Source organism: Serratia sp. JSRIV004 (genome assembly GCF_019968705.1).
GTDB lineage: Bacteria > Pseudomonadota > Gammaproteobacteria > Enterobacterales > Enterobacteriaceae > Chania > Chania fonticola_B.
Map to the genome: position 1 here is coordinate 5,625,747 of NZ_CP074140.1, position 57,671 is coordinate 5,683,417.

General features: G+C 55.4%; 43 protein-coding genes and 1 pseudogene (2 of these 44 cut by a window edge). 21 read left to right on the top strand and 23 right to left on the bottom strand.

The genetic code is table 11. The annotated features are described in order from the left end of the window. The 10 genes from rpe to pilM form a co-directional block, all read right to left on the bottom strand. Positions 1-230: the 5' portion of a ribulose-phosphate 3-epimerase gene (gene rpe / locus KGP21_RS26795; RefSeq protein WP_024482734.1), read on the bottom strand. Its footprint begins 448 nt before the window's first position; only the first 230 of its 678 coding nucleotides appear in the window; it begins with the start codon at positions 228-230; its stop codon lies beyond the left edge, outside the window. A 26-nt stretch (positions 231-256) separates the two neighbouring features. After that, positions 257-1,078 (bottom strand): adenine-specific DNA-methyltransferase, encoded by an 822-nt coding sequence (dam, locus tag KGP21_RS26800; RefSeq protein ID WP_021807471.1) that lies wholly within the window; start codon positions 1,076-1,078, stop codon positions 257-259. Positions 1,079-1,162: 84 nt separating this feature from the next. Continuing rightward, positions 1,163-2,155: an SPOR domain-containing protein gene (locus KGP21_RS26805; protein ID WP_059199461.1), complete on the bottom strand. Its 993-nt coding sequence runs from the start codon at positions 2,153-2,155 to the stop codon at positions 1,163-1,165. 281 nt (positions 2,156-2,436) lie between these two features. Further along, complete coding sequence (gene aroB, locus KGP21_RS26810; protein ID WP_021807469.1) at positions 2,437-3,534, bottom strand: 3-dehydroquinate synthase; 1,098 nt, start codon at positions 3,532-3,534, stop codon at positions 2,437-2,439. 94 nt (positions 3,535-3,628) lie between these two features. Then, positions 3,629-4,150: a shikimate kinase AroK gene (aroK, locus tag KGP21_RS26815; protein ID WP_005271698.1), complete on the bottom strand. Its 522-nt coding sequence runs from the start codon at positions 4,148-4,150 to the stop codon at positions 3,629-3,631. A 552-nt stretch (positions 4,151-4,702) separates the two neighbouring features. Then, the gene (hofQ, locus tag KGP21_RS26820) at positions 4,703-5,950 is read right to left on the bottom strand and encodes a DNA uptake porin HofQ (protein ID WP_223536571.1); all 1,248 of its coding nucleotides are present in this window, start codon (positions 5,948-5,950) and stop codon (positions 4,703-4,705) included. After that, positions 5,950-6,306, bottom strand: a complete 357-nt coding sequence (locus tag KGP21_RS26825; RefSeq protein WP_223536573.1) for a hypothetical protein — start codon at positions 6,304-6,306, stop codon at positions 5,950-5,952. The genes hofQ and KGP21_RS26825 overlap by 1 nt, the downstream gene beginning before the upstream one ends. After that, on the bottom strand, positions 6,299-6,808 hold the full coding sequence (locus KGP21_RS26830; RefSeq protein WP_223536575.1) for a hypothetical protein: 510 nt from the start codon (positions 6,806-6,808) through the stop codon (positions 6,299-6,301). Before KGP21_RS26830 ends, KGP21_RS26825 begins: the two co-directional genes overlap by 8 nt. Beyond that, positions 6,801-7,337: a PilN domain-containing protein gene (locus KGP21_RS26835; RefSeq protein ID WP_223536577.1), complete on the bottom strand. Its 537-nt coding sequence runs from the start codon at positions 7,335-7,337 to the stop codon at positions 6,801-6,803. The genes KGP21_RS26830 and KGP21_RS26835 overlap by 8 nt, the downstream gene beginning before the upstream one ends. Beyond that, positions 7,337-8,179 (bottom strand): type IV pilus biogenesis protein PilM, encoded by an 843-nt coding sequence (gene pilM / locus KGP21_RS26840; RefSeq protein WP_209523489.1) that lies wholly within the window; start codon positions 8,177-8,179, stop codon positions 7,337-7,339. The genes KGP21_RS26835 and pilM overlap by 1 nt, the downstream gene beginning before the upstream one ends. Before the next feature lie 121 nt (positions 8,180-8,300). Here pilM and mrcA point away from each other — a divergent pair, with 121 nt between their 5' ends. Next, complete coding sequence (gene mrcA, locus KGP21_RS26845; protein ID WP_059199458.1) at positions 8,301-10,859, top strand: peptidoglycan glycosyltransferase/peptidoglycan DD-transpeptidase MrcA; 2,559 nt, start codon at positions 8,301-8,303, stop codon at positions 10,857-10,859. Between the two features lie 104 nt (positions 10,860-10,963). On the opposite strand, the gene nudE is transcribed toward mrcA, so the two are convergent. After that, positions 10,964-11,518: an ADP compounds hydrolase NudE gene (nudE, locus tag KGP21_RS26850; RefSeq protein WP_021807462.1), complete on the bottom strand. Its 555-nt coding sequence runs from the start codon at positions 11,516-11,518 to the stop codon at positions 10,964-10,966. A 448-nt stretch (positions 11,519-11,966) separates the two neighbouring features. Between nudE and KGP21_RS26855 the strand changes: the two genes are divergently transcribed. The 5 genes from KGP21_RS26855 (at position 11,967) to pckA (ending at position 17,992) form a co-directional block, all read left to right on the top strand. Next, a complete protein-coding gene (locus KGP21_RS26855) occupies positions 11,967-14,099 on the top strand; it encodes an intracellular growth attenuator family protein (RefSeq protein ID WP_223536580.1) in 2,133 nt (710 codons plus the stop codon). Between the two features lie 84 nt (positions 14,100-14,183). After that, positions 14,184-14,864, top strand: coding sequence for a GMP/IMP nucleotidase (gene yrfG / locus KGP21_RS26860; RefSeq protein WP_223536582.1), 681 nt, complete (start codon positions 14,184-14,186; stop codon positions 14,862-14,864). Then, positions 14,861-15,268 (top strand): ribosome-associated heat shock protein Hsp15, encoded by a 408-nt coding sequence (hslR, locus tag KGP21_RS26865; protein ID WP_021181711.1) that lies wholly within the window; start codon positions 14,861-14,863, stop codon positions 15,266-15,268. The genes yrfG and hslR overlap by 4 nt, the downstream gene beginning before the upstream one ends. A 25-nt stretch (positions 15,269-15,293) precedes the next feature. After that, positions 15,294-16,172: an Hsp33 family molecular chaperone HslO gene (gene hslO, locus KGP21_RS26870; RefSeq protein ID WP_223536585.1), complete on the top strand. Its 879-nt coding sequence runs from the start codon at positions 15,294-15,296 to the stop codon at positions 16,170-16,172. 200 nt (positions 16,173-16,372) lie between these two features. Further along, positions 16,373-17,992, top strand: coding sequence for a phosphoenolpyruvate carboxykinase (ATP) (gene pckA / locus KGP21_RS26875; RefSeq protein ID WP_021807458.1), 1,620 nt, complete (start codon positions 16,373-16,375; stop codon positions 17,990-17,992). Positions 17,993-18,177: 185 nt separating this feature from the next. Here the strand turns inward: pckA and envZ are convergent, their stop codons facing one another. Together envZ and ompR are read right to left on the bottom strand one after the other, a co-directional pair. After that, the gene (gene envZ, locus KGP21_RS26880) at positions 18,178-19,548 is read right to left on the bottom strand and encodes a two-component system sensor histidine kinase EnvZ (protein WP_021807456.1); all 1,371 of its coding nucleotides are present in this window, start codon (positions 19,546-19,548) and stop codon (positions 18,178-18,180) included. Next, the gene (ompR, locus tag KGP21_RS26885) at positions 19,545-20,264 is read right to left on the bottom strand and encodes a two-component system response regulator OmpR (RefSeq protein WP_004709363.1); all 720 of its coding nucleotides are present in this window, start codon (positions 20,262-20,264) and stop codon (positions 19,545-19,547) included. The genes envZ and ompR overlap by 4 nt, the downstream gene beginning before the upstream one ends. 378 nt (positions 20,265-20,642) lie before the next feature. Between ompR and greB the strand changes: the two genes are divergently transcribed. From greB to KGP21_RS26905, 4 genes are all read left to right on the top strand, one after another. Continuing rightward, the gene (gene greB / locus KGP21_RS26890; RefSeq protein WP_021181715.1) at positions 20,643-21,125 is read left to right on the top strand and encodes a transcription elongation factor GreB; all 483 of its coding nucleotides are present in this window, start codon (positions 20,643-20,645) and stop codon (positions 21,123-21,125) included. Positions 21,126-21,250: 125 nt separating this feature from the next. Next, positions 21,251-23,581 (top strand): Tex family protein, encoded by a 2,331-nt coding sequence (locus KGP21_RS26895; protein ID WP_021807455.1) that lies wholly within the window; start codon positions 21,251-21,253, stop codon positions 23,579-23,581. 170 nt (positions 23,582-23,751) lie between these two features. Beyond that, the gene (locus KGP21_RS26900) at positions 23,752-24,459 is read left to right on the top strand and encodes a DUF1266 domain-containing protein (protein WP_021807454.1); all 708 of its coding nucleotides are present in this window, start codon (positions 23,752-23,754) and stop codon (positions 24,457-24,459) included. Next, a complete protein-coding gene (locus KGP21_RS26905) occupies positions 24,456-27,179 on the top strand; it encodes a DUF805 domain-containing protein (protein ID WP_223536588.1) in 2,724 nt (907 codons plus the stop codon). Before KGP21_RS26900 ends, KGP21_RS26905 begins: the two co-directional genes overlap by 4 nt. 51 nt (positions 27,180-27,230) lie before the next feature. Here the strand turns inward: KGP21_RS26905 and KGP21_RS26910 are convergent. Next, positions 27,231-28,922, bottom strand: a pseudogene (locus tag KGP21_RS26910) (Hsp70 family protein). 788 nt (positions 28,923-29,710) lie between these two features. Here KGP21_RS26910 and feoA point away from each other — a divergent pair. From feoA to KGP21_RS26925, 3 genes are all read left to right on the top strand, one after another. Continuing rightward, entirely contained in the window at positions 29,711-29,935 is a 225-nt protein-coding gene (gene feoA / locus KGP21_RS26915) for a ferrous iron transporter A (protein ID WP_021807451.1), read from the top strand. 75 nt (positions 29,936-30,010) lie between these two features. Then, positions 30,011-32,323 carry a Fe(2+) transporter permease subunit FeoB gene (gene feoB / locus KGP21_RS26920; protein WP_223536590.1) on the top strand — a complete coding sequence of 771 codons (2,313 nt, stop codon included), beginning with the start codon at positions 30,011-30,013 and terminating at the stop codon, positions 32,321-32,323. Then, complete coding sequence (locus KGP21_RS26925) at positions 32,323-32,562, top strand: FeoC-like transcriptional regulator (RefSeq protein WP_021807449.1); 240 nt, start codon at positions 32,323-32,325, stop codon at positions 32,560-32,562. The genes feoB and KGP21_RS26925 overlap by 1 nt, the downstream gene beginning before the upstream one ends. Before the next feature lie 42 nt (positions 32,563-32,604). Here KGP21_RS26925 and KGP21_RS26930 read toward each other — a convergent pair whose 3' ends face one another. Beyond that, positions 32,605-32,889: a YdgH/BhsA/McbA-like domain containing protein gene (locus KGP21_RS26930; protein WP_021181721.1), complete on the bottom strand. Its 285-nt coding sequence runs from the start codon at positions 32,887-32,889 to the stop codon at positions 32,605-32,607. Between the two features lie 300 nt (positions 32,890-33,189). Further along, positions 33,190-33,960 (bottom strand): pimeloyl-ACP methyl ester esterase BioH, encoded by a 771-nt coding sequence (gene bioH / locus KGP21_RS26935; protein ID WP_179253424.1) that lies wholly within the window; start codon positions 33,958-33,960, stop codon positions 33,190-33,192. 31 nt (positions 33,961-33,991) lie between these two features. On the opposite strand from bioH, the gene gntX reads away from it, so the two are divergent. Continuing rightward, on the top strand, positions 33,992-34,675 hold the full coding sequence (gene gntX / locus KGP21_RS26940; RefSeq protein ID WP_179253425.1) for a DNA utilization protein GntX: 684 nt from the start codon (positions 33,992-33,994) through the stop codon (positions 34,673-34,675). 58 nt (positions 34,676-34,733) lie between these two features. Then, complete coding sequence (gene nfuA, locus KGP21_RS26945; protein ID WP_021181724.1) at positions 34,734-35,309, top strand: Fe-S biogenesis protein NfuA; 576 nt, start codon at positions 34,734-34,736, stop codon at positions 35,307-35,309. A 72-nt stretch (positions 35,310-35,381) separates the two neighbouring features. On the opposite strand, the gene malQ is transcribed toward nfuA, so the two are convergent. Both malQ and malP read right to left on the bottom strand, forming a co-directional pair. Beyond that, positions 35,382-37,463 carry a 4-alpha-glucanotransferase gene (gene malQ, locus KGP21_RS26950; protein ID WP_021807446.1) on the bottom strand — a complete coding sequence of 694 codons (2,082 nt, stop codon included), beginning with the start codon at positions 37,461-37,463 and terminating at the stop codon, positions 35,382-35,384. Positions 37,464-37,472: 9 nt separating this feature from the next. After that, positions 37,473-39,878 carry a maltodextrin phosphorylase gene (gene malP, locus KGP21_RS26955; RefSeq protein WP_223536593.1) on the bottom strand — a complete coding sequence of 802 codons (2,406 nt, stop codon included), beginning with the start codon at positions 39,876-39,878 and terminating at the stop codon, positions 37,473-37,475. A 593-nt stretch (positions 39,879-40,471) separates the two neighbouring features. On the opposite strand from malP, the gene malT reads away from it, so the two are divergent. The 6 genes from malT (at position 40,472) to glpD (ending at position 48,532) form a co-directional block, all read left to right on the top strand. Next, positions 40,472-43,186, top strand: a complete 2,715-nt coding sequence (malT, locus tag KGP21_RS26960) for an HTH-type transcriptional regulator MalT (RefSeq protein WP_223536596.1) — start codon at positions 40,472-40,474, stop codon at positions 43,184-43,186. A gap of 256 nt (positions 43,187-43,442) precedes the next feature. Next, positions 43,443-44,432 carry an autotransporter outer membrane beta-barrel domain-containing protein gene (locus KGP21_RS26965; RefSeq protein WP_223536598.1) on the top strand — a complete coding sequence of 330 codons (990 nt, stop codon included), beginning with the start codon at positions 43,443-43,445 and terminating at the stop codon, positions 44,430-44,432. Between the two features lie 114 nt (positions 44,433-44,546). After that, positions 44,547-44,873: a thiosulfate sulfurtransferase GlpE gene (gene glpE, locus KGP21_RS26970; protein ID WP_223536601.1), complete on the top strand. Its 327-nt coding sequence runs from the start codon at positions 44,547-44,549 to the stop codon at positions 44,871-44,873. 158 nt (positions 44,874-45,031) lie between these two features. Beyond that, entirely contained in the window at positions 45,032-45,868 is an 837-nt protein-coding gene (gene glpG, locus KGP21_RS26975) for a rhomboid family intramembrane serine protease GlpG (protein WP_059201937.1), read from the top strand. A gap of 33 nt (positions 45,869-45,901) precedes the next feature. Next, positions 45,902-46,660: a DeoR/GlpR family transcriptional regulator gene (locus KGP21_RS26980; RefSeq protein WP_021181740.1), complete on the top strand. Its 759-nt coding sequence runs from the start codon at positions 45,902-45,904 to the stop codon at positions 46,658-46,660. Positions 46,661-47,023: 363 nt separating this feature from the next. Next, a complete protein-coding gene (glpD, locus tag KGP21_RS26985; protein WP_223536603.1) occupies positions 47,024-48,532 on the top strand; it encodes a glycerol-3-phosphate dehydrogenase in 1,509 nt (502 codons plus the stop codon). Between the two features lie 97 nt (positions 48,533-48,629). On the opposite strand, the gene glgP is transcribed toward glpD, so the two are convergent. The 5 genes from glgP to glgB form a co-directional block, all read right to left on the bottom strand. Further along, positions 48,630-51,077, bottom strand: coding sequence for a glycogen phosphorylase (gene glgP / locus KGP21_RS26990; RefSeq protein WP_223536605.1), 2,448 nt, complete (start codon positions 51,075-51,077; stop codon positions 48,630-48,632). 24 nt (positions 51,078-51,101) lie between these two features. Further along, positions 51,102-52,535, bottom strand: coding sequence for a glycogen synthase GlgA (gene glgA, locus KGP21_RS26995; RefSeq protein WP_021807434.1), 1,434 nt, complete (start codon positions 52,533-52,535; stop codon positions 51,102-51,104). Positions 52,536-52,617: 82 nt separating this feature from the next. Further along, entirely contained in the window at positions 52,618-53,895 is a 1,278-nt protein-coding gene (glgC, locus tag KGP21_RS27000) for a glucose-1-phosphate adenylyltransferase (RefSeq protein ID WP_094982402.1), read from the bottom strand. A gap of 12 nt (positions 53,896-53,907) precedes the next feature. Further along, on the bottom strand, positions 53,908-55,893 hold the full coding sequence (gene glgX / locus KGP21_RS27005; RefSeq protein ID WP_223536607.1) for a glycogen debranching protein GlgX: 1,986 nt from the start codon (positions 55,891-55,893) through the stop codon (positions 53,908-53,910). Then, on the bottom strand, positions 55,893-57,671 hold the 3' portion of the coding sequence (glgB, locus tag KGP21_RS27010) for a 1,4-alpha-glucan branching protein GlgB (protein WP_094982404.1). 405 nt of this gene lie beyond the right edge of the window; the window shows 1,779 of its 2,184 coding nt (coding positions 406-2,184); its start codon lies off the right edge, out of view; it ends in the stop codon at positions 55,893-55,895. Before glgB ends, glgX begins: the two co-directional genes overlap by 1 nt.

A 57,671-nucleotide genomic window follows, 5' to 3' on the forward strand; every position in this document is an offset into this window, starting at 1 on the left:
ATGCGATCGACCGGTTTTACCATCAGATGGACGTCAATCGGTGCGGTAATGCCGTAATTGCGCAAGGCTTCGCACACCATTGGCCCGATCGTCAGATTAGGCACGTAGTGGTTATCCATCACGTCAAAATGCACCACGTCGGCACCGGCGGCCAACACTTTGGCAGTATCTTCACCCAGGCGGGCAAAATCTGCAGACAGAATGGACGGGGCAATCAAAAACTTTTTCATCCGCTTCTCCAAACGTAGGGGTCGAGTTATTCCGCTTTTTTATACAGCGCCAGAAGTTCGTTCACTTTACTGCGGCCTAAAATATTGCGGCTGATGGTGCGACGAGCCTTCACCACATGCAGCGAAGCATGCTGATACCAGTCACGCGTCAGTTCGGTGTCATGGTTGGAAATCAACACCGGCACCTGGCTTTCAACCGACAGCTGATGCGCAATGCGCGCCAGCCCTTGCTGATCGGCCAGGCTAAAGCTGTTGGTGTGATAAGCGGTAAAATTCGCCGTTGCCGACAGAGGAGCATAAGGCGGATCGCAATAGACCACCGCACCTTGGGTCGCCTTCACCATGGTATCGTGATAATGCTCGCAGACAAAAGTAGCATTGCGTGATTTTTCAGCAAACCAATACAGCTCTTCTTCCGGGAAGTAAGGTTTCTTGTAACGCCCAAACGGCACATTGAACTCACCACGCAGGTTATAGCGGCACAGGCCGTTATAGCAGTGGCGGTTCAGATACAGGAACAGCAGCGCGCGCCGATACTCATCGGCAGTGGTGTTGAACTCTTCGCGCAGCAGGTAGAACTGCTCTGAGTTATTGAATTCGTCGGTGAAAAGCAAGCGGGCATCGCGCACGAAATCACTCGTGCGCAGCTTAACGATGTTATACAGGCTGATAAGGTCGCTGTTGATATCGGCGAGAATATAAGCCTCGTACTCTGTGTTCAGGAAGACTGAACCCGCGCCCACGAAGGGCTCGATTAAGCAGTTACCCTCTGGTAAATGACGACGGATCTCGTCTATCAGCGGGTATTTTCCACCAGCCCATTTTAAAAAAGCGCGGTTTTTCTTCATGCCGTCAGTTAGCTACTTATTACAATTCAGAGCGGCGGATATGTACTCTGTTTCAGACAGCACATCAGCGCACAAAATTAATGATTATTTTTTCAGGTCTTGCTGTACTTGCTGTACAGGGCGGACCCATGGTTTTTTCGCCTGAACTTCCGCCGGCAGTGTGGCGATAGCACGCTTGGCCTCCGCCGAAGAAGCGTAGTTGCCGCTCACTAACACATACCAGGGTTTACCATCACGTTTGGTCTCGTACACCATAAAGTGTGGCAAATTCTGTTGCTTGGCAAAAGCATTCAACGTATCGGAGCGTGAGGCACTGCTCAACTGCAGCGTGTAATGGCTACCCGGTGCGGTTTTCAGTGAGCTTCCGCTGCCGCTCACCACACCACTCTTGCCTTTGGCCGGCGGGGTGTAAACCGTGGTGGTGGTCGCAGAAGGTTTGACCGATGCTGTCGGCTTGGTGGCTGCTGGCTTGGAGGCAGGCGTTTTATGCGGCTGCGTCGCAGCGGTTGCATTGTTATTCGCCGCCGGACGCGCGGCAGCACCGTTCATCACGGTTGCCGGAGCGGTTGGCAAAGCGGAAACCGGGGCATTGAGACTTTGCGCGGCAGCAGCATCAACCTGACCTTGCTGTGATGACAAGGCATCAGCCATGTTGCCAGGCAGATCGACACGCTCACCAGCACCGCCCTGTGGTACTACAGGTTGTGCTTCAGTCGGCGTGCTGGAGATAGGTGGGACACTAACAGTCTGAGGCTGAGAGGTACTGACACCGTTGTTATCGTTGGTATCCGTAGTGCCGCCCACAACGCCGTTGTTGCTGGTGGTCAGCGACGATGAGCCCGACAGATTGATGTCGCGGGTTGCCCCTTGTTGCGCAACCTCGTGCTTGGTGGGGGCCTTCAGCGCCGAACCGATACCGATGATCAGCAACAGCAGCACCAAAATGCCAATCCCAATCATCATATGCTGGCGTGAAACGGCAAAACGCGGCCCAGTTGCGGCTGGCCGACGTGAACGCGAAGGACGGCGATCGCTGGTATCAGGCCTGAGATCGTCTTCTGGTTTAAATTCATCCATCTGAAACCCTCCAACTAGAGGCAAAATCTCGCCACCCAGGTGGTTCGAGACTATTAACCCGATGATGGCAAAGCGATATCTTTCTCGCCTTACGCACAATTTTTATAGAGTCTAACAGCAGCCAAGCTACTGTTATAGCCCGCAAGCTCAAGCACTGTCGACCTGCGTCAAATTACGCCATCCATGGAATTGCCCGGCGGGCAAGGTACAGCCCGGATAGCAGCAGAGCAACGGCTGCATATCGACCTGGCGAAACATTAACGTTATTGAGTGTAACCGACTTACGCGCGCTGTGTTGGTAAACAGTCAGCGATGGATGCCAGCACCAGCTCATGGGCGACACCGCCACGAACTTCTGCTTCACCAATGCCCTTCGGCAATACCAAACGCAACGCCCCCGCCAACACTTTTTTATCACGCAGCATGTGTGGCAGATAGGCCTCAGGCGTCATTTCCTGCGGCCCGCAAACCGGCAACCCGGCGCGCAGCAGCAGCGCCTTGATCCGTTCAATATCGTCAGCCGAGAACTGGCCCAGGCGACGTGCTGTTTGCGCAGCCATCACCATGCCAGCCGCCACGGCTTCACCGTGCAGCCAGACACCGTAGCCCATTTCGGCTTCGATGGCATGGCCGTAGGTATGGCCCAGATTGAGCAACGCCCGCAGACCGTTTTCACGTTCATCGGCAGCCACCACTTCGGCCTTCAATTCGCAACAGCGGCGGATGCAGTACGCTAACGCGTCCATATCCAGCGCAACCAGCGCATCAATATTATTTTCCAGCCAAACGAAAAAATCACCATCGAGAATAATCCCGTATTTGATCACTTCCGCCAGACCAGAGGAGAGTTCACGCGCCGGTAAAGTACGCAGGCAGTCCAGGTCTACCACCACCGAAGCCGGTTGGTAGAAGGCACCGATCATATTTTTACCGAGCGGATGATTGACGGCGGTTTTGCCGCCAACGGAGGAGTCCACCTGCGAGAGCAGCGTGGTAGGAACCTGGATAAAACGCACACCGCGTTGATAGCACGCTGCGGCAAAGCCGGTCAGATCGCCAATCACGCCGCCGCCGAGGGCAACTAACGTGGTATCGCGACCGTGGGGCTTTTCCAGCAGCGCCGAGAACACCTGCTCGAGTACGGCCAGAGATTTATACTGTTCGCCATCAGGTAGAATCACCTGATCCACCACTACGCCGCCCTGTTCCAGCACCGACCGGATCCGCTCCAGATACAACGGTGCCAAAGTCTGGTTGGTGACCAGCATGACCTGTTCACCCGCCTTTAGCGGCATAAAAGAAGCCGGATCGTCAAACAATCCGGCGGCTATGGTAATCGGGTAGCTACGCTCCCCAAGCGTTACGGTAATTCTCTCCATGTCGCGCTCAGTTCTCGGTGTGGTTTATCCCCGCCAACGCGGGGAACACAATCAGAATTTCCGCATTTGCCCGCGGCCAACACGGAACCCGCTATCAGTTACTTTCCAGCATGTTGATAATCTGGTTGGCAACCACTTTAGCGCTTTGATCGTCGGTGCGGATAGTGACATCTGCAATTTCTTCGTACAACGGATTGCGCTCTCTAGCCAGCGCTTCCAGCACCTCACGCGGAGGAGAGTCTACCTGCAGCAGCGGACGCTTCTTGTCGCGCTGAGTACGGGCCAACTGTTTCTCGATAGTGGTTTCCAAATAGACCACGACACCACGCGCCGACAGGCGGTTACGCGTTTCACGCGACTTAACCGAGCCCCCGCCGGTAGCCAGCACAATCCCTTGCTTTTCCGTCAGTTCATTAATGACTTTTTCTTCACGATCGCGGAAACCTTCTTCCCCTTCCACGTCGAATACCCAGCCCACGTCAGCTCCGGTACGTCGCTCAATTTCTTGATCGGAGTCGAAAAACTCCATATTGAGTTGCTGAGCTAACTGACGGCCAATAGTGCTTTTGCCGGCACCCATAGGCCCAACCAGAAAGATATTGCGTTTCTCTGCCATGTTTTTCGGTATTACTAAGACAATTCGTTAATGATAACCCGCCCCGCCAATCAAATTAGCGGCGGGACCTAAACTGAAACCTCATGAGCGATAGTGCGAGATCAGACGAAAAATTATCTCAACACTCTTGGTAGTTTGGCAACCGAATAAATCACTATCCACGCCGCAGGAGGGAAACCATACGTTTTTAACGGCGTCTTATACCCTATGGATCCCAGGTTTCAGCCTGGAAGACGACGGGTACAGCATTAACAAAAAAACCTCGGTGCTCAATTCGGTAACCCTTGTAAGCTAAATCGGCCGCAGCGTCAAACTCAGATGCCTCTAAGGCACGAAAAAAAGTGCATTTGCTTGCCAACTTTTAAGCGTTTTCAACGGCTAGGATTTTGGACCAAGACCTCATGAACCGAGCATTGCAGCGAGATCTCCGCCTGGAGTTTATCTGAAAAAGTCACGGGATGTCGTGATTTGGCAGATTAACGGCAACTTTCGTCGGTTTCCCTCATTTGGACTTGGCGTCACCACCGTGCCAAACATCACGATCGAGACAATTTAGACTTTAACCAGTGTGGGCGTGATGAAAATCACCAACTCGCGCCTTTTATGCTGTTGGTTGCTGCGTTTGAACAGCGATCCCAGCAAGGGGATATCGCCCACGCCAGGGACTTTATCGGCCGTTTGGTTGCGCTGACGCTGAAAAATGCCCCCTAAGACGATGGTTTCACCATCTTTCACCGTCACCTGGGTTTTAATCTCCTGCTTGTCGATCGCCAGCGCCTCTCCTTCGCCCTGTTTGATCGAACGCCCGGGCATATTCTGGCTGATCTGTAACGCCAGGGTGATGCGGCCATTGGGTAAAATCTTCGGCGTGACTTCCATGCCCAGCACCGCGTCCTTGAACTCGATCGAGGTGGCACCGCTGGAACCGCTCGACACCTCGTAGGGGATTTCCGTGCCCTGCTTAATGCTGGCGGTTTGCAGATGTGCGGTAAGCAGGCGCGGGCTGGCGATAATCTCCACCTGATTTTCCTGCTCCAGCGCCGACAGCTCCAGATCCAGAATGCGCCCGCTGATGCGTGCCAGGTGGAAACCGGCCGTTATGGCGCTGTTCTCTACCGGCAGACCAACGCTGAAATTGTCTATCCGCAGCTTTTTGGCTGGCCTTTCTTCTGCCGCCAGGCCCCACCTTACGCCAAGCTCCCGCAAATTCTCGCTGCTGATGGTGACAATATGGGCAGCCAGTTGCACCTGTTCCAGCGGGGCATCCATCTCTGCCACCCAGGTTTTCAACTGGGCCAGCGCCTGAGCGGTGTCACGCAGCAGCAACGCGTTGGTGCGTCTATCCACCACGACGCTGCCACGCTCGGTCAATAATTTGCCACGTTGGCTATCCAGGCTCTGCGCTATCTCGCTGGCCTCCGCGTTTTGCAGCGTGATCGTCAGGTTGTGCAGCGACTCCTGCTGCGCCAAATCCCGCTGCCGACGAAGCAGCTCCTGTTCATCCGGCAGTGGGAAAACCATCATCACATTGCCCTCCAACGTCATCGTCAGCTTGCCCATGCGTAATACCACGGCCAACGCCTGCTGCCAGGGAACATTGTCCAACCGCAGCGTCAGATTGGTATCGACCCCCTCGGCAGCGACCAGGTTCAGATCTTGATACTCCGCCAGCGCCTGTAAAATCAGGCTGACCGGAGTATCATGGAACACCAGTGACACCGGCTTTTCCTGCTGCACACCCGCCATCACCGCCAAAGGGAGAACCAGCCACCCCACCAAAAGCCACTGATATCCTTTCATCACTTTTCCTTACGGTTTTTCCCCAACGTGAGCACCACACTACCCGTGCGTGGCCGACATGCTTCGGCCCTATCCTGCGCAACGAGTTCAAGCTGCCGGGGCTGGATCTCCATCACTTGCCAATCACCATCCAGCACACGCTGCTGGGGCAATAACCCCAACCACTGCCCCTGCGGGGTGACCACCCAGCCATAGCGCAAATCCGGCGTGCCAATAATCCCTTTCAGCCGCCAATCCTCCGGTGAAACGGCAGGATCGGCGCAGGCCGCCGTTAGCGGTGTCTGGAACGGATCGCGATACTGTTCAGCCCACAGCGGGGCCGAGAGCAACAGCCAAAACCACCACGCCTTATTCATCCACCGCCTCTTCTGAGCTAATCAGAGTCAGTTGAGTGGTTAACCCTTCGGGCTGCCTCTCGATCTTCATTTGCCCAATCCTGCGGGTGGAGGGCAGCGCCTCCAGCAAGCGCAGCAAGCCCTCGAAATCTAGCTGTAACCTTATCTTTTGTTGGGCTGGTTTCTCCTGCTGCTGGAAACGTAGCAGCCGCCCCCCAAGCTGATAGAGCTGAGTACCCAAATCCCCCGGCTCATCAGGCACGATCAACACCTGATGCCCCAACCGCTGCTCAAGCTCTGCTAACGGCGGTAGCTGGCTAAGTTGCTGCTGACGCTCTGCAATCTGGTGTACCAACTGCTGACGCTGCTCATCCAGCCTTTCCCACCGTTGCCATTCCCCCGAGATCAGCCCACTGCAGGCCAACAGCCCAACCCCGGCTAATACCAGCCATTGAGCCGCCAGCAACTGCCAACCAGGCCGGGCTAGCCAGGGGATCAGCCAGTCTGGCAGGGGCTTATCCATCCTGCCCCCAGCGTGCCGTTAGAGTGAACGCCAACCCTCCCTCCTTTCGTTGTGTGACTTCAACCAGGCGACAGCCCTGTAACAAAGGTAGCGCGGCCAACCGCCGTTCAAAGGTGACGATCTCCACATACGCCCCACCTTGCCCCCACAATGAGATCCCCTTGGGGTTCTCTTCAAACCCCGTGAGCCACAAAGTGTCCGGCAGCCTTACCGAGAGCTGCTGCAATAGCGACAGGTAACGCAGGTTGTGCGCTCGATTATGCTGGTAACGGGTGCTTTCTGCGGCCAAACGGGCCAGTTCGGCCATCTTTTGCTGAGTCTGCTGAATACGCTCTGCCAGCTCAGTGTGTTGCTGCGTTAAGTCCTGCAATATCAAATGTTGACTGGCCTGTTGGAAGAACAGCAAAAAGTAGGCTGCCGTGAGCATAGCCAGCATCAGCAGCAATTGAGCAACGAAGCAGCGTAACCAGAAGATGTAGCGCTGCCGCTGCCGTCTGAGGCGCCAGGGCAACAGATTGACCTGATACATCAGGCATCCTCGCGGCGCAGAGCCAACCCGCCAGCCAGAACAAACGCCATTGGCTGAGCGGGCAGCGGCGGGTATAAGCGGCTGAAAGCCGTGAACGGTGACCAAGGCATGGCACCCTCTGGCGCGGCCTCGTCCAGCACGCTGCTGTAATACACCTCTTTAGCCCCCATGGCTGGGCAAGCTGAACGCAGGGCTGCCAACGCTTGCTTGACGCCGACGGCTTCCCCCGCAGGCAAGACGCCATAAGCAAAGGACATCGCTCGCGGTGCTACCCATAACCATTCCGACTCCAGGCGATGCAGCAGCCCGGCATCGGGAGCCAAGCCGGCAAAGGCGGCCATCATACTTAGCGCATTGGGGGCGATATCGATCACCTGGGGATGCAGATCCGCCTGTTGCAGGCAATGCAGCCATTGTTGCAGCTCCTGCTGGCGGGCCGCGGTGAGCAGCAACTGATGGGTATTGGGCTGCGCCTGGCGGTAATCCATTGCTAACGTCTGGCTGTCTAACGGGAACTGTTTCAGACCCTGGGTGGTGATGTAGTCATGGCGAACCGGTTCCTGCAAGCGCAGATCCGGCAGGGGTAACGTCTGCTGTAAAACCCGCTGCGCGGGTAAAGCAATGCGTAAGGAAATATGTCTTGGTAACCGGCTACGCCACTGCTTGAGGACCGCCACCAGCATCGCAGAACTCTCTAAATGCCCGGCCCGCAGCGCCGAATACGGCAATGCCTGTTGCCACCAGTGGCGCAATTGCCAACCGTTACGCCGACGCTGCGCAGCCAGCGCTCTGATGCTGTGATCCTGGATATCCAACCCCACCTGCCACGTTTGAGAAAACATATTTCCCCCCACCTCCGTACCCTCAGATAACAAAAGAACATATCCATGTTGCAGGCTTGCCTTTATACTACCGCGCGGTTGTTTATAAACTGCCCAATTGACATGAAATGGGAAATCTCAGGTGAAGTTCGTAAAGTATCTTTTAATCCTTGCAGTGTTTTGCATCGTGCTGGGAGCAGCCTCGATTTTTGGCTTGTACAAATATGTCGAGCCACAGCTGCCCGATGTCGCAACGCTGAAAGACGTGCGGCTACAAATCCCGATGCAGGTTTACAGCGCGGAGGGCGAACTGATCGCCCAATATGGTGAAAAACGCCGTATTCCTCTCAAGCTGGACCAAATCCCACCGGTGATGGTGCATGCCTTCATCGCCACAGAGGACAGCCGTTTCTATGATCATCACGGGGTCGATCCCGTTGGTATCTTCCGTGCCGCCTCGGTCGCGCTGGTTTCCGGCCATGCTTCGCAGGGGGCCAGTACCATCACCCAGCAGTTGGCCAGAAACTTCTTCCTGAGCCCGGAACGCACTTTGATGCGCAAAATCAAGGAAGCCTTCCTGGCGATCCGCATTGAACAGATGCTGACCAAGGATGAAATTCTTGAGCTGTATCTGAACAAAATCTATCTGGGTTACCGCGCTTATGGCGTGGGTGCTGCCGCGCACGTCTATTTTGGTAAGGATGTCAGCCAACTGACGCTGAGCGAAATGGCCACCATTGCCGGATTACCCAAGGCACCTTCTACCTTTAACCCGTTGTACTCCCACGATCGCTCCGTAGCGCGTCGTAACGTGGTGCTATCGCGAATGCTGGATGAGCGCTACATCACACAGGCGCAGTACGATCAGGCCCGCAGTGAACCTTTGGTAGCCAATTACCATGCGCCGGAAATCAGCTTCTCCGCCCCTTATCTTTCAGAGCTGGTGCGTCAGGAGATGATCAAGCGTTACGGTGAAAACGCCTATACCGACGGTTACAAGGTCTACACCACCATCACCAAGCGGCTGCAACAAGGTGCGCAGGAGGCGGTACGTAACAACATCCTCAACTACGACATGCGTCACGGCTATCGCGGCCCGTCAAACGTGCTGTGGAAAGTGGGTGAGCCTGCCTGGGATCAGAAACAGATTGTCGATTCACTGAAGAACCTGCCGAACTACGGCCCGCTGTCTCCTGCGGTGATCCTGCAGGCGGATGCCGAACAGGCTACCGCCATGCTGGCCGATGGCAGCCGCATTGCGCTCCCCATGTCTGGCATGCGTTGGGCACGTGCGTTCAAGAGCGATACGCTGCAAGGCCCTACGCCGAAGCGCGTCACCGACGTGGTGCAGCCCGGCCAACAGATCTGGGTGCGTAAAGTTAACGACAACTGGTGGCTGTCACAGGTGCCGGACGTGAACTCGGCGCTGGTGTCGCTCGATCCTAATACTGGCGCTATCAAGGCGTTGGTCGGCGGCTTCGATTTCAACCAGAGCAAGTTCAACCGCGCAACCCAGGCGCTGCGCCAGGTGGGGTCCAACATCAAACCGTTCCTGTATACCGCGGCGATGGATAAGGGCCTGACGCTGGCCACCATCCTCAACGATCTGCCGATCACCCGTTGGGATGCCGGTGCCGGTACCGACTGGCGGCCGAAAAACTCGCCACCTACTTACGACGGTCCTATCCGACTACGCCAAGGCCTAGGCCAATCGAAAAACGTGGTGATGGTGCGGGCAATGCGCGCCATGGGCGTGGACTATGCCGCTGAATATCTGCAACGCTTTGGTTTCCCTGCGCAAAACATCGTGCATTCGGAATCGCTGGCGCTGGGTTCAGCTTCGTTCACCCCGCTACAGGTGGCTCGCGGCTATGCCGTGTTGGCCAACGGTGGCTATCTGGTTGACCCGTACTTCATCACCAAGATCGAAGACGATACGGGTAACGCGGTATTCGAAGCCAAACCGAAAGTGGTCTGCGATAGCTGCAACCTGCCGGTGATCTACGGCGATACGCATCGTTCAGCCATGCTTTCCGATGATAACGTCGAGAACGTGGCGGTATCGCAGGAAGGCAACAATGCCAACGTCCCGATGCCACAGCTTGAGCAGGTAACCCCGGCCCAGATGCAGCAAGATAACGACCAGCAGTATGCGCCACACGTGATCAGCACCCCGCTGTCGTTCCTGATCCGTGATGCATTGAACACCAATATCTTCGGTGAACCGGGCTGGATGGGTACCGGCTGGCGCGCAGGCCGCGATCTTAAACGCCATGATATCGGCGGCAAAACCGGTACCACCAACAGTTCGAAAGATGCCTGGTTCTCCGGCTACGGCCCAGAAACAGTGACATCGGTGTGGATCGGTTTCGACGATCACCGCCGCAATCTTGGCCGTGCCTCCGCTTCGGGTGCCATCCCGGATCAGATTTCCGGTGGTGAAGGTGGAGCGAAGAGTGCTCAACCGGCTTGGGATGATTTTATGAAGGTGGCGCTGGAAGGCCTGCCAGAGCAGAAAGTCACTCCACCGCCGGGGATTGTCAGCGTGACCATCGACAAGAGCACCGGCAAACTGTCCAACGGGGGCGGAGGTAGCCGTTCCGAGTACTTTATCGAAGGCACTCAACCCACGGAGTTCTCGGTACATGATGCCGGAACCACCCTGACAGACCCTGGTGGCGAAAGTCACGAGCTGTTCTAAAAACGACAATGGCCAGAGCAATCTGGCCATTTTTTTATCTTAACTGGCGGGCGCCGTATGTTGTGAGCCCAGGCGGATTTGACAGCAGATGAATCGATGGAGGGTTAGCGTGAACCGCGCAGGAATGCCTCTGCCAGGAACAATGCGCTGACATTGCGCGCCTCACGAAAGTCCGGTTCCGCCAGCAGTGCCATCATGTTGGCTATCGGCCAACGTACCTGGGGTAACGGCTCTGGCTCGTCCCCCTCCAGGCTTTGCGCATAGAGGTCGTGTGCCAGCACGATATTCATCTGGCTGGAAAAATAGGAAGGTGCCATCGTCAGTTTGCTGAGGAAATCAAAGCGCCCGGCCCCAAAGCCGACTTCTTCCATCAGTTCGCGGTTAGCGGCTTCCAACACTCCTTCGCCAGGATCAATCAGCCCTTTGGGGAAGCCCAGCTCATAGGATTCGGTGCCTACCGCATATTCACGGATCAGCAGCAAATCATCCCCTATCACCGGCACAATCATCACCGCTTCGCGTTCCGAAGGGCGCATACGCTCATAGACCCGCCGCACACCGTTACTGAACTCCAGATCGACCGACTCTACGTTAAATAAACGCGAGCGCGCGACCGTTTCTACTTTCAGAATTTTAGGTTTTTGCAGCTGTTTATCCATGATTGCCTCAAATAGGTTAACCGCCTAATACACTGAATACTCAGTACTCTCAGGCAGATAACCAGGATAATAATATGCGCGTTGTGGCAGACAGCAAAAGGGTCAACCACTGGCTAAACTCGATCTTGATCACATTGTGCGTTAATGGGAACCATTTCCGCAACGAGCTTAGCCTGTAATTTACTTTTTTTTAACAAACCTGACCAGCAGCTATCCCGGTGGATAAAAAAACAGGTAGGCAAATAGGATAATCCTGATATCCGGACACCATGAGGATTGCTATGCTCGTGCAGGTTAAAAAATCGTACGGTAAATGCCTAACGATAGCCACGAATGAGAGCCGGATAACAACTAAACGGTGGGTCATTCTATCTCTGGGCGGTTAACTCCGTATAATGTCTGGCTTTGCGTAAGATTGGCGGTTTCATGGGTGTAGGACGAGAATAGCATGAGCACAATAGCGTTGATATTGGCCTTAGCGCTAGCCTGCCTGATCGCTGCTGGCCTCTACTTGTGGTTTAAATTCCGCCCCCAGCCAGCCTTGGCTGGTATCCTGCCGTTCGTCAAACCTAACCACCGCAAACTGACCGCGCCAGAGCGGGCAGCTATCGAGAATTACCTCAACCAACAAAACCGCCTGGGCAACAAACTGCTGTCAGGTTCCGCTTCCCTGCCTTCTGCCAGGCTGGCGTTGACCGCACAGAGCGACAACGTTTACCCGATCACCCATGCCATTACCCGCTATGGTCTGGCAAGCGATGAACCCAACAACTGGCGCTACTATCTCGACTCGGAAGAGATCCATCTTCCTCCGTTTTGGGAGCAGTACATCAGCGCCGATAACCATGTCGAAGTGATCAAGACCCAGACTCTACCGCTGGTGATCTCACTCAACGGCCATTCGCTGCTGGATCATATTTACGACAGCCCACCTTCGCCGGTAGTGACTACAACCCCGACAAGGAACGCCTCCATCCGCAAAGAAGAGAGCGAACATATTGAGTTGGTGAACATTCGCAAGGAAACCCGCGAGGAACATGAGCTTAACCGGCCGAACGGCGTCAAGGAAGCGGCCCTCATCTCTGCTGCCCTACTGCTGCTGTTCCTTAGCCTGATCAGTCCGGTGGTAGTGATCCCCTGGATCATTCTGGTAGCGGTGCTGATGATCGTCTGGAGCTGCTGGCATCTGTTGCGCCGCCCGAGCGAAAAAGAGCTGAAAGAGGTGCACTGTCTGCGCGGCACGCCAAAGCGCTGGGGGTTATTCGGTGAGTCCAATCAGGGGCAAATCAGTAATATCTCTTTTGGCATTATCGATTTGATCTACCCCCCGCACTGGTTGCCTTACCTGAATGCAGACCTGGGTAAAACCACCAATGTGGATATCTACCTCAACCGGCAGGTGGTACGTCAAGGGCACTATCTTTCCCTGCATGACGAAGTGAAAAACTTCCCCTTGCAGCATTGGGGCAAGAACGCCGTATTAGCGGCCAGTTCGCTCGTGGTGCTGTTGTTACTGTTAATCTACATTCCACTCAGCCTACCCGCTAAATTGAGCACCGCGTGGTTACAGGGCACACAGAAAACGGAAGTCACCAGCGTTCAAGCGCTGGAGGCCATTCCACTGCATATCGGCGATAGGCTGAAAATTCAGGGCAACGGCATGTGCTACGTTCCTTCGGGCAACAACAGCGCCACTGCGCCAAGCTTTATGCCTTTCGATTGTTCTGGGATCTACTGGAATACGGCGACCCCGCTGCCACAGCCCGAATCGGAAGTGATCGATAAAGCAGCTGCGCTGATGGCCACCATCAACCGGCAACTGCACCCAAGCGGTGCCGAGCAGAAAGTGAACCCACAGTTGGCCAGCGCCATTGAAAAGTCAGGCATGATCCTGTTGGATGACTTTGCGGATATCGTATTGAAAACGCAGGACCTGTGTGGCACGAAGGCCGACTGTGTGCGCTTGAAGAATGCGCTGGTCAATCTGGGTAACGTCAAGAACTGGGCCAACCTGGTGAAACGGGCCAAATCCGGGGCGCTGGAAGGCGTTAACGTCCTGCTGCGTCCGGTCAGTGCTGAATCGCTGGAAAACCTGAGTAACGCGGCTACCTCTGCCTTCGTGGTGCGGGAAACCCGTCAGGCCGCTGCGGCCCTCAACAGCCCACCACCGGGCGGTTTTTTGATTACCAGTGACGAAGGCAAGCAGTTGGTGGATTATCCCTTGCCCACACAGCCGCTGAACGAATACAACTCACTCGACCAATGGAAAGAACTACAGCGTCTTAGCAGCATGTTGCTACATACGCCGTTCCGGGCAAACGGGGTGATCACCAATATCTTTGTCGATGCCAACGGCACTAGGCATATCGCCCTGCATAGTGAACCGGATATCGTGACCCTGTGGCGCTATCTTGGCACCAGCCTGCTGTTGCTGGTGTTGGTCGTCGTGCTGGGTTACAACTCCTGGCGGTTGGTACAACGCAGGCGCAAAAACCAACATCGCCTCGCCGATATCCAGCGCTATTACGACAGTTGCTTCAACCCGCAGCTCACCCCGATGTCCATACGCCCGATGGCGTAGCCTCCAACCTGCCATCCGCCTATACTAGGCTGTATGTTTTTTATCATCCGCGGGATACCGCTATCCCGCCTATGGAGTTGGTACATGGTTCCTGAGTTTGACTGGCACGATATTGATACCGTACTGCTGGATATGGACGGCACCCTGCTGGATCTTGAATTCGACAGCCATTTTTGGCTAACGCTGGTACCGCAGGCGCTGAGTGAGCAACGAGACATTCCCTTCGACGACGCCAGCAAAATCATTCACCAGGAATACCTGGCCGTGCAACACACCATGAACTGGTATTGCTTTGATTACTGGAGCGAACGCCTAGGGCTGGATATCTACCAAATGACCAGCGAAGTCGGTAACCGCGCTCGGCTGCGTGAAGATACCCAACCATTTTTGCAGGCGTTACGCGATGCCGGGCAGCGCACCATCCTGCTCACCAACGCGCATCCACACAGTCTGGCGGTGAAGGTTGAGCACACCGGTTTGGATCGACACCTTGATTTATTACTTTCCACCCACACATTTGGTTATCCGAAGGAAGATCAGCGTCTGTGGCAGGCAGTTCAGCAACAAACCGGCTTTGACCCGCAGCGCACAATGTTTGTGGATGATGGTGAACCCATTCTGGATGCCGCAAGCAAGTTTGGTATCCGCTACTGCCTTGGCGTGCAGAACCCGGATTCCAGCATGGCGAGTAAAACTTTCCAGCGTTATCCGTCGATGAGCGACTACCGCCAGTTGATACCGGCCTTGGAACGGAGGGAGCAATGAAAGCCAAAGCAACACCGGATGAGGCCGTCCGCCTGGATAAATGGCTGTGGGCCGCCCGATTTTACAAAACCCGCGCACTGGCCCGTGACATGATCGACGGCGGCAAGGTGCACTACAACGGGCAACGCGGCAAGCCGAGTAAAGCCGTTGAAATCAATGCCGAAATCAAGCTGCGTCAGGGCAACGACGAACGCACTGTCATCGTGCTGGCCATCAATAGCCAACGGCGTGGAGCCGACGAGGCGCAACTGATGTATCAGGAAACCGAGGCCAGCATTGCCAATCGCGAGAAAGTGGCGCTGGCACGCAAGATGAATGCGCTGACCATGCCGCATCCGGATCGTCGTCCGGACAAGAAAGAGCGGCGCGATTTGATTAAATTTAAATTTGGCGAGCAGGAATAATCCCTCGCCTCAATGAGAGAAAACTATGTCCAACCATGACCAATTACACCGTTACCTGTTCGAAAACTACGCGGTGCGCGGTGAGCTGGTTACCGTCAGCGAAACCTATCAGCACATCCTGACCAACCATGATTATCCGGCACCGGTACAAAAACTGCTGGGCGAGTTGCTGGTAGCCACCAGCCTGCTGACCGCCACGCTGAAGTTCGACGGTGACATTACCGTTCAGGTGCAAGGCGACGGCCCGCTGAAACTGGCAGTGATCAACGGCAATAATCGCCAGGAGATGCGTGGTGTAGCCCGTGTCGAAGGCGAGATTGTGGCCGACAGCACCCTGCACCAGATGCTGGGTAACGGCATTATGGTGATCACCATCAGCCCGTCTGAAGGTGAACGCTATCAGGGCGTGGTGGGTCTGGAAGGTGAAACGCTGGCCCAGTGTCTGGAAGGGTATTTCCGCCAGTCCGAACAGTTGCCAACGCGCCTGTTCATCCGTACCGGTGAAGCTGAAGGCAAATCTGCGGCTGCCGGTATGCTGCTGCAGGTACTGCCAGCTCAGGATGGCAATGCCGATGATTTCGACCATCTGGTGCAGCTGACCGCCACCATCAAGGATCACGAGCTGTTCACCCTGCCGGCCAACGAAGTGCTGTATCGCCTCTATCATCAGGAAGAGGTTACGCTGTACGAACCTCAGGACGTGATCTTCCGCTGCACCTGTTCACGCCAGCGCTGTGCCGATGCCTTGATCACGCTGCCAGCGGAAGAAGTGGCCGATATGCTGGAACAGGATGGCAACATCGATATGCACTGTGATTACTGTGGTAATCATTATGTATTCGATGCGTTAGACATCGCCGCCCTCCACAACGGCAATGCCGACAGCAACACCCAACTGCATTAAGCAACACCGCGGTGTGACGTGCGTCGAGTTGTGACGCACGTCAGCCCTCGCCGTTTGCACGCTTGCTTTATTCCGTGGTCTACATCTCATAACGTAACTAAAAAACGTTTAATACGTTAAATATTTGATACCTATCGCGGTTACATCGCCATGGATCCCTACAATTGTCGCCAGAAATTCTGTGATCAAGGAGTAGTGACATGCGTGTTAATGGTATAACCCACCAGGATCTTGCCGCTTATGGAATTCATAACGTTGGTGAAATCGTTCACAATCCGAGTTATGAATTACTGTTTAAGGAAGAAACGGACCCTTCACTGCAAGGGTTTGAGCGTGGTGTAGTAACCAATCTGGGTGCCGTTGCCGTCGATACCGGCATCTTCACCGGCCGTTCGCCAAAAGATAAGTACATCGTCCGTGACGATATCACCCGGGACACCGTCTGGTGGGCCGATCAAGGTAAAGGCAAGAACGATAACAAACCTCTCAGCCCTGAAGTCTGGGCAGATCTGAAAAAACTGGTCACCGAGCAGCTTTCCGGCAAGCGCCTGTTCGTGGTCGATACCTTCTGCGGTGCTAACGCAGACTCCCGCCTGAAAGTCCGCTTTATCACAGAAGTGGCCTGGCAAGCGCATTTCGTCAAAAACATGTTTATCCGCCCGAGCGATGAAGAACTGCAGGGCTTTGAGCCTGATTTCGTGGTGATGAACGGCGCCAAGTGCACCAATCCGAACTGGCAGCAGCAGGGAATGAACTCGGAAAACTTCGTGGCATTCAACCTGACCGAGCGTATGCAGCTGATCGGCGGCACCTGGTACGGCGGCGAAATGAAAAAGGGTATGTTCTCCATCATGAACTACCTGCTGCCGCTTAAAGGCATTGCCTCCATGCACTGCTCGGCCAACGTGGGCGAGAAAGGCGACGTGGCGGTGTTCTTCGGCCTGTCCGGCACCGGTAAAACCACCCTGTCCACCGATCCGAAACGCCAACTGATTGGCGATGACGAACACGGCTGGGATGACGATGGCGTCTTCAACTTCGAAGGCGGCTGCTACGCCAAGACCATCAAGTTGTCGGAAGAAGCCGAGCCAGATATCTATCACGCCATCAAGCGTGATGCGCTGCTGGAAAACGTCACCGTATTGGCCGACGGCACCGTGGACTTCAACGACGGATCGAAAACCGAGAACACCCGCGTTTCCTATCCGATCTACCACATCCACAATATCGTCAAGCCGGTGTCCAAAGCGGGCCACGCTACCAAGGTGATCTTCCTGACTGCGGACGCCTTCGGCGTACTGCCACCGGTATCACGCCTGACGGCCAACCAGACCCAGTACCACTTCCTGTCCGGTTTCACCGCCAAACTGGCCGGTACCGAGCGCGGCGTTACCGAGCCAACGCCAACCTTCTCTGCCTGCTTTGGCGCGGCATTCCTGTCACTGCACCCAACCCAGTATGCAGAAGTGCTGGTCAAGCGCATGCAGGCAGCCGGAGCCCAGGCTTACCTGGTCAATACCGGCTGGAACGGCACCGGTAAGCGTATCTCGATCAAAGACACCCGCGGCATTATCGACGCCATCCTCAACGGTGAAATCGATAAGGCAGAAACCATCACGCTGCCAATCTTCGATCTGTCGATGCCTACCGCCCTGCCAGGCGTTGATCCGGCCATCCTCGACCCACGTGCCACCTATGCCAACATAGAACAGTGGGAAGAGAAGGCGCACGATCTGGCGAACCGCTTTATCACCAACTTCGACAAATACACCGATACCCCGGCAGGCGCTGCACTGGTCAGCTCGGGTCCGAAACTGTAATAGCGTTGATTACCTCCTAAGCCAAGGCGCGGAATTCCGCGCCTTTTCTATTTTTGGCTGATTTGCACTTGAGGTTGGTTTGAATTCGTGGCTGACTTGCACTTGTGGTCAATTTGGAGGGGCGCTGCAATGCTGCGCCCGTTAATATTGACCAGGCCACAATGCTGCGGCCTTAAGTCAGGATATCAGGCGTTCTCTTTGGCTGGCGGGGTCCCGCTGGAAGTTTCTTTCTTCTCGATCGGTATTGGGAGATAGGCTCGGATACGCAGCCCACCACGCTCGCTGGTGCCGATATCCAGCACGCCAGCATGAGCGTCAATGATGCGCTGCACGATCGCCAGCCCTAACCCGGTGCCACTGGTGCTACGCGCACTGTCGCCACGTACAAAGGGTTGGAACAGGTGCTTCAGCTCTTCCGGCTTGATACCGGGGCCATCATCCTCCACCTGGAACCAGCCGCGCTGCAGTTCTCGCCCGCTGCTGACCTTGATCCAGCCGTTGCCATAGCGCGCCGCATTCACCACCATATTCACCACCGCACGTTTGATCGAGAGCGGATGCACATCCACCATCAGCTCACCCGGCAGAATATCGGTTTCAATCACCCGCTCGTAGCCACTTTCGGTGGCCACCACTTCGCCCAGAATGGAATTCAAATCGCAAATTTCGGTTTGCATCTCCTGGCCGGTACGCAGGTAATCAATAAACTGTTCGATGATGGCGTTACATTCTTCGATATCTTTATTGATCGACTCCGCCAGATAACCGTCTTGCTCGCTCATCATTTCCGTCGCCAGACGGATACGCGTCAACGGCGTGCGCAGGTCATGACTGACCCCCGCCATCAGCAGCGTGCGATCGTCGGCCAGCAACTTCACCCCAGAGGCCATCTGGTTGAAGGCCCGGGTTACCGAGCGCACCTCAGAGGCACCATACTCACGTAGCGGCGGCGGAATAATGCCTTTGCCTACCTGCAAGGCGGCGTGCTCCAGCTCCACCAGAGGGCGGTTCTGAATGCGGATAAATAGCCAGGCGCCGCCTATCGCCAGCAGCATAATCGCCAGGGTGTAGCGGAACAGCGGCGAAAAATCGCCTTGATGGATTTCGGTCAGCGGGACGCGCACCCAGATATCCGGCTGCAACCAGGTTTTCAGCCAGACCACCGGGGAGTTTTTATTCACCTCGACGCGGACGTCGGTCGGGCCACCCAGTTGCTGCGCCATCTGCTGACTAAGGAACTGGTAGTGTTGTGCCCAGCGCAGGCCGCTCTCTTCAGCAGCCGCGTTGGTATAAAGCGAAATGCCCAGCTCGCGGTAGATCTCGCGGCGGAACGCTGGCGGCACCTCAAGCAAGGTACCGTCCTCCAGTTGCAGCCGATCGGTCATCAGCATACGAACTTCGTACGCCAATACCTTATTGAACTGCTGCAGACTGGGCAGGATGGCGAAGTTAAGCACCACCAGATAGGTCGTCACCAGGCTGACGAACAGCAAGGTGACGATCAACAGCAAAGTTCGGGCAAACGAGCTACGCGGTGAAAAGCGTAATCGCCTCATGCCTTACTGCCGTCCGGGACGAAGACGTAGCCAAGACCCCAAACGGTCTGGATATAGCGTGGATGTGCCGGATCTTCTTCGACCATGCGGCGCAGGCGCGAGATCTGCACGTCGATGGAACGCTCCATCGCGCTGTATTCGCGGCCACGGGCCAGATTCATCAGCTTATCGCGCGATAACGGTTCGCGTGGGTGGCTGACCAAGGCTTTCAGCACGGCAAATTCACCGCTGGTTAATGGCATAGGCTCATCTTCACGGAACATCTCGCGCGTGCCGAGGTTCAGTTTGAATTTACCAAAGGCGATCACCGCCTCTTCCTGAGAAGGCGCACCCGGCAGTTCGTTGGCCTGACGGCGCAGCACGGCACGGATACGGGCAAGCAGTTCACGTGGGTTGAACGGCTTAGGGATATAGTCATCGGCACCGATTTCCAGCCCGACGATACGGTCCACTTCTTCACCCTTGGCGGTCACCATAATGATCGGCATCGGGTTGCTTTGACTGCGCAGGCGGCGGCAAATGGATAGCCCATCCTCACCCGGCAACATCAGGTCTAATACCATCAGATGGAAAGACTCACGCGTCAGCAAACGATCCATTTGCTCAGCGTTGGCAACGCTGCGAACCTGGAAGCCCTGTTCGGTTAAGTAACGCTCTAAAAGCGCGCGCAGGCGCATGTCATCATCGACGACCAGAATCTTGTGATTCTCTTGCATTGTCTGACTCCCAAAGGCTGTATTGCCTGATTCTAGACTGTGGCCCGCACTTATGCATTGGCACCGCTGGCGGCTATTTGGCAACAGCCTCGTATTGTTCAAAAACTCAATCATTACTGACAGCGTTTAATGGTATATATTCTAGCCGAAATTGTTACAAAGCTTATTCTTTTGCCCAAATATCAACAATTTTCACTTAAACCGGAGCGGCAGATCGGTAAACAACTTCCCGCTGCGTATGATGTACACTCTTGGCAGAAAACCGCAAGACTGGCGAATTGGCAGTGTACCTCAGGTTTATAAAAAAAACGCCAACGGATATGGTGGCCGCTTTATGCGAGAATGCCCACTGCTCCTGTGATTTGATGATGGATGACGATGAAAACATTGCTGATCACCCGTGAGGGTTACAACAAGCTCAAAAAAGAATTGGATTTTCTGTGGCGTGAAGACCGCCCGGAAGTGACCAAGAAAGTCACCTGGGCCGCCAGCCTGGGCGACCGAAGTGAAAACGCCGATTACCAATACAATAAGAAGCGGCTGCGTGAGATCGATCGTCGAGTACGTTATCTCACCAAGTGCCTTGAGCAACTGAAAATTGTCGATTATTCGCCGCAGCAGGCGGGCAAGGTGTTCTTTGGGGCCTGGGTAGAGATCGAGAATGACGATGGCGATACCAAACGCTTTCGCATCGTGGGTTACGACGAAATCTTTGGCCGTAAAGACTACATCTCCATCGACTCACCCATGGCTCGCGCCTTGCTGAAAAAAGAGGTGGGAGATACGGCTACGGTTGAGACCCCGGCAGGTATTGCCTACTGGACGGTCAACGAGATCGAATATATCAAAGACGAAGAATAGTTGAGACCTTAGGGGCGCCGCATGCTGCGCCCATCAAAACCTCGGCCCTCTGGACTGGCATTTTCCCCCTGCAAAACGTATAACTATCCCCCTATCGATTATCGCTGCTAACAGATACCTGACTTATGACTGATCCACTGAGCCGCATTATTGCAACCGAACTGCAGGCCCGCCCGGAGCAAGTTGACTCCGCCATCCGTCTGCTGGATGAAGGTAATACCGTGCCGTTTATCGCACGCTATCGTAAGGAAGTCACCGGGGGCCTGGATGATACCCAACTGCGTCAGTTGGAGACTCGTCTGGGCTATCTGCGTGAACTGGAAGATCGCCGCCAAACCATTCTCAAGTCCATTGAAGATCAGGGTAAACTGACCGAGCAGTTAGCGGGGGCAATCAACGCCACGCAAAGCAAAACCGAACTCGAAGACCTTTACCTGCCCTACAAACCGAAACGCCGCACCCGTGGGCAGATCGCTATTGAAGCCGGTCTGGAACCGCTGGCAGACTCCCTGTGGCAAGATCCGCAACAGCAGCCAGAGCAACTGGCCGAAGGGTTTGTCGATGCCGAGAAGGGCGTGGCAGACGTCAAAGCGGCGCTGGACGGTGCACGCTACATCCTGATGGAACGCTTTGCCGAAGACGCTGCCCTGCTGGCCAAGGTGCGTGACTACCTGTGGAAAAACGCCCATCTGGTGTCCAAGGTTGTCGAGGGAAAAGAAGAGGAAGGCGCGAAATTCCGTGACTACTTCGATCACCATGAGCCTATTGCGCAAGTGCCTTCGCACCGTGCGCTGGCGATGTTCCGTGGCCGCAATGAAGGCGTGCTGCAACTGGCGCTGAACGCCGATCCGCAGTTTGAAGAAACCCCGCGTGAAAGCCAGGGCGAGCTGATTATCACCAACCATCTCAACCTGCGCCTGAACAACGCGCCGGCAGATGCCTGGCGTAAATCCGTGGTTAACTGGACGTGGCGTATCAAGGTGTTGCTGCATCTGGAAACCGAGCTGATGAGTACCCTGCGTGAGCGTGCGGAAGACGAAGCGATCAACGTTTTCGCCCGCAACATGCACGATCTGCTGATGGCAGCCCCGGCCGGTATGCGCGCTACCATGGGCCTGGATCCTGGCCTGCGCACCGGCGTTAAAGTGGCGGTGGTGGATGCCACCGGCAAGCTGGTTGCCACCGATACCGTCTATCCGCATACCGGGCAGGCAGCCAAAGCCGCTGCGGTCGTTGCCGCGCTGTGTATCAAACACAAGGTTGAGCTGGTTGCCATCGGTAACGGCACCGCATCCCGCGAGACCGAGCGTTTCTTTGCCGAGCTGCAACAGCAGTTCCCGGACGTTAAAGCCCAGAAAGTGATCGTCAGCGAGGCCGGAGCTTCGGTGTATTCCGCTTCCGAGCTGGCCGCGTTGGAGTTCCCTAACCTGGACGTTTCGCTGCGCGGTGCGGTTTCCATCGCCCGCCGTCTGCAAGATCCGTTGGCCGAGCTAGTGAAGATCGATCCGAAATCTATCGGTGTGGGCCAATACCAACACGACGTCAGCCAAAGCCAGTTAGCCAAGAAGCTGGACTCGGTGGTGGAAGACTGTGTGAACGCCGTTGGCGTTGATCTGAACACCGCCTCCGTGCCGCTGCTGACCCGCGTAGCTGGCCTGACGCGCATGATGGCGCAGAATATCGTCACCTGGCGTGATGAGAATGGCCGCTTCAGCAACCGTGAACAGCTGCTGAAAGTGAGCCGTTTGGGGCCAAAAGCCTTCGAGCAATGCGCGGGCTTCCTGCGCATCAACCACGGCGATAACCCGCTGGATGCGTCAACCGTTCACCCGGAAACCTACCCGGTGGTGGAACGCATTCTGGCCGCAACCCGCCAGGCTCTGCAAGATTTGATGGGCAACCCGAGCGCGGTACGCAGCCTGAAAGCCAGCGACTTTACCGATGAGAAATTCGGCGTGCCAACGGTCACCGACATCCTGAAAGAGCTGGAAAAACCGGGCCGCGACCCACGCCCGGAATTCAAAACGGCTACCTTCGCCGAAGGGGTGGAAACCCTCAACGACCTGCAAGTGGGTATGATCCTGGAAGGTTCGGTCACCAACGTCACTAACTTTGGTGCCTTTGTTGATATCGGCGTCCATCAGGATGGCCTGGTGCACATCTCGTCACTGGCGGACAAGTTCGTTGAAGATCCGCATACCGTGGTAAAAGCCGGTGATATCGTCAAGGTGAAGGTGATGGAGGTGGATCTGCAGCGTAAGCGTATCGCGCTGAGCATGCGCCTGGATGAGCAACCGGGTGAAGGTTCACCACGCCGTGGCGGGGGCAATAATAGCGCTCCAGCTCGCGATAAAAACTCACGCCCAGCGGCTAATAAGCCTAAACCACGCAACAGCACCCCGGCAGGTAACAGCGCTATGGGTGACGCGCTGGCCGCCGCATTTGGCAAGAAATAATGAGCTGAGGGGATAAACCCTTATCCCCTCCTTCGGCTGTCTCTTGGACAAACCTCCTGTTCAAGAGACATCGCCGGCTTATAGATCGTCTCTCCGTTCTGGCCCCTACCTGACTTAATCGGCAGGCTGCTGATGCCGATATAAAACAGGGATTTATTGGAACTTGATTGATGGAACAACACTATCAGCATTGGCTAATGGCTCTTTCCGCTCCCATGGTGGCGCTGAATGCAGATAACGGCCCAACCTTTGATTCACCCAAATTTTATCCCTTCGAGACGACCGTCGATTTGACCGATAGCTGGGGGATCGCCTCGCGTTCTGAAGTGATAAACATGATAATTCGCATGGCGGATGGAGGACATGCGAGAGATCTGGCGCACTACTATTTTCTCTGGCATCGCCTCAGCCCGACCCAATGGCAGGAACGTGTAGAGCAAAATTCAGCGGAAGAACAGGTATTGATGCAAATAGTCGCTGATACGGCGGTTATTTGTGGTGATGGTGGGATCCATTCCTGGGACCTTGGGCGAATGGGATTTCTTTGTCGCATTGCTCTGCTTAATGGCTGGTTCACCGCAGAGGAGAGCCTGTGGTTCCATACCCGGCTAGCACTGCGCGCACGCCACTATTATGCCAACTGGGAAAGCTATTACGCCGCATTTTTCGTCGGCCGAGCCTATTGGCAATCATTAAACCAGGAAACTCCTGAGCAGCAGCACTATGCTTTTTGCCATCAAAGTGGAACGGAAAACTATATTCAGATGCAACAGCAACTCTATTGCCATGCAGATAGCCCCTTAAAACATCTGGCCTGGCACATTGACTGCCATGAAATAGAGAAACCGGCGTCCCTGGAAGAGGTTGATTGGTCATGAATCAACGTTGCTGGCAAATTTTAGGCATTGAGCCAACCGAAGATCAACAAGCCATTCGTGCCGCCTATCGCAGTAAGCTCCCCGACCATCATCCTGAAAATGACCCGAGCGGTTTTCAGCTATTACGTCAGGCTTTTGAGCACGCGCGAAAACTGGCCGAGACCCCGTTTATGCTGCGTTCTGCACACAGTGCTGAAGATGACGGTTCTCATGATGAGGGAACAACTCAACTCGAACAGGCGCCCGAGCCGTCGCCATCCGCTGCAGAACCATTATTCGAGAGCATGCTGGCCCAATTCGACGCTCTGTTGAATACCCCGGAAACGCGTTATCAGCCACAAAGCTGGCATCGCTATATCGCTCAGCTGGATCAGTACGATATTGCTCTCATTGATCGGCTGCGCTGGCATCTGCTCGATCGGGTTTACCACTCAGCATGTATCTCTACCGACTGCGTCAGGTTATTAGCGGAACGTTTAAACTGGCGGCATCGCCTGAACGAACTGGAGCAGGATGACGCGGCCAGGATGGATGATTATTTAGACTATATCGCACGCCCCGATATCTTCGATCTATCCACACTGTCGTCAATCAGCCTGCCTGCTCAAGTAGAAACCGTTGCCTTCTTCCGCCATGCGTATCATCTGTACTGGAATGAGCCAGAATGGATGCTGCGTTTACTGCTGAGTAATCCATCAGTGATTTACTGGCCTGATTGCCCACGGCTAATGAAACAGCTGGCGCAATGGTACAGCCTGGCGGAAGTGCCCAGCGAAACGTTGCGGGATCACTGTTTGGCACAGCTGGCGCTGGACGCAGAGAATAGCGATTGGTTGTACCTGGCTGCCCGGCATTGTGCTTTGCTGCAGGATAATCAGCGGGCGTTTGATTATTGGCTACAGCTATATCGGTTAGAGCAGCACGCGCAGGCCGAGCAAGGCCTATTGGATTGGTGCCGTGAACAGCATCCGGCTTATCTACCGCTGTTGATCCAGGCTTTTGATCGGCCGGTTTACCCTGCGGCGGCAGGGATAGCGGCAGATGATGAGATGCAGAATTTCCTGACCCCGACACAAACGGTACAGACCTTGGTACGCTGGGGAGAGGCCGCTCAGTTTGACTGGGCGGCAGTGCCGATTGCCCAGGCTTATATCCATTGGAAATCCGGTAACGGTCATGTCGGTGTGATGTATGACCAGCTAATGCTTGATGAGGGTTCCGACCCTCTGCGATTACTGTACCGCCACGCCTGCATGCTAACCTTGGGTAGTGAAGGCCTGTTGCAGCAAATTATTGACCAGCCCACACCGGCCGATCCCCTACAGGCCCTGATCCTGCAAGGGCTGCAATCTCAGGCGGCACAGCGGCTGGCATGGTTGAATGATTCGAGCGTCATTGCCGACTTCATTCAGTGGCTGGATGGGCCAATTGATCACGAACTGCCAGAGAGATATACCGATACTGGCTCCGCTAGCTGGCATCAAGCCGTCTTCTGGCTACGGCAATGGCGTTACCTGTCACCAGCACGATTGAACCGCTTGTATCAGCAGCCGGCGTTTAGTGCACAGCTTGGCACCATCAATGACTGGCTGAATTATTTAGCTGCAGTGGAGCAGATTGAGATCCCGCCGTTTAGCGACGCTACCGCTCCCTGGGATCAATACCGGCAAACCTGTTTACTGGTGCTATTACTCAACGGGGCGGCCGGGCATATCGATACTGTCCGGCAGATAAACCACTTAACGCTCAGTGAACAGCATCCCGTCTATGAGCTGTATCCGTTAATCCGACAACTCGACCCGGCAAAAGGTGACCTGGTCTGGCAGCTTGAGCAACAACTGTTGTTGGACCACCGTCTGCACTTCCTTTGCTGGTTGGAGTTACCCGTATCTATCAGCCAGTTTTTACTCCGCGTGGAAAGCCAGCCAGAGCTGTGCAACTGCACCAATGTCGATCATTTCTATCATCGTGTTGCCAGTTGGCCCGAGGAAATAGAACAGGCTCCGATGGCCGAGCAAGCCTTGCTTTACGCCTTTTTACTACGCCATGGCGACCAGCAAATACAGGACAAAAGCCGGGAGGTGCTTCAACGGTTAGCCTGCGGCAATCAGGTGGAAACCGACCTACAGCTGGCATTGCTTAACGGTAAAAAGCCCAAAGCCTTGGGGAGCTCAACGCTGTTTGCCCGGGACTCATTGCTGACAAAAATAGCTCAGGTTGGCTATCGCCTGTATGACTACGATTGGGATAAGTTGGAGCAAGATGAACGTCAACAGTTGATGGCCTGTCTGACAAATAGCAGTCTGTCCCCCATTCTGCGATTGAATGCCGGGTTATTAGTGCAGCTATCGGATCAGCGCGTCATTGAAAAGCAACGTGCGAAGGAGCAAAGGCCAGATACTCGCTTCTGGCAGTTCTGGCAATTTGACCGACGCATCAACCGCCTGGGCCTGCTGGCTCAGTTGACGCTAGTACCGCTGGTGATGGTTGCGGTTTACCTACTGCTCATCAACGTGCTTTCGGCCTGGGTCATTATCGGGTTACTGCTGCTCAATACGTTCAGCGCACTGCTGCGGCGCAGCCATGATTTAAACCGTAAATACCCGGTCTTTGAAGCTGTGTTGCTGATAGGCATGCCCTATCTGATCCTGCTGTATCTGCTGATACCCGGCGTGAAGCACGCGAACCAATATGGCCCGCCGCCAGGAGAAAAGCGCTGAGGATTGTGGCGTGAGGAACTGCCCCCAACGTTTTATGGGGGCAGTGGACGATCAGAAACTCATCTCGTCCAGAAAACGTTCCAGCCGCAGGCGTATGGGCTGGATTTTTTGCTCCTGCTGGCTAACCAGCACCGCTTCAAACTCCTGTAGCCACAAACCGATCTGCATACGCTCATCACCCAGTGACTGCGCCCAGGCTTTTTCCAGCCGAGCCTGCAAGGTACGGTTGGACAGCGTATCGCGCGGATGCACTTTTAACTCCTGCAAACGCTGCTGACTTTGCTTTCGCTGTTCTGGGCTCAGGCCAATGGGGCTGTGGTCGATCACTTTTGAGAAGGAATCACCGCTGTCTGGCAAATGGACATCAACCTCTAGCAGCCCATTGATATCGTAACTGAAACGAACGTCCAGTGATTGAATATGGCCGTTAGGCTTTACCGGCACGGTAAACTCATCCACCAGAATATTGTTGTCAACATGTGGGCTTTCCCCCTGATAGATCGCTATCCGGATCGCCTTTTGCTCCACATGCGTCGTGGTGAAGCTTTCCACCCGTGAAGTCGGGACCACGGTATTACGTTCCAGAATCGGTGAGAAAATCCCATGCCGATCCGCATTCGAAGTAGCAATGCCCAGCGTATAGGGACAGACATCCGTCAGGATCACTTCGTCGATATTTTGATCGCGCAGGCGGCAGGCGGCATGAACTGCGGCCCCCAATGCTACGATAGTTCTGGGATCGAGGTGCTGATGCGGCAACTGGCCGAATAGCTTCACCACCAGTTTTTGGATAGTGTTCAGCTTCGTGGCTCCGCCGACCAATACCAGATGATCCATCTGCTGCGGTTGCAAACGCGCATCGTGCAGCACCTGCTCAATCGGTGCGCGCAGGCGATTCAGCAGCGGAAGCCAGATCTCCCCTGCTTTACGTTCATCCAGCTCTATTTCCTATTGTCGATCCTGCCATTGCCAATGCAACTGATGCGAGCCCTGTTGCTGACTGAGCTGGCATTTCCACTGCTCGACGCAATCATACAACCGTGCCATATCGTGGGGCGCAATCTGCGAGGCGTTCAGTTGCCATTCGTTGAGGCAGGCTTTCATGATTGCCTGGGTGAAATCTTCACCGCCAAGATAGTTATCCCCCGCCGAAGCGTGCACCTCAATCAGCGGCAGATCATATTCCAATACCGTGACGTCAAAAGTGCCTCCGCCCAGGTCAAATACCAAAGTACGGCCAACCCCTTGGGTGTGCAGGCCATAAGCCATCGAAGCCGCAGTCGGTTCATTAATCAGCCGCACCGCATTTAAACCCGCCAGTTCAGCGGCAAAGCGGGTTTGCTTACGCTGCTCATCGCTAAAATAGGCAGGTACCGAAATCACAACGTCGCGGATCGGCTGGCCAAGAAAACTCTCTGCGTCTGATTTCAGCGATTTCAGCACGATGGCCGATAGCTCTGGGGCATCAAACGTCTGTTGGTCCAGTTTGAATTTCTTCTTGCTGCCCATGTAACGTTTAAACAGCGCTGCCGTCTTTTGCGGGTGGGTCGTCAGGCGAGATAACGCAGAGCGGCCAACCAGTATCGCCCCGTCTTCATCAATGCTGACGACCGAGGGGGTAAGAAATTCATTGAGCGCATTAGGGATTAAGCGCGACTCCCCGTCTTGCCAGACACTGATGAGGCTATTGGTGGTGCCTAAATCGATGCCGATTGCCGGAGTAGCGTCATGCTGCTGTAACATCGTCCTGACCTCGTAGAGAAGGATGCTTGCTGCGCCTGATGCTGCTGGTACAACCGTATTAAGCGCAACAACCTAGTCCATGATGGGGGGTTATTATCGTTTGATATTAACATGATGGTATTACATAGCTCATCGCCATGGAATTTTTTTGCTCGCAAGCCATGTTCTACTTTAGTTGAAAAATTTAGCCAGTTGCTCGTTCCCCTGGCTTTCATCTTTTCTTGCGCCACCGGTAGCGCCACCCCCAACAATTTTGACCTACCGCAATAAAATGGCGATTATTTTGCCACCCGGTTTCGAGCTTTCGCTTAAAGCCCGCACTCCGGTAAAAATGCTCCGTTGTTAACACCCTTATTAACACCACCTTTTCAGTTCGTCGATTGTGTCGTAAACACAAATACTTACCCCTCTCATTTACAGCAGGCGATGTTGCCAGATCTGCGCCATAAAACTTTCAGCCACGCCAATAGAGCTACAACTGTTTCATTACCGCAAGAAAATGCACAAACTTGCAACTTAATTAACCTTTTGCACTCATTTGCAGTGCGTTTGGCTTAGTGCTAAAACAGGAGCTGGCAAGGCGTCCATTGCAGATATGACAGCATTTACAATTGCCCATACATTCCGTATTGAATACGATAATTGTTATCACTATGATTCTGTGTATTCATTGCTCTGTTTTTGGCTCGGCGCTCCTGGCCCCATACACCTTTTCACAGGTAGTCTGGGCAGCAAATGTTCTGAAGGTGTCATTCCTGTGGGAATGCTCAACGCATTGAGAAGGCAATATGCAGCTGCTTCCTAAACATACCTATAAAATTACCGGTTTCTCCAGTGAGATTAGCCCGGCCTACCGCCAGAAATTACTGTCGCTTGGCATGCTGCCCGGCTCGCAGTTTGACGTGGTACGCGTGGCACCATTTGGCGATCCGATAGAAATAAAGACTCGCCGCGTTAGCCTGGTACTGCGGAAAAAAGATATAGACCTGATCCTGCTAGATAGCCAAGCGTAACGCGCTGTCCCCGCCTCAGGCAGTTGCCGTGTGCAAACACGGCCGATACTTAATTTACTGATATCACGTTGGTTTATGAAAAAAATCACTATTGGCTTAATCGGTAACCCGAACTCGGGCAAGACGACGCTGTTCAACCAGCTCACCGGAGCACGCCAGCGGGTCGGTAACTGGGCCGGAGTGACGGTTGAGCGTAAAGAGGGCCAGTTTACGACGCCGCAGTCGCAGGTTACGCTGGTTGATTTACCAGGCACCTACTCGCTCACCACCATCTCCGAACAAACCTCGCTGGATGAGCAGATCGCCTGTCACTACATCCTGAGCGGCGATGCGGATATGCTGATCAACGTGGTCGATGCCTCCAATCTGGAACGCAACCTCTACCTGACGCTGCAACTGCTGGAGCTGGGTATTCCGTGCATCGTGGCCTTGAACATGCAAGATATTGCCAAGAGCCAGAATATTGAGATCGATGTCGCCGCCCTGGCCGAGCGCCTTGGCTGCCCGGTGGTATCCATGGTTTCCACCAAGGCCGACGGCATCGGCCTGCTGAAACAGACTATCGACAATCACCGCTTCAACCAGTTAAAAGCGCTGGTGGCCTATCCGCCGCTGCTGCTAGACGAAATCGCTACGCTGACCGAGGCCATGCCTCAACAGTTGCCCACCGAACAACGCCGCTGGCTGGCCCTGCAAATGCTGGAGGGCGACATCTACAGCCATCAGTTAGCCGGGAACGCCACCGATCTGCTGGCTCATTCCAGGCAAGCGCTGCAACAGCAGCAGCAGGAAGATCCCGCGCTGGTAATTGCCGATGCCCGCTACCAGTCGATCGCCACTATCTGCGATGCGGTCAGCAACTCCAAGCTGGCATTGCCAAACCGCCTGACGGAGGTACTGGATCGGGTGATCCTCAACCGCTGGCTGGGGGTGCCGATCTTCCTGCTGGTGATGTACATCATGTTCGTATTGGCGATCAACATCGGTGGCGCACTGCAACCAATCTTCGATCTCGGTTCGGCGGCCATCTTTATTCAGGGCATCCAGTGGATCGGTTATACCCTGCATTTCCCGCAGTGGCTGACCGTCTTCCTGGCGCAGGGCGTGGGGGGCGGTATCAATACCGTGCTGCCGCTGGTTCCCCAGATCGGCATGATGTATCTATTCCTGTCATTCCTGGAAGACTCCGGCTATATGGCGCGAGCGGCATTTGTGATGGACCGCCTGATGCAGGCGCTCGGGCTGCCGGGTAAATCCTTTGTGCCGCTGATCGTCGGCTTTGGCTGTAACGTGCCGTCCATTATGGGCGCACGCACCTTGGATGCCCCACGTGAACGCCTGATCACCATCATGATGGCCCCCTTTATGTCCTGCGGCGCGCGTTTGGCAATCTTTGCCGTATTCGCCGCTGCCTTCTTCGGCCAGGATGGCGCGGGCGTGGTGTTCTCGCTGTATATGCTCGGCATCGTGGTGGCGATCCTCACCGGCCTGGTGCTGAAATACACCATCATGCGCGGCGAAGCATCACCGTTCGTGATGGAGCTGCCGGTTTATCACGTGCCGCATCTGAAAAGCCTGTTGCTGCAAACCTGGCAACGCCTGAAAGGTTTTGTGCTGCGCGCCGGGAAAGTGATCGTGATTGCCAGCATCTTTATTGGCGGCCTGAACAGTTTCTCGTTCAGCGGGCAGCCGGTAGACAGTATCAATGATTCAGCGCTGGCCTCGGTTTCCAAAGTGCTGACGCCATTATTGCAGCCAATGGGCGTACACAATGATAACTGGCAAGCAACCGTCGGGCTGGTAACCGGGGCGATGGCCAAAGAAGTGGTGGTCGGAACGCTCAACACGCTGTACACCGCAGAGAACATCACCAATGAGCACTTCGATGCCGCCAACTTCAACCTGCTTGATGAGCTAGGCAGCGCCGTCAATGAAACCTGGCAGGGCCTGAAGAGCACCTTCAGCCTGAGCGTACTCTCCAACCCTATCGAAGCCAGCAAGGGTGATGGTGAGATGGGCGTGGGCTCAATGGGCGTTATGAGTAGCAAATTTGGCACTTCAATCTCTGCCTACAGCTATCTGATTTTCGTGTTGCTGTACGTTCCCTGCGTTTCGGTGATGGGCGCTATTGCACGTGAGTCCAGCCGGGGTTGGATGACCTTCTCCATCCTGTGGGGGCTGAACGTGGCCTATTCGCTGGCAACGCTGTTCTATCAGATCGCGACCTTCAGCCAACATCCGCAATACAGCGCGACAGCGATCCTGATCGTGCTGCTGTTCAATGCGCTGGTACTATTGGGCTTGCGCAAGGCTCGTAGCCGCGTAACGATCCGTTTGCGTAGCGCCACCTCGGCGTCGTGTTGTCAAAGTTCGGGTGACTGTCACTAATGGCCAGCCTGCTGCAAATCCGTGATGCGCTTGCCCTTCGGGGCAGCGCTCAGGCGCAACAGCTGAGTCAGCAGTTGGCAACGCCCTTGCCATTGGTTGAAGCAATGCTGCAACGTTTGACCGCCATGGGGAAAGTTGAACGTATTGAGCTCGATAGCAGCGAATGCCTGAGCGGCAGCTGTAAGAGTTGCCCAGAAGGGCTGGCTTGTAACACGGTGATTTATCGTTTGAAGGGGTGAATACAGGGGCGCAATAGTTTGCCTGCACCCCCTACTTGAAGATTATTGCTTGTCTTTATACACATCCGCTACGGCGCTGAACTTGCCGTGCTCACGGGCAGCCAGCACGACATAGTATTGGCCCCCTTTCTCATCGGCCAGTTTGGACAATTCATCTTTCAAGTCCATCGGATCGGTGGCCTGTGCTGTTGAAGACACGGTACCAATTTTCTCATACTTGCCTGGGTTCTTATCCAGCTCGTCCTTAGTTAGCAAGGTTGCAGCCATCGAACCGAAAGACACTGAACCTACAATCAACGCCGCAACGATCATCTTCAATGATTTCATGATAATACCTCTCAATGGATAAATTGGGTTTTTATGAAAGCGACTCACAACAAATGCGTCATCGAGCTTGGCTACTGCGACGTCTAACAGCTTCGTTGCTTTCCCTGACGAAGCTCCCTCTGCCCAGAAACAAATCGCCAAAGTGAAGATTGATAAGCTTATATTCACCTTGTAGCCACGCATTTACCCCTTCAAGTATCGAACAGGTTTAGTTTTTATCCACTTATTGGTTAAAAATTTACCGCCATTTTGTGCGTTTATAATCTGTAATCAATGAGATATCGCCGCCAGACCGCGCCATTACTCGGTTGCAACAAATTGATTAATAATGTTAGCGAATGCTTCGGGGTGAGAGATAAACGGCGCATGGGCCGCTTTGGCGATCACCTCCGAGGTGGAGTTTGGCCACAATTCATCCAACAGGCTAGCCACTTTGCGCGGCACCAGCCCGTCGAGGTAACCATAAATACGCAGTACCGGCATCGTCAGTGCCGCCAACGATTGGCGTTGATCCACCGTACGTAGCATCTCCAGGCCTCCGTTCAGCACCTCAACGCCCGGTATCGGCTGATTAAGCACTACGGTTTTCAACTGGCGCGCATCCTGACGAGCGCTTTCCGTGCCCAACGTTTGCAACGCCAGAAAACGTTCCACGGTGCGCTGGAAATCATGGCTGAGCTGCTGCTGGAAGCCACTGAGCACCTCCGGGCGGATCCCCGGCCACGGGTCGTGCGCCGTAAAGCAGGGCGAAGAAGCTACGGTGATCAGCCCGGTTACCCGCTCAGGCTGCATAAGGGCGATCTGCCCGGCAACCAATCCACCAAGGGACCACCCCAGCCAATAAGCCTGCTTGGGTGCTGCGGCCAGCAGTATCTCTGCCATCTCCGTTAACGAGACGGCCCCATAGCCCTGGCTGCGGCCATAGCCAGGCAAGTCCACCAGATGTAGGCGAAAATGCGGAGCCAATCGCTCCAATGTGCAACCCCAGACCTCGGCATTCAATCCCCATCCGTGCAGCAGCACAAGATCGCGATCGCCCTCTCCCAGTGTTTTCCAATACAGCTCAGTCATCAGTTATTGTCCTGCTAAAACGGAGGTGACTATGCTACCAATCCACAGCCGCTGTTGGCTATGCCGGCAACCATTACGGCTGATGCAACAGGGTATCTGCAGCTACTGCCTACGCACGTTGCCCGCCAAACCCTCTTGCTGCCCGGTTTGCGGTTTGCCCAGTGGCGATCCCCATCAGCCTTGCGGACGATGTCTGCAAAAGGCGCCCCCTTGGCAAGCCTTGGTATTTGTTTCGGATTATCGCCCGCCCATCAGCACCCTGGTGAAAAATTTCAAATTCCAGCAGACACCCGCACTGGCTCCCACTCTGGCTCGTTTGATCCTGCTGCACTGGCTGCAGGCGCACCGAGAGCAACATCTGAACAGACCGGAGGTGATTTTAGCGGTACCCTTGCAGGATAAACGCTGCTGGCGACGTGGCTATAACCAAAGCGAGCTGTTGGCCCTGCCACTGGCCCGCTGGTTGGGCTGCGAATATCGCCCTGCGGCATTACGCCGCATCAGGGCAACCGCGCCACAACAGCAATTGATAGCGCGCCTGCGGCGGCGTAATCTGCGTGGGGCTTTTCGTTGTGATGAGAACCTGGCAGGAAAACATGTGGCGCTGCTGGATGATGTGGTTACCACTGGCAGCACCATGGCGGAAATCGCTACACTGTTACAGAAGCAGGGCGTCGCATCATTGCAGATTTGGTGCGTTTGCCGCACGTTGTAGTACCACGGCAATGGGCGTATTATAACCTACTATAGAAGTCAACTATTGAGCTAATGCTATGATCCGTATAACAGATGCTGCACAGGAACACTTTGCCAAGCTGTTGGCAAGCCAAGAAGAAGGCACCCAAATCCGCGTATTCGTGATCAATCCGGGTACGCCGACGGCCGAATGCGGTGTCTCTTATTGCCCGCCAGACGCGGTGGAAGCGACAGATACCGAACTCAAGTTCGAGAAGCTGTCCGCTTACGTCGATGAGCTGAGCGCGCCTTATCTGGACGACGCCGAAATCGACTTCGTCACCGATCAGCTCGGCTCACAGCTGACGCTGAAAGCGCCGAACGCCAAAATGCGCAAAGTGGACGACAATGCGCCACTGATGGAGCGCGTTGAGTACGTGCTGCAATCGCAGATCAACCCGCAGCTGGCTGGCCACGGTGGCCGTGTGACGCTGATGGAAATCACCGACGACGCGCTGGCTATCCTGCAGTTCGGCGGCGGTTGCAACGGTTGTTCAATGGTCGACGTGACGCTGAAGGAAGGGATCGAGAAAGAGCTGCTGCAAAAGTTCCCGGAACTGAAAGGCGTGCGCGATCTCACCGAGCACCAGCGCGGCGAACACTCCTACTACTGATAACTGTCAGGGCGCAATTCCGTTTTGCGCCCTGCCTGTCTCCATCGCGGTCGGTAAGCCGCCCCGATGCATTTAGCCTACCGAAACCTTCCTGCGTCGCTTATCCAAATCCTTCAATAAACGGTTGACCTCAGCATCGTCAAACATCGCTTCCAAGGTCTGGCTCAGCTTGCGCCGCCAGTTCGGGTACTGATCGCTGGTGCCGGGAATATTGACCGGTTCCGCCATATCCAGCCAGTCTTCCGGTTGCAGGCCCAGCAGCGCGCTGGCGCTGTCTGCCACATAGCGTTGCAGACCTCGGTTCAGCAACGGGCTCATGCTCAACAACGAGGCTTTCTTGCCGACCTTTTGCGGTACGCAGCCGTAGCGATGCAGCCCGTCCAGTAGCCCCTGCTTGGCCCGTTCACGATCGGCAAACAGCTCTTTGAGCACTTCCGCATCCGGGTATAGCCCCAGTTGCTTGCCGAGCGTCAGATCGCCGCTTTGCCAATAGCCACGCAGCGTTGGCAGATCGTGGGTGGTAATGGTCGCCATTGCCTGCACCGGATAAGACTGCGGCGCACGGAACTGCTTCTCCGCATCGTGCTCGAAATACAGCACCTTGTAGGAATAGACGCCGCTATCACGCAGTTTGCCGACGATCTCCACCGGCACGGTCCCTAAATCCTCCCCAATCACCATGCAACGATGGCGCTGACTCTCCAAGGCCAACAGCGCCAGCAGATCGTCAACCGGGTATTTCACATAGGCACCGTGATCGGCCGTTTCACCATAAGGGATCCACCATAAACGCAGCATCGCCATCACGTGATCGATACGCAAGGCGCCACAGCTGGTCATGTTGGCCCGCAGCAAATCGATAAACGGCTGATAACCCCGCGCCACCATCACATGCGGATCCATCGGCGGCAGGCCCCAATTTTGCCCCAGCGGCCCGAGAATATCCGGCGGAGCACCCACCGAGGCTTGCATGCAATACAGCTCGCGTTCACACCAGGTTTCCGCCCCGCCCTCTGCCACCCCGACCGCCAGATCGCGGTACAGGCCAATCGGCATCTGGCACTGCTGGCTTTGGCCGAAGCACTCGGCAAACTGGCTGGCCGCCAACCATTGCAGCCACAGGTAGAAGGTAACCTCATCCTCATGCTGCTTACAGAAGGTTTCCACTGCCGGGCCGTTGCCCTGCTGATACTCCTCCGGCCAGGCTGGCCATCCCCACATAGTGCTGTCTTTGGCACTGAGATGGGCATGTAACGCGTCGAACGTTGCCTGCTGATACAGGCTGCTGCCTCCTTCGCCGACGAAGCGCTCAAATTCCTGCTTCAGCGCATCCTGCGGCTTGCGGGCCTGGAAATGCGGGAAAGCCAGCTTCAACGCCGCCAGCTTCAGCTGCGTTACCGTGCTGTAGTCCACCAGCTCACTACTACGCGCCTTGGCCAACAGCTTCTGCGTCGCAGCCTTCTGCCACCATTTTTGCGCAGCCTGGCTGAGCTGGAAATCCTCCACCACGTTGACGTCGATATACACCACGTTCAACCAGCGGCGCGAAGACGGGCTATAAGGGCTGGCGCTTTCCGGACTGGCCGGATACAGCGCGTGGATCGGGTTGAGCCCGATAAAGGCGCCGCCGCGTTCACCCACCTCACCGACCATCGCCCGCAGATCGCCAAAGTCGCCAATCCCCCAGTTACGCTCAGAACGCAGCGTGTAGAGCTGTACGCAGGCTCCCCATAGCTTCTTGCCGGTCAACAATGCATCCGGCTCGTAGCAACGCTTGGGGGCGACAATCAGCCGGCAGGCCCATTGCTGCTCCCCCTGTGACAACGTGAGCTGGTGATAACCCAGCGGTAACTTGCCAGGCAGAGTCAGGGTTTTGTGCGCACTGGCACGGCCTTCTTGCTGGCTACCGTCCTCACGCAACAATACCCACTGAAACTCGCCATCTCCCCCCAGCGGCAGCGCCACCGGGTTACCATGATAAAAGACTTTAACCAGCGGCAAGGGAGCCGTTGACGGCTGCAACGACGCCGGGTTCATCGCCGCCAACAGCTTGCGTTTGGTTTCCGGCGAAATCGCCTGGCGTTGGCCGTGGGCATTGATGTAATCGGCAGCAATCCCAGCCTGGGCTGCTACCTGATCGATACCTTTACTCATTCGCACTCCTTAACGCTTGGCTTGCCAAATGCGTTGCTGATAGTCACGGATCGAACGATCCGAGCTGAACATGCCTACGCGCGCGGTGTTAAGGATAGTGCGGCGCGTCCATTCGTCGCGGTCACGATACAGTTTGTCTACCTGCCGTTGAGCTTCGCAGTAGGAAGCAAAGTCCGCCAGCACCAGATACGGATCGCCACCTTCCAACAGGCTGTGCAGCATCATATCGAAGGCGTGCTTGTCACCGTGACTGAATGCGCCGCTGGCCAGTTCATCCAGGATTGCCTTCAGGTGTTTGTCTTTCTTGCGATAGCTCAGCGGGTCATAACCCTTGGCCAACAGCGCTTTGACCTGCTCCACGGTGTTGCCAAAAATAAAGATGTTGTCCTCGCCGACCTGCTCGGCGATCTCGACGTTGGCTCCGTCCAGCGTGCCAACGGTCAGTGCGCCGTTCAGCGCCAGCTTCATATTCCCGGTGCCCGACGCTTCTTTACCGGCGGTGGAGATCTGCTCGGAAATGTCCGCCGCCGGGATCATCAGTTCAGCGACGGAAACGCGGTAATCAGGGATGAAGGCCACTTTCAGGCGATCTTTGACGATCGGATCGTTATTGATCTTCTCTGCGGCCTGATTGATCGCATAGATGATGTTCTTCGCCAGGTAATAGCCCGGCGCGGCTTTGGCACCAAACAGGAATACGCGTGGCACGATGTCCAGATCCGGGTTATCCCGCAGCTGGCGATACAGCGAAAGAATGTGCAGCAGGTTCAGATGCTGGCGCTTGTACTCGTGCAGGCGTTTGATCTGCACGTCGAAGATCGCGTCTGGATTGAGCGTCAGCCCCATTACGCTCTGCACGTAGTTGGCGAGGACCACCTTGTTATCGCGCTTAATCTGCTGGTACTTCTCGCGGAAAGCGGCGTCTTCAGCGTATTTTTCCAAGCCCTTCAGCGCATCAAGATCGTTGGCCCACTCCACTTTCAGGGTGGTATCGATCAGGCCTGACAATGCCGGGTTACACTGCTTGAGCCAGCGGCGCGGCGTAATACCGTTGGTGACGTTGTGGAATTTGTTCGGCCACAGCTGGTGATATTCTGGGAACAGATCTTTTACCACCAGGTCCGAGTGCAACTGGGCCACACCGTTCACCGCAAAGCCGCTGACCACGCACAGGTTGGCCATGCGCACCTGCTTGTTGTGGTGCACCGCCAGCTTGGCCCACACTGCCTCATCGCCCGGCCAGTGTTGGTCTACCAACCGCTTAAAGTTGGCATTGATCTGCTTGATGATAGAGAAGTGGCGCGGCAGCAGGCTGCGGACCAGTTTCTCATCCCAGCACTCCAGAGCTTCCGGCATCAGGGTGTGGTTGGTGTAGGCAAAGGTCTTGCTGGTGATCGCCCAGGCCGCATCCCAATCCAGTTGGTGCTCATCGAGCAGAATACGCAGCAGCTCTGGAATGGCGATGGTTGGGTGGGTGTCGTTGAGTTGGATCACTTCGTACTTCGGCAACTCTTCAATCTTTCGCCCGGCCAGATGGTGCTTACGCAGAATATCGGCCACCGAGCAGGCACACTGGAAATACTGCTGCATCAGGCGCAGGCGTTTGCCAGCCTGATGGTTGTCATTCGGATAGAGCACTTTGGTCAGCTTGGCGGCTTCTACGCCCTGCTTTTCCGCCTGCAGGAATTTGCCGTCGTTGAAATCCCCCAGATCGAATGGATGACTATGCGTTGCCTGCCACAGTCGCAGCGGCTGAGTGACTCCGTTACGGAAGCCCAGCACCGGCAGATCCCAAGCTTCCCCACGCAGGGTAAACTCCGGGTGCCACAGTTCGCGGCCATCGGCCAGTTTCTCTACCTTACCACCAATCCCGACATCCACGGCCAACGCCGCATTATGGCGGAACCACGGGTAGCTCTCGCGCTGCCAGTTATCCGGCGCCTCTTGCTGATGCCCCTCTTTGAACGACTGACGGAACAGCCCGTATTGATAGTTCAGCCCATAGCCGGTAGCCGGTTGCTCCACCGTGGCCATCGAGTCCAGGAAACAGGCGGCTAAACGCCCCAGGCCACCGTTACCTAACGCCGGATCGGTTTCCTGCTCCAACAGATCGGCCAGCTTGACGTCCTGCTCTGCCAACGCCGCCTCAACGGTGTCATACCAGCCAAGGTTGATCAGGTTATTGGCCGTCAGGCGGCCAATCAGGAATTCCATCGAGATGTAGTTTACATGGCGCAACGACTTGCTGCTTTTACGCGGCGCAGGCTGCGCGGCCAGCTGTTCGGCGAGAGCGGCACTTACGGCCTCCCACCATTGATGCTGAGTCATCTGCTGTGCGGAGCTGAGGCCAAAACGCTGCCACTGACGAGTCAGTGCAGCCAGAAAAACGTCCTTTTTGAGCATAGGCTGTGACATAGGTAAAACTCTCTATCCGGTGTACCCGTCGTCTTTCAAGCGGCAACTTGAGTTCCATTGGGTAGTAAATGGGCCAATTTTTTCACTATCGTGCCGGGGAGAACCCGCAATGGCATCATCCCGCCTGGGGATTAGCTGGGGAGGAGGATTGGGGCGTAGCTGAAACTGTGATCTCAGGCACTTTTTAAGCCCCCTTGCGTGCGGTAAGAAAGCCCATCGATATCACCGGTGAGCATAACATCGACGGCAAACCTTAGGACGTTAGCACAGTTATGATAGCTGATGAAGTTTTGTACTCGTCCACTAACGGCCGAAAAACAGGGTAATTTCTGAGGGTAATCAGGCGCGATGTAAAGCGCAGTTAGAGCTGAACCGAGGGCAAACATAAAAAAGTGTGATCAATAGCAATTTAACTTCAAGCCAAAGCGCAAGCTTGTTGCATTACCGTTGACGATGTTCGAAGTTAAAGAGGGGGATTAATTACGAGCTACAAAATAATTAACTCAACCCGGTCCCGAGACAGGAACACGGTGAAATAAATTCCTTCGGGCAGTCCTTCGGCGGCGGGAACCGCACTTTACACCTGGAATATTATGCTGATCCCATCAAAACTGAGCCGTCCGGTACGGCTGCAAAATACCGTGGTACGCGATCGTCTGCTGGCGAAGCTGGCTGGTGCGGCTAACTATCGCCTGACATTGGTCAATTGCCCGGCAGGATACGGTAAGACCACGCTGGTGGCACAATGGGCCGCGGGCAAATCGGATCTGGGGTGGTACTCCCTGGACGAGAGCGACAACCAGCCGGAGCGCTTCGCCAGCTATCTGATCGCCGCGCTGCAACAGGCTACCACTGGCCACTGCGTGAAAAGCGAGGCATTAAGCCAGAAACACCAATACGCCAACCTTTCGGCGCTGTTTGCCCAGCTGTTTATCGAGCTGTCTGACTGGCACCAGCCGCTGTACCTGGTGATCGACGATTACCACCTGATCACCAATGACCAGATCCATGAAGCGATGCGTTTCTTCCTGCGCCACCAGCCAGAAAATCTGACGCTGCTGATCCTTTCCCGCACCCTGCCTCCCCTGGGGATCGCCAATCTTCGCGTACGCGATCAGCTGTTAGAGCTGAGCACGCGCCAATTGGCTTTTAATCATCAGGAGGCGAAACAGTTCTTTGACTGCCGCCTTACCTCCCCGCTGGAGCACAATGACAGCAGCCGTCTGTGTGACGAAGTGGAGGGGTGGGCAACCGCCTTACAGCTAATCGCGCTCTCCGCCCGCCAATCCACCTCTTCCGCTCAGCAATCTGCCAAACGTCTGGCCGGGCTGAACGCCAGCCACCTGTCCGATTATCTGGTGGATGAGGTGCTGGATCGCGTTGATGCCGATGCCCGCGCGTTCCTGTTGCGCTGCTCGGTTTTGCGTTCGATGAACGACGCGTTGATCGTTCGCCTGACCGGGGAAGACAACGGCCAGCAGCGCCTGGAAGAGCTTGAGCGCCAGGGCCTGTTTATTCACCGTATGGACGACACCGGCGAGTGGTTCTGTTTCCACCCGCTGTTTGCCTCGTTCCTGCGCCAGCGTTGCCAGTGGGAATTGGCGCTGGAACTGCCAGGCCTGCACCATGCGGCGGCAGAAGGATGGCTGGCGCTCGGGTACCCGGCGGAAGCCATTCACCATGCGTTGGCAGCCAGCGATGTCAGCATGTTGCGCGATATCCTGTTGCAACATGCCTGGTCGTTGTTCCATCACAGCGAACTGGCCTTGCTGGAGGAGTGTCTGAATGCCCTGCCGTACGAACGGCTGATCCAGAACCCGAAACTGGCGCTGCTGCAAGCCTGGCTGGCGCAAAGCCAACACCGTTACAGCGAAGTGAATACCCAACTGGAACGCGCCGAACAGGCCATGCTCCAGCAAAAGATCGTCATTGACCAGACTCTGCATGCTGAATTTGACGCGCTGCGTGCTCAGGTGGCGATCAACGCCGGTAAACCGGAAGAGGCCGAACGCCTGGCCACCGAGGCGCTGAAATTCCTGCCGCTATCCAGCTATTACAGCCGCATCGTGGCCACCTCCGTTACCGGTGAGGTTCACCACTGCAAAGGGGAACTGGCACGGGCGCTGCCCATGATGCAGCAGACCGAACAGATGGCTCGCCGCCATCAGGCTTATCACTATGCGCTGTGGGCGCTGTTGCAGCAGAGCGAAATTCTGATCGCGCAAGGGTTCCTGCAAGCCGCCTATGAAACCCAGGATAAGGCCTTCGAACTGGTGCGTGAACAGCATCTGGAGCAGTTACCGATGCACGAATTCCTGCTGCGCATCCGCTCACAGGTGCTCTGGTCGTGGTCACGGTTGGACGAAGCCGAAGAAGCGGCACGTGAAGGGCTAAAGGTGTTGGCTAACTACCAGCCGCAGCAGCAGTTGCAATGCCTGGCGATGTTGGCGAAATGCTCGCTGGCGCGTGGCGATCTGGATAATGCCAATGCTCACCTGCTGCGCAGCGAAGTCCTGCTGCATGGCTCGCAGTATCACCGAGACTGGCTGACCAATGCCGATAAACCCAGGGTGATCCACTGGCAGATGACCGGGGATACCACCGCAGCGGCCAATTGGCTGCGCAATACCGAAAAACCGGGGATGGCCAATAACCACTTTACGCAGGGGCAATGGCGTAATATCGCCCGTGTCCAGATCCTGCTTGGGCAGTACGAAGAAGCCGAAGTGGTGTTGGACGAGCTGAACGAAAATGCCCGCCGCCTGCGGTTGGTGAGCGATCTCAACCGTAACCTGCTGCTCAGTAACCACCTCTACTGGCAGATGGACCGCAAAGTGGACGCCCAGCGCGCGCTGATAGAGTCGCTCTCACTGGCTAACCGCACCGGGTTTATCAGCCACTTTGTGATCGAGGGAGAGGCCATGGCGCAGCAACTGCGTCAACTGATCCAGCTCAACACGCTGCCAGAAATGGAACAGCATCGCGCCCAGCGTATTCTGCGCGATATCAACCAGCATCACCGACACAAGTTCGCTCATTTTGACGAGAACTTCGTCGATAAGCTGCTAACTCACCCGCAAGTACCAGAATTGATCCGCACGAGCCCGCTAACACAGCGTGAATGGCAGGTGCTGGGCCTGATTTACTCCGGTTACAGCAACGATCAGATTGCCGGGGAACTGGCCGTGGCGGCCACCACCATTAAAACCCATATCCGTAATCTGTATCAGAAACTGGGGGTCGCACATCGCCAGGAAGCGGTGCAGCAGGCACAGGAGTTGCTGAAAATGATGGGTTATGGCGCGTAGTTTTAAAAGCAGATCAGTAGGTTAAGCCCAGTACGGCCCACTTTCCCACAGGGAAAGGGGCCGAACGTGCCACATTTGACAACTGCGTTCGACCATAAATCTGCAAGTTTAGAGAATATATAAAGCCTGATACATCCACCAAATAAATAGGTCGAGCAATATCACTGGCGGTCAATCTAAAGCCCGCCTGTTTTCTCATGACATTATCGTTTCATCTGGGTACTATTGCGGCAAATTTCCATAGGGAGTTGGGATTGTGGCAATAAACAGCAAAGCACTTATTACAGCCGGAATTTATCTTATTGGCTCTCAAGCCATGGCGAGCACGGATACCCTCATCGATTATAGTTCTCGGCCCGACGCCGGGGTTTATCTGGGGAATCAGGTTGCCGCATCAACGTTATTTTCTCATACCTTGCATCAAAGAAAGACCGCGCCAGGGGACAGTCAATTCTGGATGCGCGTTTCGGGTTATCACAGTAAGGATCTGAGCGCGGGCGATAACGGCTTGCCCGTCGATATGGATCGTCAGGTCTTTATGCTTGGCGGGGATTTGCTGGCCTTGGATAACAACAAAGAAGAGTGGACGGCAGGCCTGATGACCGGCTACGGCCACGCCAAGAGCAGCGCTAACAACGCCACCCTCTCATCCGAAGGTAAAGTCGACGGCTATTCTATCGGCGCTTACAGCACCTGGTATCAGGATAAGAAAAAGCATTCTGGGGCGTATGTGGATTCCTGGCTGCAATATGCCTGGTTTAACAACAGCGTGACCTATGCCCAAGGCAAGCAGAATTATGACAGCACCGGTTTTAGCGCCTCGCTGGAAACCGGCTATGCCTTGCAGCCGTTTTCGGCACTCGAATTAATTATCGAACCACAGCTGCAGATTATTTATAACCGCTTCGATGCCGATAATTATCAGGACCCAGCGGGCGTCTATATTCATCAGGCCGATGCGCCAAACTTTACTTCACGCGTCGGCATTCGCTGGTATAGCGATCAAGACGATTATACCACCGCCTATCTCGCCACCAACTGGTGGCATAATAGTGGCAAGAACGCGGTCAACTTTAATGATACGCGGGTAGAATCCAACTCCCTGGATGATCTGTTTGAGGTCAAGTTAGGCCTGCATTCGCCTAGTACTTACAACATGCAGCTGTGGTTTGAAGGCGGGATCACCCTGGGAGCCAACAGCTACCAGGATTACGGCGGCACCTTGGGTGTGAGCTATCGCTGGTAATAACGCTAAGGCTTGTAAGTCGGCGGGGATAAAGTCCCTGCTGTTGCTCTGGTCTAAATCCAGCCAAAGTTGGATACAATACCGGCATTCCCCATTACCCGGTATTTTGCAGTTATGGAACAGTTTGAAACGATCGACGTTGTGCAAGCACACCAACGCCTGAAAGACGGTAGCGCCGCACTGGTTGATATCCGCGATCCACAAAGCTTTGAAGCTGGGCATACGCCAGGCGCTTTTCATCTGACCAACGCCACCCTGTCCGCCTTTATGCAGAAGAACGAGTTCGATCGCCCGGTGATGGTCATGTGCTATCACGGCAACAGCAGCCGCAGCGCCGCGCAGTATCTGCTGCATCAGGGGTTTGACGCGGTTTACAGTATTGATGGCGGCTTTGAGGCCTGGGCCCGCCAGTTCCCACAGGACGTCGAGACCTCCGCCTAATCCCCTTTGGGCCGCCTTTCTGGGCGGCCAATTGCTGAATTCTGCACTGTTTTTGTCAGATCCCTTCCCTGCGCTCAGGATTTCAACGGTATAATCAGCCGCCAATGCCATCGGCGGTTTTGCCCGTGGCCAAAGTCATCTACTTAGACGGAAAATCTATGGTTCGAGTGATCGCCGTTTCCAACCCTCGCCTGGCGCAAGCCTTTGTCGATTACATGGCAACGCAGGGGGTTGTACTTGAAGTCCGCGCAACGGGCGACGCAGCCGAAATCTGGCTGGCGGATGAAGCCCATCTGGAACAGGTGCAACACGAATTGCAACAGTTCCTGCTCGATCCGTTCAACCGCCGCTATCAGGCCGCCAGTTGGCAGGCAGGCAGCACCGATGCCGGTCTACAGTATCAACAGTTTTCTTACCTGCAAATCATCCGCAGCAAGGCCGGGCCACTGACGCTGACGGTGATGAGCCTGTGTATTCTGGTCTATATCCTGATGCAGGTGCTGGGTGATGATACCGTCATGTTCTGGCTCTCCTGGCCGCAAAACAGCTCGCAATATGGCCAGCTGTGGCGCTGGGTCAGCCATGCGTTTCTGCACTTCTCGCTGCTGCACATTACCTTTAACCTGATGTGGTGGTGGTATCTTGGTGGTCCGGTGGAAAAACTCCTCGGCACCGGCAAGCTGTTTGTGATCGCCGTAGTGTCGGCCTTTTTCAGCGGCTGGGCGCAGTCGTTGTTCAGCGGTGCGCTGTTCGGCGGGCTTTCCGGGGTAGTTTACGCGCTGATGGGCTACGTCTGGCTGAGCGGTGAACGCGCACCGGAACGCGGTTTGAACCTGCCAAGGGGCTTGATGGTCTTTTCCGCGCTCTGGCTGGTGGCCGGTTATTTCGATATTTTAGGAATGTCGATCGCCAATGCGGCACACGTTGCCGGTTTAGTGATAGGGTTATTAATGGCATTCTGGGATACGCGGCATCGCGCGCACAACGAACAATAACAACCAGGCACATCGGTGTATTAGGGGAATATCGTGAAGCAAACACAGCGTCATGACGCAATTATCGAATTAGTGCGCCTACAGGGATATGTCAGTACGGAAGAGCTGGTGGAGCACTTTGCCGTCAGCCCGCAAACCATTCGCCGTGATTTGAATGACCTGGCCGATCAGAACAAAATACAGCGTCATCACGGTGGCGCTGCGTTACCTTCCAGTTCGGTAAACACCGCTTATCACGATCGCAAGGTGATGTGGTCGGAAGAGAAAGCCCGCATCGCCCAGCGCGTAGCCAGCCAGATACCGGACGGTGCCACGCTGTTTATCGATATTGGTACCACGCCGGAAGCGGTAGCCCACGCCTTGATGGGCCATAAAAATCTGCGGGTCGTCACCAACAACCTGAACGTGGCCACCCTGCTCACCGCCAAGGAGGATTTCCGTCTGATCCTGGCCGGTGGCGAAGTCCGTACCCGCGATGGCGGCATTATGGGCGAAGCCACGCTGGACTTTATCTCCCAGTTCCGCCTTGATTTCGGCATTCTCGGCATCAGCGGTATCGATATGGATGGCTCGTTGCTCGAATTCGACTATCACGAAGTGCGAACCAAACGCGCGATTATCGAAAACTCCCGCTGCGTAATGTTGGTTACCGACCACTCCAAGTTTGGCCGTAACGCGATGGTGAACCTGGGGAACATGAACCTGATCGACTATCTGTTTACCGATCAGGCTCCGCCACCCAGCGTGATGAAGATTATCGAGCAGTACGACGTACAACTGGAACTCTGCTGATCGCCCCGCCCCCTAACCCTCTCCCACAGGGAGAGGGAACCGATCGAGTCCGCTGAACCTCCCCCACACTTTCCGCAGCAGCACCGGTTTACCCACGACACCGGACTGACTCCCTCTCCCTCTAACAAGAGCTTATGGCGTTCTCGATCCCTCCGTGGGAGAGGGTTGGGGTGAGGGGCTTCCCCAACACCAATGCCTCTAATACCCCTTCTATTTGTATACCTACTATCACCAAACTGTTATCTCTATCACGCAAGAATGTTTTTGTTTGGTTAACTCTTGGCTTGCTTGTTGGTTTCCGATTACAATAATGAGCGAAAACGAACATAAAAGAGCTATTTCGAACACCAGGAGGAAGTTAACGTGGAAACCAAAGACTTGATCGTTATCGGTGGCGGTATCAACGGAGCCGGCATCGCAGCCGATGCAGCCGGGCGTGGGCTGTCCGTACTGCTGCTTGAAGCGCAAGACTTGGCCTGTGCTACGTCTTCCGCCAGTTCAAAACTGATCCACGGTGGCCTGCGCTACCTGGAACACTACGAGTTTCGTCTGGTCAGCGAAGCGCTGGCCGAACGTGAAGTGCTGCTGAAACTGGCACCGCACATCGCCTTCCCAATGCGTTTCCGCCTGCCGCACCAGCCCCATCTGCGCCCGGCCTGGATGATCCGCATCGGCCTGTTCCTGTACGATCATTTGGGCAAACGCACCAGCCTGCCAGGCAGTAAAGGTTTGCGCTTTGGACCAGACTCCGTTCTGAAGCCGGAATTAAAGCGCGGTTTCGAATATTCTGATTGTTGGGTAGACGATGCGCGCCTGGTCGTGCTGAATGCCCAAGCCGTGGCCGAACGCGGTGGCGAAGTGCGCACCCGCACCAAAGTGACCCGCGCCTGGCGCGAAAATGGTCTGTGGATGGTGGAAGCCATCGACGTCGACAGCGGCAAAACCTTTACCTGGCGCGCCAAAGGCCTGGTAAATGCCACCGGCCCATGGGTAAAACATTTCTTCGACGATGGCCTGAAGCTCAAGTCTCCTTACGGTATCCGCCTGATCAAAGGCAGCCATATCGTGGTACCTCGGGCACATAACCAGCCACAGTCTTATATCTTGCAGAACGAAGACCACCGTATCGTATTTGTCATTCCGTGGTTGGATGAGTTCTCCATCATCGGCACCACCGACGTGGAATACCACGGTGATCCGAAAGACGTGAAGATCGACGATAACGAAATCAACTATCTGTTGAAAGTGTATAACGATCACTTTAAAAAACAGCTGGGCCGTGACGATATCGTCTGGACCTACTCTGGCGTACGCCCGCTGTGTGATGATGAATCTGATTCACCGCAGGCCGTCACTCGCGACTATACGCTGGATGTGCATGACGAGCAGGGCAAAGCCCCACTGCTTTCCGTGTTCGGTGGCAAACTCACCACCTACCGCAAGCTGGCCGAGCATGCGATGGAGAAATTGGCTCACTACTATCCTGGCTGTGGCCCGGCTTGGACCAAAAACGGTTCCCTGCCAGGGGGCAATATTGACGGCGATCGCGATAGCTATGCCGCTAAACTGCGCCGTCAGCACGGCTGGATGACGGAGTCTCTGGCTCGCCGTTACGCTCGCACCTATGGCAGCCACAGCGAAATGATCCTGGCCAATGCCAATAGCCTGAGCGATTTGGGTGAAGACTTTGGCCATGACCTGTACGAGGCTGAACTGCGTTATCTGGTAGAGAAAGAGTGGGTTATCGAACTGGATGATGCCCTGTGGCGCCGTACCAAACTGGGGATGTGGCTCAGCGAAGAGCAGCAGGCGCGGGTGAAAACCTGGCTGGCAGAAAATGCCAAACCAAAAGCGTTGTCATTGGCGTCTTGATTGAGGTGTGAGTAGACGGGCGCAGCATGCAGCGCCCCTACGGCATACGGGACAAAAAAAAGTTAAATTCAAGGGCCGGTAATCCGGCCCTTGGCTATTACAGCTTTATCGGTTTGATATTCCAAATTTCGTCCGCGTACTCCTGAATCGTCCGGTCGGAAGAGAAGTAGCCCATATTGGCAATATTGAGTATCGCACGCCGGGTCCAGTCGTCCTGATTGAGATACACCTCATCCACCTTATCCTGCATATCCACATAGCTGCGGTAGTCGGCCAACAGCTGATAGTGGTCGCCAAGATTGACCAGTGAATCGAACAGGTTGCTGTAGCGTTGGGGTTCTTCAGGGCTGAACGCACCGGTAGCGATCTGCGTCAAAGCCAGATGCAACTCTTCATCCTGCTCGTAATACTGACGTGGGTTATACCCATCGCGGCGCAGCGCCTCCACCTGTTCGGCGGTATTACCAAAGATAAAGATGTTCTCTTCACCCACGTGTTCCAGCATTTCGACGTTGGCCCCGTCCAACGTGCCGATGGTCAAGGCACCGTTGAGAGCAAACTTCATGTTACTGGTGCCCGAAGCCTCGGTCCCCGCCAGCGAGATCTGCTCGGAGAGATCGGCCGCAGGAATGATCATCTGGGCCAGGCTCACCCCGTAGTTAGGGATAAACACCACCTTCAAATCATCATGCACTCGCGGATCGTTGTTAATCACCTTCGCTACGTCATTGATCAAGCGGATGATCTGTTTGGCGGCATAGTAGGCAGAGGCCGCTTTACCCGCAAAGATCACCACGCGCGGTACGCGTTTGGCATCGGGATCCTGCAGCAGACGGTTATAACGCGTGATCACATGCAATACGTTCAGCAATTGCCGCTTATATTCGTGGATCCGTTTGATCTGTACGTCGAACAACGCGTCGGGGTTCACCACCACGTTGAGCTTTTTCGCGATATACGCCGCCAGCCGCTCTTTGTTCTGCCGTTTGGCAACCTGTACGGCCTGCAAGAAGCTCGGGTAATCCGCATTCGCTTTGATTTCGCCAAGCTGGCTGAGATCGGTACGCCAGTGATGGCCAATGCTGTCATCCAGCACTTTGGACAGCGGCCGATTAGCCAACCCCAGCCAGCGGCGCGGCGTTACCCCGTTGGTTTTATTGCAGAAGCGATCGGGGAATACGCGAGCAAAATCGGCAAACAGCGACTGTACCATCAATTCGGAGTGCAGCGCCGAGACGCCATTCACCTTATGGCTGGCGACCACGGCCAACCACGCCATTCGTACCCTACGCCCGTTGGTTTCATCAATGATGGAGACCCGTGCCAGCAATTGATCATCCCCCGGCACCACTTGCTGTACCTGCTTGAGGAAATGGTCGTTGATTTCGAAGATCAGCTGCAGGTGGCGCGGCAGGATCTTGCCCAGCATATCGACCGGCCAAGTTTCCAGCGCTTCGCTCATCAAGGTATGGTTGGTATAGGAGAATACCTTTTCCACCACTTCCCAGGCATCCAGCCAGCTGAATTTGTGCTCATCGATCAGCAGATGCATCAGCTCAGGGATCGACAACACCGGGTGGGTATCGTTGAGGTGGATGGCAATCTTGTCGGCCAGATTGTCGAAGGTTTTGTGCATCGTCCAATGGCGGTTGAGGATGTCCTGGGTAGTGGCTGAAACCAGGAAATACTCCTGCCGCAGGCGCAGTTCACGCCCGGAATAGGTGGAGTCATCGGGATAGAGCACGCGCGAGACGTTCTCGGAGTGGTTTTTATCTTCCACTGCGGCAAAATAATCCCCCTGGTTGAACTTACCCAGGTTGATTTCATTACTGGCCTGAGCACTCCACAAACGCAACGTGTTGGTGGCATCGGTATCGAAGCCCGGGATCACCTGATCGTAGGCGATGGCGATAATCTCTTCGGTTTCCACCCAGCGGGCCTTCGCCCCTTCCTGCTGAACGCGGCCACCAAAACGCACTTTATAGCGGGTATTGTGGCGTGGGAATTCCCACGGGTTGCCGTATTCCAGCCAATAATCCGGCGACTCCATCTGTTGGCCATCGACGATGTTCTGCTTGAACATACCGTATTCATAGCGGATACCGTAACCCCGGCCAGGCAGCGCCAGCGTAGCCAACGAATCCAGGAAACAGGCGGCCAAGCGCCCCAGACCGCCATTGCCCAGGCCAGGATCGTTCTCTTCCTCAAGCAGTTCACTCAGGTTCAGGCCCATCTCATTGAGTGCGTCCTCAATATCCTGGTAAATCCCCATCGATAACAGCGCATTCGACAGCGTACGGCCAAGCAGAAACTCCATCGACAGGTAATACACCTGCCGGACATCTTGCGAAAGCTGGGCGCGATTGGATCGTAACCAACGTTCCACCATCCTGTCGCGCACCGCAAACAACACGGCATTAAGCCAGTCGTGCTGAGTGGCGATAGCCGGATCCTTACCGACAATAAACATCAGTTTATAGGCGATGGAATGTTTCAGCGCTTCAACACTGACCGTGGGTGAGGTGTAACTAAACGGTGAAGTCATAGTAATTCAATCCCAAGTACGTGATTACAACAAGCGTTGATAAAGCGACAGATATTCCTTTGCCGCGACTTGCCAGCCAAAATCCAGACTCATGGCGTGGCGTTGTACGTGATGCCAATGTCTCGGCCTGCTCCACAGCACCAGAGCACGCCGAATGGCATTGCCCAGGGCAACAGCATTACAATCATCAAACACAAACCCGCTGGCAGTGCCGTCGGCCAGGTTCTCCAGCGCACAGTCCACCACCGTATCTGCCAACCCACCGGTGCGGCGCACCAGCGGCAACGTGCCATATTTCAGGCCATAAAGCTGTGTTAACCCGCAAGGTTCAAAGCGGCTGGGCACCAGGATCACGTCCGCTCCGCCGATAATGCGGTGTGAGAAGGCATCGTGGTAGCCAATCTGCACGCCGACCTGTTCCGGATAATCGGCCGCCGCGGCCAGGAAAGCCTGCTGCAATACCGCGTCCCCCGCCCCCAGCAGCACCAACTGCCCCCCTTGTTCCAGCAACGCTGGCAGGGCTTCCAGCACCAGATCCAATCCTTTCTGGTTGGTCAAACGGCTGACCACCGCAAACAGTGGCAACGATTCATCCACCTGCAGCCCCATGGCTTTTTGCAGATGAACCTTGTTCTTTGCCTTGTTTTTCAAGCTGCTGGCGTCATAGCGTGCCGCCAGGCGCGCATCGTGTGACGGGTCCCAAATCTTGTCATCAACACCGTTGAGAATGCCGCTCAATCTTCCCTGCCGCTGCCGCTCCTGGAGCAATCCTTCCATCCCGTAACCAAACTCAGGCTGGGTGATTTCACGCGCATAGGTCGGGCTGACGGCGGTGATATGGTCAGCGTAGTACAAGCCTGCTTTCAGGAAAGACATCTGGCCATAAAACTCCAGGCCATAGATATTCAAGAATGACGGTGGCAACCACAGCTCCGCCATATGGTGGGCGGAAAATAACCCCTGATAGGCCAGATTGTGTACGGTGAAGATTGAGCGTGCCGGATGGCCATTAGCAGCCAGATAGGCGCAGGCCAGGCCAGCATGCCAGTCGTGAGCATGGACCAGTTTTGGCCGCCAGTAATGATCCAACCCCTTCGCCAACTCGCAGGCCATCCAGCCCAGCAAGGCAAAACGGCGATGGTTGTCCGGGTAGGCGTACATCGACTGATCGTGATACGGGCTGCCCGGCCGATCGTACAGCCAAGGGGCATCGATCAGGTAAACGCCCACGCCATGGTAGGTGCCATAACGCAGGCCTACGCGCCCGGCAAAAGAGTCGATTTCGGCAACCAGTACCGTGTCCGGGATACCGTTGCGCACGTCAGGAAAAGCCGGTAATAGCACCCGAACATCAGCTCCTGCGGCAATCTGCGCCGTCGGTAATGCGCCAACCACGTCTGCAAGCCCGCCGGTTTTAAGCAGTGGGAACATCTCGGAACATACGTGTAAAACCTGCATTATCACTCCTGAAATTCGGTAAAAACGTCTTTACAGAGATAAGGGGCGTAGCTTGCCACGCCCAAGGTCCCAGCCGGAATGGCTACAGTTTTGCCAACATTTCGCGCGTTACCAGCACGATGCCCTCTTCCGAACGGTAAAAACGCTTGCTGTCTTCCTCGGCGTTTTCACCAATCACCATGCCTTCGGGAATATGGCAGGCGCGATCGATAATGCAGCGGCGCAGGCGGCAGGAGCGGCCAACGTTGACATCGGGCAGTAATACAGAAGAGTCGATAGTGCAGAAGGAGTTCACCCGTACTCGCGAGAACAGCACTGAATGCACCACCACCGAACCGGAGACAATGCACCCACCGGCCACCAGCGAGTTCATGGTCATGCCATGGCTGCCGGAACGATCTTGCACAAATTTGGCCGGTGGCAGTGGCTCCATATAGGTACGGATCGGCCAGGAGCGGTCGTACATATCCAGCTCAGGCGTGACCGAAGCCAGATCGAGGTTGGCGCGCCAGTAGGCTTCCAAGGTCCCGACATCACGCCAATATGGCGGCAGATCGGGACCACACCCCACACAGGAAAGAGTAAACGGATGCGCCCAGGCAGCACCCTGCGCGGTAATTTTGGGGATCAGATCCTTACCGAAATCGTGGGTGGAGTCAGGAGTCGACATATCCTCTTCCAGCAGTTGGAAGAGGTAGCTGGCGTTGAAAATATAGATGCCCATGCTGGCCAGTGACATATCCGGGTTGCCAGGCATGGCTGGCGGATTGGCTGGCTTCTCCAGGAATTCGAGGATCAGGTCGTTATCGTCCACCTTCATCACGCCAAACTCGCTGGCTTCCTTGCGCGGTACCGGAATACAGGCCACCGTACACTGCGCTCCCTTCTCGACGTGGTCGATCAGCATCCGCGAGTAGTCCATTTTATAAATATGGTCGCCTGCCAGGATCACCACGTATTCCGCTTCATAGCGGCGAATGATGTCGAGGTTCTGGTAGACCGCATCCGCGGTGCCTTTGTACCAGTGTTCGGTGCTGAGGCGCTGCTGGGCAGGCAGCAGATCGACAAACTCATTCATCTCTTCGTTCAGGAACGACCAGCCCCGCTGAATATGCTGCACCAACGTATGGGAATGATACTGAGTGATCACCCCCATACGGCGGATCCCTGAGTTCAGGCAGTTGGACATGGCAAAATCGATGATGCGGTACTTGCCACCGAAGTGAACGGCTGGCTTGGCGCGGGTAGAGGTTAAATCTTTCAAACGCGAGCCACGGCCGCCTGCCAATATCAGGGCAACGGATTTATTCGGCAGTTGGCGCGCCAACATCAGAGGGTCTTTATTTTCGTGCTTAACCATAACTGACTCCTTTTAATTTTTCTCTACCAGCACGCAAAGCGAATGCGCAACCTGGCACCAGGCGGGTAGAACCGCCCGTGAATCTTCCTGAGTAAAGGGGGCGACAACCTGCCAATCACCCTCGGGTAACGTCATCTCAACGGTCTGCTGGGTGGCGTTGATCACCATCAGCCAGCGTTGCGACAGGCGGATCTGCAAGCAGCGATCGCCCTGTTCCCACTGTTGCGCACTGAGCGGCTGCCCCTGCGCGTTTAACCACTGCACGCTGCCGTCTCCCTCCTGCCACCAGCGGTCTGCCTGCAAAGCAGGAATTTGCTGGCGCAAGCGGATCAGCGCGGCGGTGTAGGCGGTCAGTGACTCATCCGCATTGGCCCAGTCGAGCCAGGTGGTTGCGTTATCCTGACAGTAAGCATTGTTGTTGCCTTGCTGGCTATTTCCGTGCTCATCACCGGCCAGCAGCATCGGTGTCCCCTGCGCCAGAAGCAGCGTGGCAAGCAGTGCTCGCTGGCTGGCCTGGCGGCGTTGCAAAACGGTTTCGTCGGCAATCAGGCCTTCAACCCCGTGGTTACAGCTAAAGTTTTGGTCGCTGCCATCACGGTTTCCCTCTCCGTTAGGCTGGTTATGTTTCTCCTTGAAACTCACTACATCCTGCAAGGTAAAGCCGTCGTGGGCCGTCAGCATATTGATGCTGACATAAGGCGCGCGCCCACGTTGGTTGAATACCTCGCTGGAGGCAGCAAAACGCTGGGCAAACTGACCCAGTGACAGATCGCCCTGCAGCCAGAAACGGCGGATATCGTCACGGAAATGGTCATTCCACTCAGCAAAACGGCCTGGAAACGCGCCAACCTGATAGCCGCCCGGGCCAATGTCCCAGGGCTCGGCGATCAGTTTGCAGCGCCCCAGCGTATCGTCCGCCAGCATCGCCTGAAACAGCGGTGCATCGCGGTCAAACGCCGGTGTACGGCCTAACACGGTGCCAAGATCGAAGCGAAAGCCGTCGACATGGCACTCCCGAACCCAAAAGCGAAGACAATCCATCACCCACGCCACGCCCGCCGGCTGATCCAACCGCAGCGTATTGCCACAGCCGGTGAGGTTATCGTAGCCACCGTCAGGGGTTAGCCAGTAGTAACTGGGGTTATCGATACCGCGCAGCGACAGCGTTGGCCCATCCACATCCAGCTCTGCACTGTGGTTGAACACCACGTCCAGGATCACTTCGATCCCCGCCCGGTGCAGCGCTTTCACCGCATCGCGGAACTCACGTAGCGGCGTCGTCCCGGTGCTCAAACTGCTGTAACGGTTGTCTGGCGCGAAAGGAGCCAGCACGTTGTATCCCCAGTAATTGATCAGCCCCAAGCGCTGCAAACGCGGCTCCGTGGTATGCTGCTGCACCGGCAAAAGCTCAAGCGCCGTGATCCCCAACCGCTTGAAGTAGGCAATCATCGCCGGGTGGCCAAGAGCGGCAAAGCTGCCACGCAATACGGCCGGGATCTCCGGGTGCGTTAACGTCAGCCCCCGGACGTGGGCTTCGTAGATCACCGTTTTGCCCCAAGGGGTGGCTGGCGGGCGATCGTCTTGCCAATCGTAGCTTTCGTCGATCACTATGCATTTGGGCATCAACGGGGCGCTGTCTTGCGGGTCCGGTTGATCGTACCCCCCGTGCAAATACACATGGTCGGCAACCGGCCCTTCGACTGCCCGCGCCGCCGGATCGAGCAACAGCTTGTTGGCGTTAAAGCGCAACCCTAGATGCGGCTCAAATGGGCCATGCACCCGAAAACCATAACGTTGCCCCAACTCGCCCCCTGGCAGATATCCATGCCAGATATCACCGCTGCGGGCAGGCAACGGCAGGCGTGTTTCACGATATTGCGCATCGAACAGGCACAGCTCAACCTGAGTGGCATGCGCAGAAAACAGGGTAAAGTTGATGCCATTACCGTCGTAATAAGCCCCTAAAGGCGCGGCAAGACCCGGCGTCAGCTCTACCATCAAACCTCCCGCCGCAGATAAACCGTAGCCAGCGGTGGCACCATCACGCTGATCGAATGTTCACGACCGTGGCTGCCGATCGGCTGCGAAATCACCCGCCCCTGATTACCCGCGTTGCTGCCGTGATAATGGTGTGAATCGGTATTGAGGATCTCCTGATATTCGCCAGCGCGCCCAATACCGATACGGTAATGGGGGCGCGGCACCGGGGTAAAGTTGCTGATGGCTATCAGCTCATTGCCCTGCGAGTCGTAGCGTGCGAAGGCAAATACCGAGTTGTCGTGATCGTCGACTACCAGCCATTCAAAACCATCTGGACGATAATCGCGCTCATACAGCGGCGCATTCTCCTGGTAGCAGTGGTTGAGATCGCGTACCAGCCGTTGCACGCCGTGGTGCCAACCGTCCAATCCATCCAGCAGATGCCAGTCCAGACTGTTATCGAAATTCCATTCACGCCCTTGAGCAAATTCGCTGCCCATAAACAGCAGTTTTTTGCCCGGGTGCGCCCACATAAAACCGTAATAGGCCCGCAGGTTGGCGAATTTCTGCCAGGCATCTCCCGGCATCCGATCCAACACGGAGCCTTTGCCATGCACCACTTCGTCGTGCGAGATCGGCAGCACGAAGTTTTCGGTATAGGCGTAAAGCATGCCGAAGGTCATCAGGTTGTGATGGTATTTACGGTGCACCGGATCGCACTTCATATAATTCAGCGTGTCATGCATCCAACCGAGATCCCACTTGTAGTGGAAGCCTAAGCCGTTGGCATCTGGCGGTAGAGTAACGCCCGGATAATCCGTGGATTCTTCCGCCAGCGTCACCGCCCCTGGCCGCTCTTTGCCCAGCGTCTGGTTGGTGTAACGCAGGAAGGAGATCGCTTCCAGGTTCTCATTGCCGCCATAGTAGTTCGGCACCCACTCACCGTCGGCACGGCTGTAATCACGGTAAATCATCGACGCCACCGCATCGACGCGCAGGGCGTCGATACCAAAGCGCTCCAGCCAGTAAAACGCATTTCCCGCCAGGTAGTTACGCACCTCGTGGCGGCCATAGTTGTAGATCAGCGTGTTCCAGTCCTGATGGAATCCTTCGCGAGGATCGGCATATTCATACAGCGCGGTGCCGTCGAAGTTGGCCAGGCCATGGGCATCGCTGGGGAAATGCCCCGGCACCCAATCCAGGATCACGTTGATCCCGGCATCATGAGCCGCGGCGACAAAAGCCTTGAACTCCGCTGGCGTGCCAAAACGGCGGGTTGGCGCATACATTCCCAACGGCTGATAGCCCCAGCTGCCGTCGAACGGATGCTCGTTGATCGGCAACAGTTCAATATGGGTGAAACCCATATATTTAACGTAGGGGATCAGTTGCTCGGCCAGTTCTTGATAGCTGAGCCAGAAATTATTGTCGGTATGGCGACGCCAGGAGCCCAGGTGCACTTCGTAGATGGAAATCGGACGGTCAAAGTCATTGGCCCGCTGCCTTTCCGGCGTATTTTCCACCACCGCAGGCAGCGGTGTGATCAACGAGGCCGTTTCCGGCCGCATCTGCGCTTCGAAAGCATAAGGATCGGCTTTCAGCTGCACGTTGCCGTAACAATCGATAATCTCGTATTTATACAGTTGCCCGGCCTTCACGCCCGGTAAAAACAGCTCCCAAATCCCGTTCTCTCTACGCAGGCGCATGGGATGACGCCGTCCATCCCAAAAGTTGAACTCCCCCACTACCGACACGCGCTGGGCATTCGGTGCCCAAACGGCAAAGCTGACCCCATC

Bases quoted from the DNA above. Each gene is read 5' to 3' on its own strand.
- dam (WP_021807471.1), bottom strand. From the start codon at position 1,078: ATGAAGAAAAACCGCGCTTTTTTAAAATGGGCTGGTGGAAAATACCCG.
- KGP21_RS26805 (WP_059199461.1), bottom strand. From the start codon at position 2,155: ATGGATGAATTTAAACCAGAAGACGATCTCAGGCCTGATACCAGCGAT.
- aroB (WP_021807469.1), bottom strand. From the start codon at position 3,534: ATGGAGAGAATTACCGTAACGCTTGGGGAGCGTAGCTACCCGATTACC.
- aroK (WP_005271698.1), bottom strand. From the start codon at position 4,150: ATGGCAGAGAAACGCAATATCTTTCTGGTTGGGCCTATGGGTGCCGGC.
- hofQ (WP_223536571.1), bottom strand. From the start codon at position 5,950: ATGAAAGGATATCAGTGGCTTTTGGTGGGGTGGCTGGTTCTCCCTTTG.
- KGP21_RS26825 (WP_223536573.1), bottom strand. From the start codon at position 6,306: ATGAATAAGGCGTGGTGGTTTTGGCTGTTGCTCTCGGCCCCGCTGTGG.
- KGP21_RS26830 (WP_223536575.1), bottom strand. From the start codon at position 6,808: ATGGATAAGCCCCTGCCAGACTGGCTGATCCCCTGGCTAGCCCGGCCT.
- KGP21_RS26835 (WP_223536577.1), bottom strand. From the start codon at position 7,337: ATGTATCAGGTCAATCTGTTGCCCTGGCGCCTCAGACGGCAGCGGCAG.
- pilM (WP_209523489.1), bottom strand. From the start codon at position 8,179: ATGTTTTCTCAAACGTGGCAGGTGGGGTTGGATATCCAGGATCACAGC.
- nudE (WP_021807462.1), bottom strand. From the start codon at position 11,518: ATGGATAAACAGCTGCAAAAACCTAAAATTCTGAAAGTAGAAACGGTC.
- KGP21_RS26855 (WP_223536580.1), top strand. From the start codon at position 11,967: ATGAGCACAATAGCGTTGATATTGGCCTTAGCGCTAGCCTGCCTGATC.
- yrfG (WP_223536582.1), top strand. From the start codon at position 14,184: ATGGTTCCTGAGTTTGACTGGCACGATATTGATACCGTACTGCTGGAT.
- hslR (WP_021181711.1), top strand. From the start codon at position 14,861: ATGAAAGCCAAAGCAACACCGGATGAGGCCGTCCGCCTGGATAAATGG.
- hslO (WP_223536585.1), top strand. From the start codon at position 15,294: ATGTCCAACCATGACCAATTACACCGTTACCTGTTCGAAAACTACGCG.
- pckA (WP_021807458.1), top strand. From the start codon at position 16,373: ATGCGTGTTAATGGTATAACCCACCAGGATCTTGCCGCTTATGGAATT.
- envZ (WP_021807456.1), bottom strand. From the start codon at position 19,548: ATGAGGCGATTACGCTTTTCACCGCGTAGCTCGTTTGCCCGAACTTTG.
- ompR (WP_004709363.1), bottom strand. From the start codon at position 20,264: ATGCAAGAGAATCACAAGATTCTGGTCGTCGATGATGACATGCGCCTG.
- greB (WP_021181715.1), top strand. From the start codon at position 20,643: ATGAAAACATTGCTGATCACCCGTGAGGGTTACAACAAGCTCAAAAAA.
- KGP21_RS26895 (WP_021807455.1), top strand. From the start codon at position 21,251: ATGACTGATCCACTGAGCCGCATTATTGCAACCGAACTGCAGGCCCGC.
- KGP21_RS26900 (WP_021807454.1), top strand. From the start codon at position 23,752: ATGGAACAACACTATCAGCATTGGCTAATGGCTCTTTCCGCTCCCATG.
- KGP21_RS26905 (WP_223536588.1), top strand. From the start codon at position 24,456: ATGAATCAACGTTGCTGGCAAATTTTAGGCATTGAGCCAACCGAAGAT.
- feoA (WP_021807451.1), top strand. From the start codon at position 29,711: ATGCAGCTGCTTCCTAAACATACCTATAAAATTACCGGTTTCTCCAGT.
- feoB (WP_223536590.1), top strand. From the start codon at position 30,011: ATGAAAAAAATCACTATTGGCTTAATCGGTAACCCGAACTCGGGCAAG.
- KGP21_RS26925 (WP_021807449.1), top strand. From the start codon at position 32,323: ATGGCCAGCCTGCTGCAAATCCGTGATGCGCTTGCCCTTCGGGGCAGC.
- KGP21_RS26930 (WP_021181721.1), bottom strand. From the start codon at position 32,889: ATGAAATCATTGAAGATGATCGTTGCGGCGTTGATTGTAGGTTCAGTG.
- bioH (WP_179253424.1), bottom strand. From the start codon at position 33,960: ATGACTGAGCTGTATTGGAAAACACTGGGAGAGGGCGATCGCGATCTT.
- gntX (WP_179253425.1), top strand. From the start codon at position 33,992: ATGCTACCAATCCACAGCCGCTGTTGGCTATGCCGGCAACCATTACGG.
- nfuA (WP_021181724.1), top strand. From the start codon at position 34,734: ATGATCCGTATAACAGATGCTGCACAGGAACACTTTGCCAAGCTGTTG.
- malQ (WP_021807446.1), bottom strand. From the start codon at position 37,463: ATGAGTAAAGGTATCGATCAGGTAGCAGCCCAGGCTGGGATTGCTGCC.
- malP (WP_223536593.1), bottom strand. From the start codon at position 39,878: ATGTCACAGCCTATGCTCAAAAAGGACGTTTTTCTGGCTGCACTGACT.
- malT (WP_223536596.1), top strand. From the start codon at position 40,472: ATGCTGATCCCATCAAAACTGAGCCGTCCGGTACGGCTGCAAAATACC.
- glpE (WP_223536601.1), top strand. From the start codon at position 44,547: ATGGAACAGTTTGAAACGATCGACGTTGTGCAAGCACACCAACGCCTG.
- glpG (WP_059201937.1), top strand. From the start codon at position 45,032: ATGGTTCGAGTGATCGCCGTTTCCAACCCTCGCCTGGCGCAAGCCTTT.
- glgP (WP_223536605.1), bottom strand. From the start codon at position 51,077: ATGACTTCACCGTTTAGTTACACCTCACCCACGGTCAGTGTTGAAGCG.
- glgA (WP_021807434.1), bottom strand. From the start codon at position 52,535: ATGCAGGTTTTACACGTATGTTCCGAGATGTTCCCACTGCTTAAAACC.
- glgC (WP_094982402.1), bottom strand. From the start codon at position 53,895: ATGGTTAAGCACGAAAATAAAGACCCTCTGATGTTGGCGCGCCAACTG.
- glgX (WP_223536607.1), bottom strand. From the start codon at position 55,893: ATGGTAGAGCTGACGCCGGGTCTTGCCGCGCCTTTAGGGGCTTATTAC.